Source organism: Aliiglaciecola litoralis, assembly GCF_039523355.1.
GTDB lineage: Bacteria > Pseudomonadota > Gammaproteobacteria > Enterobacterales > Alteromonadaceae > Aliiglaciecola > Aliiglaciecola litoralis.
On the sequence record NZ_BAAAFD010000001.1, the window covers coordinates 115344 to 173014 of the forward strand.

Here is a 57671-nt window from a genome sequence, read left to right on the forward strand (position 1 = left end):
AGCTTAGCAACAGGAAATAACAACACTTGATAAAAACGAATAATGGGAGTGAGTTTGGAAGCTACCTTTAAAGCATTGCGAGAAAAATACGCTTGCGGAAAAATTTCACCTAAAAAGGTAATCGCAATAGTCGAAAACAAAAAGGAATAAACGCCTGCTAGGACAGAATCTGACAGCAAGGTTAGCAACACATTAATGGAAACATTTCCCCATAAAATGGTGGAAAGCAAAAAATTGGAATCTTCGCGCATGGCGAGAATAGTTGAAGCGCTCTCATTTCCCTGTTTAGCCTCAACTTCAAGCTGTAAGCGACTTAAGCTAAAGAACGCTAAATTTAATCCAGAAAAAATAGCGGATTGGGTAATACAAAAAGCAATTGCTAGCCAAATTACGATATCTAAAGTCATTTTTTATCTCAAGTAAGTTGTACGGCTTTCAAAACATGATCTCTATAATCATTTCTTTTAAATAAAACAGTAGAGAGGGTGCCAACACCATTATCTGTTCCCAGAGTCAATGAGTGGTGTCAACAAGGCTTCAATCTACCTAAATTCGCGCGCTATAGTAACTTATTTCAGCTACTTTCGGACAAAATACAATTGCTGTCTAAAATAACAAGACGAACGTAGCTTTCATTGGCGAACACGTTGCGTTTGTTTATGCTGCATTTACTAATATTACTGCTATGCTCAAATCCATCGGCAGTTTTCATCCTATTTGGAAATCGTGAGTAATGAGTAAATCTAAGAATATCAATGCATTGCCATTTGGTACGCCACTAGGAGTCGCGCCAGGTAATGTGATTTCCTATTCTTCAGATTATGATTCTGTTGATCAGCAGCAGTATCCAAATCGCAGTGCCTTTCGCAGTTATCTAGATGGTGTCTATATGGGCTACAAGTGGCAATGCGTTGAGTTTGCGCGGCGCTGGTTGTATGTCAATCGCGGGCTTATCTTCAATGATGTCAGTATGGCTTATGAAATTTTCAAGTTAAGTCGTATTCGAGATGTGGTTAACAATATCGAATTACCTTTGTACGCTTTCGAAAATGGCTCGCAAAAGAGACCTGAACCCGGCAGTTTATTGATCTGGGATCAGGGGGGCGACTTTGAAGAAACAGGACACGTGGCAATTATAACCGAAGTGTTTGATGACAAGATCCGTATTGTGGAGCAAAACATGGATTTTGTGGCGTGGCCACTCGGGCAACAATATTCAAGAGAAATCGCCGCTAAAACCGGTAAAAGTGGCGATTACTGGCTGCAATGCAGTTATAAAGATTCGACGATTTTGGGCTGGGTTATACAAACTAATGATCCTGAGCATGCACTAGAGGTCGAAGAAACCGCAAGCGAGTTAAAAAATATCTGTCAACAACGGGCTCCAAATACTAAATATGCCGATTTGCCGTGGCTCAATATTGCCAACGAAGATGAGTCGTCATACGTGGATATGATGAACGGTCACTTCTTATCGTCGGTAAAAGACGACTTCTTCGATTATTACGTTATTTCTGAGACCGCAGAAGCCTCACTGGAATCGGCCACGGACGTATTACATGGCTTGTTTATGCATGCTACTGATTATGTATTACAGCACCCTGAATTACTTAAGCGGTTTGGATTACCTGAGGCGATCTTGCCTAAATTACGACAATCTTGGGACAATCGTTTAAATCAACTTATTACTAGTCGATTTGACTTTTCCATGTCAGACCAAGGTTTGAAAGTGTACGAGTATAATTGTGATTCTGCCTCCTGTTATATGGAGACCGCAAAAATACAAGGAAAATGGGCTAAACATCTGGGCGTAAAGCAGGGGTTTGATAACGGAAAAGACCTATTTAAAAAGATAATAGCAACATGGCGAGCGAGCGATGCCACTGGTTTAATTCATGTTTTACAAGATGACGATCCAGAAGAAAGTTATCATGCGCTGTTTATGAAATCCGCCATCGAAGCCGCCGATCACAGCTGCATCAGAGTCGTAGGGCTAGATACACTAGACTGGAATGAAAACGGTGATATTGTTGATATTAATGGCGATATTGTTAGGTGGGTATGGAAAACCTGGGCTTGGGAAACGGCACTAGATCAGCTCCGCGAAGAACAGCAAGGAGGCTTGTCTATAACCACATCAAAACAGAAATCTAAGCCAACCTTATCAGACGTATTGCTCAATCAAGATATTATGGTCTACGAACCTATGTGGACACTTATTCCGAGTAACAAAGCTATACTCCCAGTATTGTGGACGTTATTTCCCAATCACCCATTGCTACTCAATACCAATTTTGAGTTGACCGATGAGCTTAGAGACACAGGGCACGTTGTCAAACCTATAGTGGGGCGCTGCGGCGAAAACATTCAACTGATAGACAGTGAAAATCGGATCTTAGAAGATAAAGGAGGCGCCTTTTCAAAACAAGATCAAATTTATCAGCAACTGTTCCCATTACCGAAAATAGGTAAATACTATGTCCAAGTGAGTACCTTCACTGCTGCGGGCAATTATGCCGGTAGCGGAGTTAGGGTAAGTGGCTCTATGATCATTGGTAAAGAAAGCGACTGTATGGCACTGAGAACCGTTGATGACGCACGGTTTCTTTCTCTATGTTAATGTTTTGACGAGCGGAATTTCCTCATCAAAACTCAGTTATCAACACCATTAATACTTTATTATCAACCCATCAGTCGCTTTTAAACTCCTTACTGATTGGTTGCTTTTCGTTATTGCGAGTAGTTTACAGATTTAGTGTGCAAAGAATAGACATTCCCACTCGACATTGAGGTCAGAGTTCTTTATAGTGCGCGGCGTTTTCCGTAAGCCAGTTTCATTGATCTTTGGTTTGCCTTTTCAAACCAATATTTCTAGGAACTAGCAATGATCTCTACTGCAAATATCACCATGCAATTTGGCGCAGAGCCACTTTTCGAAAACATTTCGGCCAAATTTGGTCATGGCAATCGTTATGGCTTAATAGGCGCTAATGGTTGCGGCAAATCCACGTTTATGAAAATCCTCAGCGGAGAGTTAATCCCTTCAGCAGGTAATGTGTCTATTACTCCAGGTCTTAAAGTCGGTACGCTTAGCCAAGATCAGTTTGCGTTTGAACAATTCACAGTGGTTGACACCGTGATCATGGGTGATGTAAATCTGTGGAAGATTAAGCAACAACGTGACGAAATTTACGCTAAACCAGACATGAGCGAAGAAGACGGCATGTTGGTAGCAGAGCTGGAAACTAAATTCGCTGAAATGGACGGTTATACTGCTGAAGCTCGTGCTGGTGAAATTTTGCTCGATGCCGGTATCGACGAATCATATCACTTTGGGTTAATGCAAAATGTAGCTCCAGGTCGTAAATTGCGCGTGTTACTTGCGCAAGCGTTGTTCGCAAACCCAGACATATTGTTGCTAGATGAGCCGACCAACAACTTGGATATCTATACTATTAATTGGTTAGCGACTGTGCTTAATCAGCGAAAATGCACCATGATCATCATATCCCATGACCGTCACTTTCTAAATTCAGTGTGCACCCACATGGCTGACATAGATTATGGTGAATTGCGTATTTACCCAGGAAACTACGAAGCCTTTATGGCCGCTTCTTCGTTGATCCAAGAGCAACTTTTAACTGAAAATGCTAAGAAAAGTGCTGAAATAGAAGAATTACAAAGTTTTGTAAATCGCTTTTCAGCCAATGCATCTAAAGCTAAACAAGCCACTTCTCGCGCTAAGCGCATGGATAAGATCAAATTAGATGAAGTAAAGTCCTCTAGCCGTAGAACACCCAAAATAATTTTAAAACAACATCAAAAGTTACATCGTCAAGCATTGATCCTTGAAAACCTATCTCACGGTTTTGACGGTGAGCGGTTATTCAGTGGCGGTGATCTTATCTTAGAAGCCGGAGCTAAACTTGCCGTGATTGGTGAAAATGGAGCAGGGAAGACCACGTTCCTGCGCTGCTTAGTGAATGAACTTCAGGCCGCAGAGGGTGTAGTTAAATGGTCTGAAAATGCATCTATTGGATATTGTCCGCAAGATAGTAGCGAAGATTTTGATTGCGACTTATCTTTGTTCGATTGGATGTCGCAATGGCGTACACCTAAGCACAATGACTTGATGGTCCGTGGTCTACTAGGCAGTTTGTTATTTAGTGCCGATGATTTTAATAAAAAAGCCAAAGTTTGCTCTGGTGGTGAAAAAAATCGATTGTTGTTTGGCAAATTAATGATGTCTGATATCAATGTGCTGATTATGGATGAGCCGACCAATCACATGGATATGGAAGCGATTGAAGCACTTAATAATGCACTTGAAAACTTCGATGGCACGCTCATTTTTGTAAGCCACGATAGAGAGTTTGTGTCGTCATTAGCCAATCGAATTATAGAAATTAAAGACCAGCAAGTCATCAGTTTTGAAGGGACTTACAACGAATATTTGTCTCATCAAGATGTGAATTTGAAGGTTGCATAATACCTGCTAAGTGATTTCTAGTGGGTTACAAAAATATGACTAATACCCTTAAGCCCGGCATGAATAGCATCGTGTTCTAAGTAGCGTGAACCACCAACGAACAAGGGTGACTTCCCCTCATGGACAGCAGTGTCATCTCCACACGAGTAATTCCGTCTTCCCACACGAGTAATTCCGTCATCCCCACACGCTTTTAGTGGGGACCTGCTGATACCAGTCCCATTTTTAGCCGTTCAACCATTTCATCGTTTAAAATTATTTGATGATTTGCGGCCATTTCTTGTTTGAGTATCTTTATATATTGCTCAAATTCACGCTCTACAGGAGCATTCTTAACGGCTTCAATTAAATGATTGGCCGATTTAAAACCCATAGCACTGGCGTGACGTTGCCCAGCTCTAGTGAGCTTTATGTTTAAAATGGATTTAAGTGCATGAGCAGATACAGTTAATTCGTTGACGCTTTTTTGGATAATAATAGTCATAATGCGGTCCAATGTGGGACTAAGTCTAATACGCGGAAGCATAAACACTCTGTTTACACTATACAACAGCCTTATGGGAACTCGCTTACACAGACACTAGCTTTTACTGTTTGCAGAACCTAAACCAATGAATAATAGGTTATTAATGTATTCAAGCAATATTCAACTTAGTCAAATCAAAGACTTATGTTAGGTTAAAGCCTAAAGTGATAGACGAAGGAAATTCGTATGAATGGTACAAAAAGAGCCAATATCATGATTGGAGCCGAAGTGTCTATTGTGCTCAAACAAGATCAACGAAGTGGTAAACTAACACAGGGCATAGTGGCGAAAATTCTTACCAACTCAGCCAATCATCCACATGGGATAAAAGTACGTTTACAAGATGGTCAAGTTGGGCGAGTGAAAGAAATTCACTGACCATTATGCTCGGTCAGTAGATTCGGTATTCTCCTCATTTATTTTTTTACACAGGGTTTGGCTTGATCATTTACACTATCGACTTAAGCAAAGGTCGTTTTTCTGGAGTACTTTCCATATGCGCGAAAAAATAATCAGTGGTGTATACAACTTGGGTTTTGTTGCACTAATTTGCATCAGTTTAACTCAGTTATTCCCTTTTGCCATGGCGCAACAAGCTAACCTTGAGAAAACGCTCCAATCGGTTACCGAACAAATTCTAAAAGACAATTCGTTGACAGAAGAACAAAAAAAACAGGCAGCGTCTAAACTTGAAGATGCGCAAACAATGCTCGATATAGCAGCAGAACAGCGTAAGTTAGCTAACCAGTACAAACAACAAGCAAGCTCTGCTTCTCAAAAAATAACTGAGATACAGCAAAACAACCAAATTTTACGCAATAAAACGATTCAAATTGACACAGGTCAATCTGCTGAAATGTTAGAGAATAAATTGTTGTTAGCCGTAGCGGAACAAAATAATCGACTTGCAGCGCTTACCACAAAACAAACTGAGCAAACCAATTTAAGTCTTCGTGCCAATAAAATTGCAGAGCAATTAAGTTCCGTAAGAGCCAATTTTACCGAAATAGATGACGCTATTGAAAAACAATCTTCGATTGATTTAGATCCAGTTAAGCAAGCAAATTATCTTAAAAAGCAGGCGACAGCGGAAAAACTGAAGGCCACCATCGATGCACTTGAACTTGAACTTGCCACTATTCCATCGCGCCAGTCATTGGTGGAGGCTGAATTAACTCAGTTGCGGGTTCAAAGCGAATTTCATGAAAAACATATCCGTGAACTCCAATCCTTTTTAGCTGATAGTCGTAATATCGCGGCGCAACAGACGGTAATACAAAGCAGTAACACCTTAGCTGAATTGAAAAAGCAACCTCGGCTTGCCGCTATCGCTAAAGAAAATTTACTGTTGGCCAATCAGCTTAAGCAATTGCAAAGTAATAAGTCACAAAATGAAGTCGATATGGGCACATTGCGCCGTCAATTACTGGAAGTACAACAATCGTCAGAAACGGTTGAGCGAGTACTTGCGACGGGGCGTGTTACGGATGAATTAGGGGAGTTATTGCGAAAACTGCGTGCCGGTTTACCTCGAGAGTCTGCGATAGAAGCCCGAAAAATAAAGATTGAAGAAGACGCTGTTCGTCAACAATTAGACGTCATTCTATGGCAGGACAGATTACGTAATATCTCCGATGATAAAACGGCGACCAAAAGGCTATTAAGTGAAATCGAACTCGATAGAACAGTCCGAGCGTCAGCAGGCAGCGCACCTACAGAACTGAATTTTACTCCGCCAGAATTAAAAAAGGCGAATGAACTTGTCATTGCCAGACGCAACCTATTACGCGAATTAATTGAGTTATCTAACATTCAATCAGATCGTATAGTTGAGGAAAAGTTAATAATAAATCAACTTCTTAAGGCGAGCACGCAGTTAAGAGAATTACTTGAAAGGCGGCTAATTTGGTTGCCTTCAAACTCGGGAAGAGCAGGAAACCTGCTGAGTAATTTACGTGACAGTGTTGCCTGGTATATAACTCCACGGGCGTGGTTGTCTTTAGTGAAAGATTTGTATAGAGGGACACTTACAACACCGCTTTTACCTGTTGCTTTGATCTTACTTGCGATCGTTATTTTAACTTGGCGACGAACGATTAAACATACTTTGTGGTCTTTGAAAGATCGGGTTGGCAAGGTTGAAAAGGATACCTATTTTACCACTCCGTTGGCATTGTCTCTGACGTTTATTCTGGCCCTTCCACTACCTATTTGTTTGTTTACTATTGCCGCCATGATTTTTCGAGGCGCAGAACCAGCAAGTTTTTCGGTCGCTATTGCTGCAGGTCTTGCTTCTGTCTCCTCACTCAGTTTAATTTTGTTGTTTTTCCGTTCTATGTGTCGTGAAGGAGGCGTGTTTGATCAACATTTTGGCTGGAGTGGTGTCGCGCGTGAAAAGCTAAGAAGAATGCTAACTTGGTTTGTCTGGATCCAATCTATTGCCACCTTTGTTTTTGCCAGTGCGATTGCCAGTAGCGAACCTGAGTTGCGTTATGGTATAGCGATTATTGCTTTTATTGTGAGTTCAATTGCGATTTCTTTCTTTAGCTATCAATTTTTTCAGCCTAGAAGTGGTGTTGCTACCAGTATCGTCGGTGATACTCCGGTCAGTCCATTAACCATCATTGCTTTTCCCATTGTTGTGGTTGCTCCTTTGGCAATTGGATTACTGCCTTTATTCGGCTTTTTTGATACTGCGGTAGAATTACAATCGAAATTCTTTTTGTCAGGGGTTTTATTGGTTTTTGGTTCCGTGGTGTACGGAATAATGCTAAGAGTTTTCTTAGTCACCTTTAGACGTTACATGGTTAAAAAAGCACATTTAGAAAAAATTGAAGCGATAAAAAGCGCGCAACAAACACCGGTTGAGCCTACCGGCGATGCGAGGCCACAAGACACTGAAAACCAAGGAATTGATGAGAAAGATGTCATGCGCCAAAGTCGAGCTATTATGCTGTGGACAACCGGTTTATTGTTTGTCATTGGTCTCTGGTTTGTTTGGAAACCGTTACTACCCGCACTGGGGATTGTCGACGACATCGTGTTATGGCAACAAATGCGCGTGGTAGACGGCGTAGAATTATCAAGTGGCGTTACCCTATGGAATATAATATTGGCCATTGCTTTTGTGATAGGCGGCGTTCTTGCGGCGAAGAACATTCGTGGCGTGATGGAAATTGGCTTTTTTGAACGTTTTGAAATGGATGATGGTGCCCGTTACGCAACTATGGCTATCTTAGGTTATCTGGTGGTCGGAACCGGTGTTGTTGTTGGCTTTTCTCAACTTGGCATCGACTGGTCTAAGTTACAATGGATAGTCGCTGCATTGGGGGTTGGATTAGGATTTGGCTTACAAGAAATTGTTGCCAACTTTGTGTCGGGCTTAATTATATTGTTTGAAAGGCCAATTCGAGTAGGTGATCTTGTCACCATTGGTAATTTAAGCGGAACCGTTAGTAATATTAAGATCCGGGCAACCACAGTGACGGATTTTGATAATCGCGAAGTGTTGCTACCGAACAAATCCATTATTACTGAAAATGTCACTAACTGGACCTTAAAGGATGCTGTAACACGTATCGTGATTAAGATTGGTGTGGCTTATGGCTCTGATATTGGAAAAGTTAGAGATTTACTGATGCAGGTTGTGAAGCAGCAAAAAGACGTGCTTGAGCTACCGGCCCCTCAAGTGTTTTTCCTTGAACACGGCGATAGCTCATTGAATTTTGAAATTCGGGCATTTGTTAGTCGTCCTGAAAATCGATTACCGCTTACCCACGCGATTAATTCAGCCATAAACCTAGCACTGGCGGAACATGATATTTCAATTCCATTCCCACAGCGGGATCTGCATATCGTCTCCGGGAAGTTGTCGGATGAAATGCCACAATCAATCGAACGTCAAAACATCACGTTAAAACCTGAGCCTAGTTAATTCATCTTTTTTAACTGAGCTAAAGCTTACATACAAGGTGTTTCGTTTCGACAAGGTTAACTATGCTTTTTGGGCAGAGCTTAGCGCTAGGATGTAACTTAGATAAATAAGTGTCTAAGAAAAGCAATAAGACGGTGAATTAGAAATTAAGGCCCTTGAACGTAACAATTACTTAGACTCGAACTGCGAAGCGGCATAGCGCACGGAGATAGCTTTTTAAACAGCGCCCAGTGAGAGGCCTTTGGAAACACTAGTGCCGGCATTACGCAGACGACCTGATGCCCCATCGCATAGGGTTATTTTACGGTCACTGCTTTTATTTCATTAGTCGGTGAAATGATAAACAACCATTCCTTAGAAATGGGTTAATTGGCAACGCGGGCATGTTAGACGCCACCTGCACAACAAGGGGGATGTACTCTTTAAGGACAGATGCAAGCACCCAATGTGATTATTATTTTGCGGTGTAACGATAAAGAGATTACAGCAGAGACGATGACGCGAGGCGCGTTCGATTTTATAGATGGGAAAAGACGGAGTCACAATTAGATTAAGCGCGTTAATGGATACAAGGTTTTGCTCGCGGAGGCAGTCAAAACCCAAGACATCAGTGATGCAACGATCTATGCTAATGGCAATGCTCTACCAATTGGAATCATGGTCTCAGATTTATTTGGAAATATTAGCTATACAAACCCAGCTTATAAAGACATAACAGGGTATAGTGCAGAGCAATCGTTAGGCAATCTTTGGGCTGCTCAAATACACTCACTCGATAAGCCGCGATTAGCATGAGAATGGAGAGATGCAGTACAAGGACGATCTGTTTTTTGTACTGATGTTCGCATAGTCAGTTAAAACGATGCGACGTGCTGGATTCGGATGACTGGCGCATTTATCAAAGAACAACGAAACGTACACGGTCATATTCGTAATTTTCAGGGCTTAAGTCAGCAAAAAGATACTATAGGTCAACACCTGTAATTTAACTGACTGCAGCGACTAACTTCACGATATTATTGAGACCGATTGATTAGCTCCCTTTTATATGATTTTTTACTAAAAAATTAGCGCAGTAGTATGAATTAAATTTCTATTTTTATTGGCAACTCAATTACCTAGGGGCACTATGCAACATCTGTTATCTATATTCGGTAACGCACATATCGTTATTATAAGCATCGATATTTTGGCAATCCATAATGCCATGGGGCATTACTTTGCTATGATCAGTACATCAAATGATTGAAATGGTTAAACGCAGAATTAATTACGATTTTAAAAAGCCAATGCCAGAGCCATTACTTGTCAGTCCGCATTGGCCAAAAACCTTAGTGACTGCAGCGATGAGCAATTATCGGAATTTTAATTTAGAGACAGTTGAACTACAACAGAACTGCATTCGACTGAAAGTGACAAGGGGTGATGCTCCTAGTTAAAAATACAGTTAGCTGAATATGGCTGTGCAGGTCAACAGTTGTGTCGTGAGATTACTCTCTCTTGAACGACTCACGATCAATATGTTGACAATGACTGAAGAATTGATCGCCAATATGCTTGGAGTGAAAAGAGAAGGCGTGACTGAAGCCGCCGGTAAGTTTCAAAAGTTGGGCGTAATTACTTACAAAAGGGGCCACATAACCATTATCGATGGAGCTAAATTAGAAGCCTTGTGTTACAAATGTGACGCGGTGGTTGAAAGTGAAATCGAAAGGTTAGGAACCTATGGTTCATAATGTAAAGTACCTAGGATCGTTTGTGAACTGATGTTAAATACCTAACGGTTTAAATCAAAACACGTACTAATGCGTCTCCCCAAACAATCACTAAAAAGATCAGTGCGATAAACACACCTGATGAGCCTAAATCTTTAGCTCGACCAATCATATCGTGATGTTCAAGCGTTACTGCATCCGCCACCGCCTCAATTGCTGAATTAAAAATCTCAGCAAACAGTACGAATAACAGACTAGCGAACAACAAAATCCAATGATTAGTTGATTCTGCTATAAAAAAACTAATAGGTAAGAGTAAAAATCCAATAACAACCTCTTGGCGAAACGCGGACTCGTACACCCATGCAGCTTGAAAACCTTTGAAGGAATAGGCTGTCGCGTTATACAAACGGCTAAATCCCAGACCATTTTTTGGATACTTTCTATTAGACACGCTTTTATCCTAATTTTATTGTTATTAATAACACAATGGCAGTTTAGCTATTTTGAAAGGGCGAGTCATATAGAATGGTTACCATTTTTTGTCTTTGTAAATACTACTGCGGTGAAACCTCATGCGCTGCCGGATATGGCGTAAACATCAAGGTGACGTGATTGGCATTAGCGTACTTGAAATCCAATGGGGACGATGTTGATTGAATGTCGCGTGACAGTAATAACATAGGTTAGATTTTACGTTATGAGATTACTAAGGGTAGGGCAACCGACTTTAAAAACGCATCACATTATTCACAAGAGAATCGGTACAATAAAAACGTTTTTTAGTTATATTTTGTGTCTAGTTTTGAGCCTCAGTCATCATCTTTGGCTTCGATTAACTTTAACCAATGCGGAAAAACTTCCATTTGTTCGATAACGAGTTTAATACACACTAAAATGGGCACCGCCAGTAACACGCCCAATACGCCCCAAATCCAGCCTGAAAGTAGCAACCAGACAATTATGATCAGTGGGTTTACCCGCATGGTATTGCCTAACACGGCCGGAGTGACTATTTGTGATTCAATAATATTTAGTAATAAGAATATGCAACTGGGTAGAAATGCGATGGCGGTTATACCAAATTGAACGAAGCCAACAAAACAGAGTATGGCTAAACTGGTAACAGAGCCAACATAAGGAACAAAATTTAACAATCCAACAAGAGCCCCCCATAGTAATGCATCCCTCACGCCAAATGCAGCCAGAGCCATTGCTGTAACAATGCCCAAACCTGAGTTTATAAGGCTTATAGTGGCAATATATTTCGACAGTGCGTGTTGAATACTTTTTATTAGAAGCTTTGCTCGGTGTTTATTCTTGACGATCGGGAAATCGTTTATAAACACTTTGAACAGAGGAGGGCCGAATATAATCAGAAATAAAATTAAAATGAAGCTCCCCAGTAATTGAGCTAAAAAGATTGGGGCACCAGTCAGTAGTGACGCGACGACTTCCACCCCACTTTGTTTTAGCTTTTGCTCTACAGCGCTTTGTTGAGTTAAATTAGATTGGTCGCGAGGATCATTTTCAATCAGCGTTTCTAATGCCGTTTTAGATCCCTTATCGGCGTCTTCAAGCGACTTATGTTCAACTTCTTCAAATACATCACTGATCTCATTAATGTGTTCAGTTACTTGTAACGAAAGCTGAGGAATTAATTTCATCCAGCGCTGAATGGGCTCTGATAACTCGGCTCCAAGAAACGAAAAGGGCATGACTAATAACATTAGCAACACAATCGACGAGATTGTTCTAGGCACATGTACGGTTTCTAGCCTGCTTACTAAAGGACTCAGTAATAACGCGACTAAAACCGAGAATACCGCAGGGACAAGGAGCGTTTGAGCATAATAGAACGTATATAAAGTTGCCAGCCCGACCAACACGCTTAATAACCTTACGGCTCTGATATCACGGGTCTTAACCTTAAAGTCATCACGTCGATGTAATAGCGGGTTTTCCTTCATTTGTTATACCCCAATTAGGTTAAGCATCGTTAGCTTTAAGGCAAACGGGAAGCGTTACTTTCGATTGCTTTTGTAGAACTGGCTCAGAGTTAGCTGGTTTTCCTATAACGTCCTTCAAAGCCACAGAAAACACCAAAACTAATTAACCCTAAGCCAATTAAACCAACCAGCCAAGGTCCAAAGGGTTGTGTAATTAAGGTATCGATCGCTTTGGTTAATCCCCCTGCTTTTTCGTAGTTTTGGGTTAGTGACGAACTTATTAAAAATCCTCCTACCATTAGATAGACAATGCCACGACCAGCAAAGCCAGCTCTACCCAAAAAATTAGCTAATTGACCTTCAAATTGCGACATACCACTAACAAATTTATCCATAAAGTCGCCTTTAAAAGTATGTTTGAATTGAATAATTGCAAAAACGATAATTACGATGCCGATTGCAGCCGCTAATGCTAAGCCCCAAGTTTCTTGCATTATACTGCTTCCTAATTGTTGCTTTTTGTCGCTTTGTCCCTCTGAGTCACCGGTCAAAACGGTAAACGCAATATAGGCTGCTGAGGCATAAGCTATAGCAGAGAAAAAGTAAAATATTCTCATCAAAACATCTTTCACTTTCAGCATGTCCAAATGGTCTGGGTTAGTCATGCCTTGTGCCAACCGCCAGATAACGTAACAACCGAAACCAAGGATCACAGCGCTTAAAGATACCGAGCCGAAAGGGGAGGTTAGTATTTCTTGAAAGACTGATTTTTTGCTAACTTGTTCAGTGCTTGCGGCACTAAAGGCGACATAAATTGTTAGTATGCCAAGGATACAATACACGATGCATTTGGCGGCGTAACCAATTCTAGCGATGATACGAATAACATTTTTTTTGTTCATAAGATTTCACTGTTAACTAATTAATTGGGAACAGTGCAAAGTACGCGCCATTTATAAAGACTTATTCATTGAGCTGTTATTTTTAACAATTGAAACGCGCTCGCTATTAGCGAAGAAACATTATTTAACTCGGGTGTCAGCAATTTTGCTTGATATGTGTGTGAGGTAGATTAGCTTAAGCCCTACGGCGCAATCCCAATGACTCTATAAAACTTAATTTTAGGCTCGGTAAAGCTCAGCAGGTTATTAATCGAACGCTTCAAAATAAAGAGGGCTACCTGATCGCTCTTGCCTAAATTTACTGTTTTGAACGCATTTAATAACGAAAAGAAATTGTCTGTGTCCTATATTTTCCCAGTCTCTGTGTAAAAATGCGTAATCCCTCTGTGTTGATTACGCTAATAAACACAATGGATTTTCCCTGCTAGTCACGTCACTACTTAGCTTGAGGCGAGTAACTAAGTTTGGCATCACCTGTGCTTACATTATGTCTAATCGGTTATTCAATTTTTACATCACATAATGAGACAATTTGAACAAGGTGTTTAAAAACAATGTGTAATTCAAGTGGTAGATCGAAAAGAACAGCTTTCGTTAATGTGTTACTCAGTTTTGCTTTAATTTTCGTCTGGGGGGCGCAAGCAAATGTTGTTTCGCTTCAGAACAAATTGGCTCTTGATCAAGTTTCTACCTATGAAGGGATTGAGAGCAATTCGGCGACTTTACTAGTGAAAATGCAAAGTGCCATCCTCAATCACTTGCACATTAAGGATGCCGGGGGATGGGGTACGTTGGAATTATCCCGGATACTCAAAAAGAATGATGTAGGAATAGATGTCCATCAATTGATAACAAGACTTGCCGCGACTAACGATATCAACTTCAATGAATGCGTCATCGCTGAGCCGAACTCTTTTACAAGGAAAAATCACCGATGTGTATTTGACCGTCATGTTGAAACAGCCGTCAAACGCTTTCAACAGCGACATGGCTTGAAAGTTGACGGTATAGTTGGCCCTGAAACTCTCACCCAACTGAATGTGCCAGTTGAACAACGCCTTAAACAGCTGGTTGTGAATCTTAACCGAATTTCGGCTTTCCCAGGGATAAGTGACGAAGAATACGTTTACGTAAACATTCCTGAATTTAGACTACGCTACGTTGATCGCGGGACGGTGCGTTTAAAAAACAAGGTCGTGGTAGGTAAACCTTACTGGCAAACGCCATCTATGAGTGACGTGATCGAAAAGTTTGTCATCAACCCCACTTGGAAAATTCCACTTTCTATCGCAACGAAGGAAATAGCGCCCAAAGCTGCAAAAGATCCTGACTATTTTGAAAAAGCCGATATTGAAATACGTAAAGACAGTTACGTCGATACTGAAACTATCGATCCTAATCAAATTAATTGGCAAGAAGTGACGCCCTATGATTTTGATTACTTTTTAGTTAAACGCGCAGGAGAAGAAAATCCTCTTGGAGAAATTAAATATTTATTTCCAAATAAAGAGGCAATTTATGTTCACGATACGCCCGCTAAAAACTGGTTCGAACGCCCCTTGAGAGCGGCTTCTCATGGTTGTATTAGAATGGAACAACCATTTTCACTAGCGCAGTCTATTGCTCGGCACACAAACAGACAAAAACTGTTAGATACGATAGAAGAAGTGCGTCAAAGCGGCAAAACTCAAACATTTTACTTAGAGAAGCCACTACCAATCCACCTTGTTTATTGGACTGCGTGGGTAGATGAAACTGATCAGGTAAACTTTAGACGTGACATTTATGATCGTGATTCGGCGCCGCTAGCTAAGCTTGAAGCCGGTCCTGAGATCTATAGCAACTTTATCAACCCACTTGCTAATGAGCCTGCCGATTTAGGAAACATTCAGAATGGGAATTAATATTATGTCTTGCGAATTTGAGTTCAAGGTACCTTATGTCAAGCAATTACTTAGATATAGCGCATTAACGTCTTGGTTATTTACCGCTGCATGTGGATTAAACGTGACGTCATTAGTTGCACAACAGACAGAACCCGCTCACCCTGCGGTGGTTATTGACAACCCAAACGCGCTGCCTGAAGCCAGTTATAGTTTGAAAATTAACGATATTGTGGTGCCGTATTCTATATTTTCAGTATTTGTCATGCCAGGTGAGTCGGTAGAGTTTGAAATACTATTCTCTCAATCTAAAGTGGGTTATCAATTTAATGATACTCGCAAAAATTCCAAATCATTATTTACTAACCGTTGGAAATGGACTGCCAGTGAACAACCTGGTCACTATCCTTTGGTAATTGAGGCTGCCGATAACAGTTCTGAAAAAGTAATTATCAATGCGTTTGTTAAAGTCCCCGCTGAACAAGTAGAGGGAGGAAGTTTAAATTACTTCCAGATTGGACATTATCCAACTCAGGATGAAATTAAAAATAAGGATTTATATATAGTGCCAGACGGATTTATTGAAGTATCAGAAAAAAATAAAAATGTTAAGGTTTCACCGAATTTCACCCTTAAGGAGTTTGTTAGTAAGCAAAGAAGTAATTATCCCAAATATCTATATTTACAGAATAAATTGCTGTTAAAACTTGAAGTGATAAGGCAAGAAATGATTTTAAAGGGAGTAGAAATCGACAAAATGGTGGTTATGAGTGGCTATCGTACCCCCCAATATAATAAGGCGATTGGCAACGTTAAATTCAGTCGCCATGTATTTGGTGATGCCGCTGACATATTTATTGATAATGACGGCGACTATCGAATGGATGATATCAATAAGGACGGAAGAAAAGATAAAAAAGACGCTGAGTATATGGCCAGTATTATTGAATCTGTGTCAAAAAGAGAAGCTTACCGAGGTTTAATTGGTGGATTGGGCGTTTATGGACCTAAGTCTCACCGCGGCGGATTTGTGCATGTCGATACGCGGGGGATTAAAGCGCGATGGAGCCAATGAGGATAGTGGTGTAGCTAGTCAAAGTAATCTGAACAAGTTAGCTTGTTGATCCAATTAACCTAAGCTAACACTGCTAACTAAATTATTTAAAAGAAAGACTACCTAGGTAAGATTTCTATCTATACTTATCAACATGTTATGTTTAAACTGCCAGTCATCTCACTTCAATCCGGTAGTGTGACGCGATGTTGCCAACAGACTACTTAATCCTTCGGGGATAACGTGCATCTATTAATAAAGAGCTTTTTTATTGTTTTTCTAATGGTTTTTATAAACTCTTTGGATGCTCGTGAGCTTAGGTTTAAGCATTTATCACAAAACAACCAGCTTCCTGCGCCGCATATTAATCACATAGCGCAAATACGTCAGGGGTTTATGTTGTTCAGTACCACCTCTGGTGCGCGGTTATTTGATGGCAATCGATTTATCGAGTTCAATGTTAAAAATGCCCCTGAAATTTCACCGTTGAATGCAAATGTTTATACTGCTTTTGAAGATTCAAACGCTAATCTTTGGTTTGCGACCTCATTAGGCTTATACAAACTTACAGTTACGACGAGTACACTTCAACGAATATCCCACGATCCGCAAAACTCTAATAGTTTAATTGATGATAATGTTCGTGTTATCACTGAAGACGCTCAAAAAAACCTGTGGTTTGGTACCCTAAAAGGGGCTTCGCGGCTTAATGTAGAATCCAATCAATTTACACACTTTACTGAAAAAGAGTTGAGTAATCAGACAGATTCTTTGATTGGAACGGCCAGAATGTTCCTACAGCCAAATGAACACACAATGTGGTTTGGTACTAATGCAGGCCTGTATCAAATAAACCTAAAAACTAGCCATTTCGAACGTATCAAAGGGGATGTCGGAACAAACAATATTACCTCCGGGATAATAAAGCACGACAATCAAATTTTAATTGGAACCCATGGTAACGGCCTTTATCAATATGACAGCACTGCGGATACATTTTCAAACTTAACGAAGGATAATTCACCTGAATTAGAGCTCCACTCAGATGAAATATGGAGCTTATTTGAAGATGAGGATAAAAAGATATGGTTCGGCTATTGGGATCAAGGATTAAGTGTTTATGATCCCAAAAACGGAACAGCTTTCCATGGTTTTTATCGCCAAGAAGATAAAAATTCACTACCGAATAAGTATATAGAAAAGATTTTTGCAGATAGTTCTGGATTAATTTGGATTGCAACTATTACAGGTGCTGCAACCTTTGATCCGATTAATTTTAGTATGCAAACCCTGACGTATATCCCTGGCGATAAGAGCAGCATCGGAAATGGCATGATATTTTCAATTGAAGAATCAGCCAATAATGACGTTTGGATCGGCACTGAAAATGGCATCGAAAAATGGTCTATGCAAGATAATCTCATTACCCATTTTTATCATGATCCAGATGATTCTAAGAGTATCACTCCAGGGCCTGTATGGGCATTGCAATTGGTTGGGGATAATCATTTACTTGCTGGTACCAATAATGGTGTCGATTTCCTAAATATCGAAACTGGCGAATTTACGCATTTTAGAACGCTACACACCGATACCAGTAAGGACTTTGAAGCCGCTTACTATTCAATAGTGGCAAAATCTGACGAATGGTTTTACGTAACGGGGTTAGACGACTCTGTATTTCTGTTAAACCCCTTCAGTGGTGAACAACAATTAGTGTTTGACGCATCTCAAAGTAAAGCTACTGCTGATGTTGAATATTTTATCAGTGTGCTGTTGGCTAAAAATGGAGATTTGTGGCTTGGCAGCACGACGGGTGTATTTCAGATAGATTTAAAAACCAAAAATGTGGTGGCTTACTCAACTAATGAAGATACGAATCGTCTTTCAGACAATCATATATACTCACTAATTGAAACTGATATGGGGGTTATTTGGGCTGCCACGGAAAACGGTGGGATCAATAAGATAGACACCAGTAAAACGGGGAATCCGGAAATAACCGTCATAACGATGAAGCAAGGATTACCCTCCAATAGGATCCATAATTTAAGTTCAAATGACCAAGAGACAATTTGGTTCACAACCAATAAGCACTTAGGTTCATTGGATACTCAGACGAACCAAGTAAAAACCTATTCGGTGCTTAATGCTAATGAACGAGGCTATAGAGAAGGCGCCTTGAAGCTAGGTGATGATCAGGTTGTATATGTTGGTGATTCCAGATTACGGCGCTTTCATACTGATATGTTGATGATTAACGATTACCAACCTCAGGTGGTTATCACAGGCGTATCTCTACTTCACAGACCTCTGGCAGATTTTACTCCTCTGGTTAATAATCAGCTGGTTGAACTTAATCCTATGGATACCTTAGTCACATTTGAATTTGCTAGCTTTGATTTTGCTAGCGCAGAGCTCAACCAGTATCGCTATAAACTCCAAGGCAAGGATAAAGAATGGCTTTACCCAGGAACTGAAAACAAGGCTTATTATACCCACCTTCCAGCAGGTGAATATCAACTTAAAGTGCAAGGAACTAATCGCGACGGTTTGTGGAGCCCGCACGTTGCATCGCTTGATATTATAATGCATCCGCCATTTTATCTCAGTTATTGGGCTTACCTCGTTTATGCTCTGAGCGTCACATTACTGTTATTACTGGTTATTCGAGCGCAAAAGAATAAGCGACTCATCGAACTCGAAAGCATGAATGCAATAAAACAAAGCGAAGCCAGACTAAGGGATGTCTTGTGGGGTAGCGGTGATGTGTTGTGGCGATGGAATATTAAAACCAATCAGCTCTATAACACCGACAATTCAATATTTGAAAGTTTAAGCGAAGAGGAAGTGATTGATTTTGACGTGATGATGTCAAGCATCCATCCTGACGACCAAGAACAAACCCAAGATAAGATTAATCGCTATCTTAAAGGCGAAGAAGATTATTACGAGGCACAATTTAGAATGCTCAATAAAGATTCTAGTCAGTGGGCCTGGGTGCTTTCTCGCGGTCGTATTGTTGAGTTTGATGAACACGGAGAGCCGTTGGTTATTGCTGGTACTCGTAAGAGCATCGATGACATTAAGCAAACAGAAAAACAACTGCGCTATTTGGCCGATTACGATCAGCTAACCGGTTTACCTAATCGTACTTTGTTTCAACACCATCTTAACCACTCAATTGAAACGGCAAAGCGTTTTGACGAAAAAGTCGCATTACTATATCTAGACTTAGATGCTTTCAAGCAAGTCAACGATGTTTTAGGGCACTCGGTTGGTGACCAACTGTTACAAGCTGTCTCTAGTCGTCTTAAAAATAGTTTACGCAGCATCGATAGATGTTCTCGATTAGGTGGTGATGAATTTGCCATTATTATTGAAAGACTAGAAACCACAGACGAGGTGTTGCCAACTCTCCATCGTTTGCTGGCAGAAATTGCAAAGCCATATATGTTAAATGACGTGCAGGTAGTAACAACTGCCAGTGTCGGAGTAGCGATTTACCCAGACAATACACAGGTACCATCTGAACTTCTTAAACATGCAGATTTCGCAATGTACGAAGCTAAACGAAGCGGTAAAAAGCACTTTCAGTTTTATAACGCCGAAATGAATGCTTTGTTTATGCAACGATTAAGCATCGAAAATGAATTAAAGTTCGCTCTTGAAAAAGATCAGTTTGAAATCTTTTATCAACCTCGTATATCTGTAGCAGACAATAGTGAGCAAGGATATGAGGCGTTAATTCGCTGGCACCATCCTGAGCGCGGTTTAGTTTCTCCTGGCGAGTTTATTCCAATCGCGGAAGAAACGGGTCAGATCTTAGAAATAGGCAATTGGGTATTGTTGAATGGCTGCAATCAAGGAGCTAAATGGTATCAACAAGGTTGGCGTGGCTTTGTTTCAATAAACATCGCGGCGCTGCAATTCCAGCAATCCGATTTAGTCGGAAGTGTTAAAGAGGCGTTAGCGAAGTCAAAACTCCCCGCGGCATGTTTAGAACTTGAGATTACCGAAAGTACCTTAATTAAAAACATAGAACTCACCCGAAACATTCTTTTAAAACTCAAGAAAATCGGAGTAAGAATTGCACTTGATGACTTTGGTACAGGATATTCCTCTTTATCCTACTTACAACAATTGCCCATTGATACACTCAAAATCGACCGTTCTTTCATTAACCTTATTCCTGATTCGTTAAAGTCAGTTCGTTTGTGTACCTCTATTATCAACATGGCACACAGCTTAGACTTGAAAGTAGTAGCTGAAGGTATAGAACAACAAGCTCAACTTGAGTTTTTGAGTGAAGTGAAATGCGAAGAATACCAAGGCTTTTTATATGCTAAACCTAAGCCAGTTTCGGAAATAAAAATTAGTTAACTTTAATTTTTCAATACCCAAAATCGCTGGAGCTGACGGGTAGGGACGTTATCCCTTTTAAAATGATCACAATATGATCCTAGAGTTGCGACTGCTTATAAGCAATAACCAAAAGCTTTTTGTAATAGCCACAATGTTTTATCCTGAATATGTATCTTGCTTGAGCGATGTTAACTTTCTGTTTTATACATCTCATGACTCTTCTCAAGCACGATTAATTCTCGTTTACGTTTACTCAGATTCACATACTAATGAAATACACATAAGTTGAGGATAATCCTTTGGCCACAACTCTCAACCGATCGAGCAACACCAACCCTCATTAAAAATCCCATAAATTCAAATATCAATTAGTAATACATATTCATGTCGAAACTAGACGAACATAAACTAATAAACGAATTTTCCTTGCGCACATTTTACCGCAAATCAGGACAACTCACGCTATTCGGTTAATAAGACAAAAACAAAATGAAATAACAATCGTCGTTCCAATATTCAGAAAGCTAGAGCGGTAATTTCTATACCTTCGCAAATAACAAAATCAAGAACGACTAGAAAAGTATCTAGAGCATGGGGGGCGATTCAGTCAAATTCATCCGCATAAATGCTAAAGACAAATTTTAAACTTATAGCCTTTAAATAGATGTGCATATTAAAGCTAACTAACTTACAAAACGTTAGACGCTTTTGATTGGCAAAACACCACGGTACTACAGACTCAAAAGAGCGTAGAAGGCCCCTCATCTACCTAAATATAGATATTCGCATAATGTATATTATGTTAAATCAGGTATTGTTTTCAACGTCTGCGGTAACTTATAAGATAGTTTTCTCGCCTGCGCTACGTGCTTATGCACGTCTAAAGGGTTTGGGTATCCCTTACCCGTAATTTACCTGTGTTTGTTAACAGCGCGTTCCTAGTGTTTGCTCGCTGGCCTCAATTACCATTTGATAGCCGCTCACTTCATCTAGAGAGCATAAAAAAGGATAAAGTCGAAGCTCGATACCCTGTAAAGCGTGCTTTGGTTTAGACCAGTATTTATCAACTTTCATTCTTCTGGGAGTTAGCAATTAGATTGGCAGAGAAAATTCTAAAAGCAGCTTTATTTCCCTTGATATAAAACTCTTCGTTTTCCAATTCTATTAAGAAACAAGTTTATTCACGTTGGCAGATTAAACAGTATTAACAAAGTTTAATGCCTTTAGGTATCCTCGCCAGATCTTTGTCCCTATTTGGATGATATTACCAATTAACTGTATTTCACGTGCTTGTTATGTGGCTGGTCTATTTTGTGTTTAGTTATATTTCTGACAATGACATTCGCACAATTTCATTAGAAAATTGAGTGCTTTTATTGTGGATTATGATGCCAATTTATTTTCAGCCATTCTTAACAGAACGGTTTGGTTTCAGAGTTGTTATTTTGCCAAGTTTCTTTGTTCAATCGAAACTGCGCAGGTTATGCGTTACCATTGCAATGTTGATTTTTGCGTTTCATCTTAATGCTTTAAGTTTGTTTTTAACGAATTTTGGTGAGTTTCATGCTATTCGCAAAAGTCATATTTTTTCCTAGTTGTTAATAGGTTGAAGGTTAAGCTATCAAGATGTGTTTAAAGTATAAGAAACTAATGATTTTTTACGGTTTTACCAATTTGTATAACCAACTAGGTTAACTTGCGCCCCCCCCCTATTTTGTTAGCAACCGTACGATTACTTCTTTTTTCCAAGTATAAGCTTCGGTTACTGGCGTTCTTTGCAGAAGCAAATCGGTAGTTGTTTATTAATGAATTATTAAGGATTACAAAATTGTTGCTAAATGGATTGGTATACTTCGTGCTATTTGATTTGCAGTGGTGATTACTTCATTCCATTGTAAGGTATAAGTAGAGCGAATAAGTAATTCACAAGCCAAGATTAAACAGGTCAGCAACGTAAGATTTACGTGTTAGTTGTAATAATTGCATCACTTAATGTGAGCCGCGATACCACCAAAATTTATTAAGAGGCAAATTTGGGAGCTACAAGCAGACACTGGAACCCGACGTTCGCTTTCAAGCGAAACAAATATGGAGAACTATGCAGTTGTCAGCTTGTATGGTTTAGCGCCCTATCAGTTTAAAATTGATGGATCTTTAATGCTGAATGAAGATGGAGACCTTAATTTTTCCCTAGAGGCGGAATATGAAATAAGGACAACGCAAACCACATTTATTCAACCTCGCTTAAGTTTGTCCGGTTTAGAAGTGAAGACTGGGTTTGTACTGGTTAGTTGTTCAGCTTCATTAATCTTGAAAACGATGAATTCATAACCTGAACAAAGGAGATATTATGTCTAAATACACAACATTTTTTGCAATGATCCTAACCTCTACTGTCACCATGTTGATCATGATGTATTTCAATACCTTTGCCTGGGATCACGTCTTTTTTAGTGAAACGCGGCTTTATATGGCGATCTACATGGGAGCGATAATGGCGATAATTATGTTGCTGTTTATGCTTAACATGTATCAAAACAAAGCCAAAAACTGGATGATATTAATCGGCAGTGGATTGGTTTTTGCGCTGTCATTATACCTAGTGCGATCACAAGATACGATTGACGACAGTGCCTGGATGAGTGCCATGATCCCCCACCACTCGATCGCAATTTTAACCAGTGATAGGGCTAACATTAAAGATCAACGTGTAAGAAAATTAGCAGATGAGATAATCAAAGCCCAAGAAAGAGAAATCAAAGAGATGAAGTGGTTACTTGAAGACATTAATAAGAACGGCATAGCTGAAACAAAAGACGAAGCTACGATGCGACCCGTTCCCGACTTTAGCAAGCAATAGATACTGACGCCTGATTAAATGGCTCCATCGAGTAAATAAATTGTATTGGAGATTTAACATGAAAAGCACAGCTAAATTATATCGGATGCATACCGACCAACATATTTGTCCTTATGGTTTGCGTTCAAAAGACTTGCTTGAGCGCAAGGGGTTTGAAATCGAAGACCATCAGTTGTCTTCACGTGCAGAAACCGACAAATTCAAAGCCCAACACAATGTGCAAACTACACCGCAAACCTATATTGATGGAAGACGCATTGGTGGATACGATGATCTTAGAACGCATTTTGGAATGGGAGCCGCTGGTCAAACTGGTACCACCTACACGCCTGTTTTAGCCATATTTGCAGTCGCTTTTCTAATGGCTGTCGCGACAGTTTATGCCAATATGGGGAGCGCTTTGCTCTCCGCCTCTGCGACTATCAACGTGATAGAAATGTTTGTCGCCTTTAGTATGACAATACTAGCCATTCAAAAGCTCCGTGACCTATTTGGGTTTTCGAATTCGTTCATTACTTATGATTTAATCGCAATGCGTTATCTAAGATATGCATACATTTATCCTTTCGCTGAGGCGTTTGCTGGTTTAGGCATGATGGCGGGGTTGAATGGTTTGATTGTTGGTCCAATTTCATTATTTATAGGAACTGTAGGTGCAATTTCGGTATATAAAGCCGTCTATATTGACAAACGAGAACTCAAATGTGCTTGTGTTGGTGGTGACAGTAACGTGCCGTTAGGATTTGTATCCTTGACCGAAAACTTATTTATGATTGCTGCCGGAATTTGGATGATTTATTCGCAGCTATAAGCTGAAATTAGAAAAAAGGGGCTAGTGTTTTACCACCTCGTCCCTATTTTTCATAATCGATAACGAAAATTGCCTGTAAATGAGCTACATCATATTAATTAAACCCAGTGTCTGGGTATTATAAATTAACTACAAGTTACGACTCACAGTACAAGTGATAAAGTGTAGAAATAATTTCTTGCACCTCTTTACTTGCTAAAGAGTAATGAATGGTTTGCGCATCTCTGCGAGTTAACACCAAACCTTCTTTACGCAACACGCCAAGGTGTTGCGAGAGCGTTGACTGTGGAAGTTGTAATTGCTCGTTCAATTGCCCTACCGACAACTCTTTTTCATTCAACATGCAAAGCAGAAGCAAACGATGCTTATTTGCTAAGGCTTTAAGCAACAAGGCAGCTTGTTCTGCATTGGTTTGCATCTGCTGTAAATCAATATTTTGCATCATTTGAAATCCGTACCACCTAACTGGGGGGCGCCATGCCTAGGTAAGATCATTTTGCTACATCCGGATCTGCTTTGGTAACAAGTGGAATCGAGATATAACGTACTCCATTTTGGTGTTTTTCCGGAAGCTTTCCGGCCCTTAAATTAACTTGTAGCGACGGGTAAATAAGCGTTGGCAATGCCAAGGTTGCGTCTCTAGCCGTGCGCATACTAATGAATGCCTCTTTACTAATTTCCTTATTTACATGGATATTAAACTTGTGACTTTGCGCTACCGTGGTCTGGATTTTTACTGCTCTACCGTTTGGTTGGTAATCATGACATACCCATATCTTAGTTTGGCTGGGAAGAGCATGGATTTTAGCGATACTTTCCCATAATTGTGCTGCGCTGCCACCTGGGAAGTCACAACGAGCAGTACCACCATCGGGCATAAAGAGCGTATCACCGACGAAAATGTTGTCATCAACCAAATAGCAAACACTATCATCAGTATGACCTGGTGTGCTCATCACTCGGATCTGCGACTTGCCAAGTGGAATAATTTCTTCATCTTCAAGTAATCTATCGAAGTCGCTCGCATCACCTATTGGGATTAATGTGGACTTAAAATTATTCTGAGCTGAAATAATACCTTTGCCGATCAGAGTTTGAGCCGAAGAATGCTGTTTTAAATATTGAGCAGCGCTAAGGTGGTCGGCATGAGCATGGGTCTCTAGGATCCTAATTAATTGGCAATTATTGTCTTCAAGCCATTGAAGTTGCTGATCTGGAATTGTGGCTGCTAGTTTTCCTGAAACCACATCAAAGTCTAATACACTGTCTATAATCGCTGCCTGATTAGTGTCTGCATCAGCAAGGAGATAGCTCGCGGTTCCTGTTTCGCTATGAAAAAAAGAATGCACATTAATAGTCATCACAGGTGTTCCTATAAGTTTTCATTTGTTATATTGTACATACACAATATACGATATGAAAATTAAATAGAAAATAATGTTTTTATTACTGATAATTTCGGCCCTGATCATTGGTGCTAGTCTCGGATTGCTAGGCGCTGGCGGTTCGATTTTAACTGTTCCTGTACTGCTTTTTATCATGGGTTTAGATGAAAAACAAGCGATAGCGAGTTCTTTCATTATCATTGCTCTAATATCTAGTGTTGGCGGGCTTAAATCACTGCATCAGCGAATGTTAAATATAAAAACATTACTCTGGTTTGCTTTAGCAAGCTTTCCGCTTTCTGCCATCGGAGCTTATTTAGGTGCAATAATGCCAGATGGTTTCCAAACTCAAATTCTGATCATTGTGATGTTCATAGCTGCCGCTGTGATGTTATCAAAACGAAAGCCTCAGCCTGGTCGTGAAGTTAAAGTTAAATATATTCTCGTAGCTGGTTGCGTTTCTGGGCTGATCACTGGTTTAGTTGGCGTCGGGGGAGGCTTCATAATAGTCCCTGCCCTCGTCATATTCGCTGGACTGTCCATGAGTTTTGCCACGGCTACCAGCTTGGCATTAGTTACAGTCAATGCAGTGGCGGCTTTTGCTGGGCTTTTGATTACCAATGAGCTGCCAGTAATAGATTGGACAGTCGTGATTGGAATGTCAGTAACGGGCGCTTTGGCGGTGATCGGCGGTAGGGGCTTTGCTGCAAAGCTTCCCGATAAGATTATAAAAAAAGGCTTCGCCATTTTACTCTTAATGATTGCTGTGATCACACAGGTGATGATTTTCATTTAATTTTTTCAGAGAGATAACATGATCAGTTACGCAGAATACGTGGACAGTGTAAAACAAGAGATCACTGAAGTGACCCCACAATGGCTACACGAACATGCAAAGGATAATCTCATCATCATTGATGTTCGAGACCATTTCGAATTATCAAGTGGACAAATACCCGGCGCTGTCCCTATTTCAAGAGGTATGCTCGAAGGTAAAATAAGCGCCCTGCCCCAATTTGAATCGAGAAATTCTGCGGGCCTAGATAGCGAAGTACCTATAATCCTTTATTGTCAAAGCGGGGCTCGCTCAGCCCTTTCCGCAAAATCCCTCGCTAATATGGGTATAAAAAATGTTAAGTCTCTGCGTGGCGGCTTCAAGAGCTGGAAAGAGTGTCAGTTGCCTGTGGCCTAACGCTGACTGGCCTAAGAGCATTGATTAAAACGAAATAATGTTCGAGGCCAAATATCATCATCAGAAATATTACTAATTAAGCAAACAATCGTGATTTCGGTTTTCGCAGTTAACTGATATCTCGCCGTTTCTTAGCGAAGGATTTATATATATTAATTTCAGATATTTCTTCAACGCTGTGCTGACAGGCTAAGCGATATCCTTCTTCTAGTAATGACTGGTTAAGATGTTGTCTGTCAGCGGGTAATACTTCCACGTCTTCAGAAGTCGAAAAACGACAGCTACCACATACACCTCCGCCGCCGCAAATTGATGGAATGTTGATGTCGTTATCGCTAAGCGCACTTAGTATCGAGCTATCTTTTCTGGCTGAAATAACCTTATCTTCATTAACTTTTAAAATATTAACTTTGAATGATTGCAGTTTAGAAAACCAAGAAAAACGTATCTGGTGATCAAAAATAAGGCGAATACTCCACCAGAACCCAGTACCCGATAATAACAAGGTCGCTAACGCAAAAAACTGGATGATTACATTATTAAAGCTTCCGGTTTGAGCATAATCCATAAAATGCAACATCAACAATAGATCGCGCCAGCGAGTTTCATCATTAACATGGGTGATAATTTTTGCATCTTTTGCTCTGACAAAAATGCTCGTGTTCAAACTATCAGTCAAGCTAACCCGCCAAACGGGGTTTTGTTCTCGAGTAAGCTCCTCTATTGGTGGTTCGAGGTATTCTACGTCACTCACTGTTGCTTGTTCTTTGTATGACAACATTGCGATTTCAGACGCGCTTTGGGCATTCAAAATGAATATTTTTCCCGTCTTAGCGTCAATCAATAAATCGTTGGCGGCCTGATACGAATGCAATGTTTTTTGAAAAACTAATTGATATAAAGGTTTCCCTAGCAGATACACTAATTTTACTTCTGTTGTCTCTGGATAACGTCTTAACAGGGCTTGAATGTTATAGGCAGGCTGAGCTTTTGCTTTCTCCGCTTGCGGTGTGAGTGTAAAAGTGGTGCGTCCAGAGGCTAAGGTGTGATCCAATTTGCCCAATAAAAAGCCTGATATTAACCATATCAATAATTGGACAAATACGATTAATGCCACCCACTTATGTATACGTTTGAACATCATAATTGTGGCTCTTCTTCATTACTACGAGTGAGGCGCAAATACAGTAACACCAAGCCTGCAAGTACCGCGAGAAAACCGGCAATAGTAAACACATTAAGCAGTATGTTATTGATATCATCTCCTTCAATGTAATCCATGATATGCAAGCGCCAAAAGGCATCAAATAGCCGCCAGCTATTGTGCCGTATAGTCGCCACTTCGCCATTGTGTGGATTAATATATAGCGTATCGCCACTTATCCCAGCGAATTTAACCTGCCACAATGGCAGTCTCCTTGCGCCAATTTCACTCGGTGGATTATCTACTATCAAAGATATACTGGATATCTCTTGCTCTTGTTGTAACGAGTTCGAGGCAATGCGTTGTGCCAGTGTTTCAGAAATGGCAGGGACGACTTTGCCTGTTTCAGCAATGACCATTACATCGTTACCATTTTGTTTAAAACGATAAACGGGTTTATCTACAAGCAAACCTAATCTGATATTAGTTGCCATAGGGTAACGCTCTAAAAGTGCAGAGATATCGTATTGAACAGCTTCAGCTGGCAGTGGCTGAGCTTCCTTAGTGATCAGACTTTCACCGTGTATAAAGTGGATATTGACAAGCACCATATAGACACCGCTAATCGACCAAATTAAAAATTGTAGTCCGGCGAACAACATTAACCAGCGGTGGAGTTTTCGAGTCTCTCTTAACATCTTCTATAACTCCTTAGCCAGTTGGTCGACGTGCCTTTTGCGCCACAGCAAGTAAATGGCAGGAAGCACTAGTAAGGTCAATAACATAACACTTACCATACCGCCTACCATGGGCGCAGCGATGCGGCTCATAATTTCAGAACCTGTCCCTGTGCCGTACAAAATTGGCAGAAGTCCAATAATAATGGTTGCTGCGGTCATCATTATGGGCCTTACTCGCATTCCAGCACCTTGGGTTACTGCCTCGCGTAATAGTGCATGATTTGGTTGGATCCCCTGCTCTTTGCTGGTGCGAAGCATCTCTTGATAAGACTGATTCAGATATACCAGCATAATCACCCCTATCTCGACTGCTACGCCTGCAAGTGCAATAAATCCAACACCGACGGCCACCGAAAAATTGAATCCTTCCAAATACATAAGCCAAATACTACCGACCATCGCCAATGGTAAGGTTCCCATGATCATTGCCACTTCGATAATATTTCTGAAGTTCAAATACAGCAGCACCATAATAATGGCCAAGGTAAGTGGGATCACATAATTCAATTTCTCTTTGGCTCTGAGCATATATTCGTACTGACCAGACCACGTAATTGAATATCCAGCAGGTAACACGAGTTTTTCATTGACTGCTTGTTGTGCGGCAGTCACATAAGTACCAATATCCACATCGTCAATATCGACAAACACCCAGCCGTTAGGACGCGCATTCTCGCTCTTTATTCCTGGTGGGCCATCTTCAATAAATACATCGGCAACATCGGCTAAGGCAATACGCTTTCCTTGAGGCGTCACTATAGGCAATAACCTTAATGATTCAGGAGATGAACGATACGATTGGGGATATCGAATATTAACAGGAAAACGCTCTAATCCTTCAATACTTTGGGTAACATTCATGCCGCCAATCGCCACTGAGATAACTTGTTGCACGTCCGCGATATTCAGTCCATACCGAGCCGCCTTGTCACGCTTAATATCAACTTTAATGTAGCGACCGCCAGCGACTCTCTCTGAATACACTGAAACGGTTCCGGCAACATCACTTAAAATGGTTTCAATTTGTTGTCCAATGGTTTGGATTTGGCCGAGATCTTGTCCTCCAATTTTAATCCCAACAGGGGTTTTAATACCGGTCGCTAACATATCAATTCGGGTTTTAATCGGCATAACCCAAGCATTGGTCAATCCTGGAATATTGATAAGACCGTCTAATTCTTTAATCAGATCTTGGGTCGTCAGTCCCGCTCGCCATTGATCCTTTGGTTTAAGTTTAATAAAAGTTTCTATCATCGTTAGCGGCGCGGGATCGGTCGCGGTGTCAGCTCGCCCTGCTTTGCCATAAACCCGCTCAACTTCGGGTACTGTATAAATGAGCTTATTTGTTTGTTGCAATATTTCCCGCACCTTACCGATAGACACACCGGGATAAGTTGTGGGCATGTACATCAGATCCCCCTCGTCTAACGGGGGAATAAATTCACTACCGATTTTATTTACCGGCCACAAACCGATTAACATCACTAAAAAAGCGGCGAATAAGGTGATTTTGGGAAACTGCAAAACCCGTTTTAATGACGGCAGATAGATAAAGGTTAGCAGTCGATTAAATGGGTTTTTACGCTCGGCTATCACTTTACCGCGAATAAAATAGCCCATGAGCACTGGAACCAATGTGATCGCCAATGCGGCAGCGGCCGCCATCGCATAGGTTTTTGTGAAGGCTAGAGGTGCAAACATGCGACCTTCTTGCGCCTCTAGGGTAAACACCGGTAAAAAGCTAACCGTAATGATGAGCAGACTCGAAAACAAGGCAGGGCCAACCTCAGTGGCTGAATCAATAACAATTTGCCATCGATTTTCATCAGTAAGTGGCGTTCGTTCCATGTGCTTATGCATATTTTCTATCATCACAATAGCACCATCTATCATCGCACCAATGGCGATGGCGATACCGCCTAATGACATAATGTTGGCATTGATCCCTTGTAAGTGCATCACGATAAAGGCGGTTAAAATGCCTACCGGCAAGCTGATAATTGCCACTAGTGATGATCTAACATGAAACAAAAACGCAATGCATACCAATGCCACTACCGCAAACTCTTCTAAAAGCTTAATGGCAAGGTTATCAACGGCACGGTCAATTAACGCTGAACGGTCATATACGGGGACAATTTCAACGCCATCAGGCAGACCTTTTTTTAGCTCTTCAAGTTTGATCTTGACTGCTTCAATGGTTTTTTGCGCGTTCTCGCCGTAACGCATAACCACTACACCGCCTACGGCTTCGCCTTCGCCATTAAAATCCGTCACTCCGCGACGCATTTGAGGACCAAGCTCAACATCCGCGATATCTTTGACTAAAATAGGGGTGCCATTGTTATTCACCCCCAAGGGGATTTGCTCAATATCTTGTTTCTTTTCAATATAACCAGTGGCGCGAACCATGTATTCGGCTTCTGCCATTTCGATAACCGAGGCCCCTACTTCCTGGTTACCACGCTTGATTGCCATTTGAATATGCGACAATGGAATACCGTAAGCTCGTAATTTTTCAGGATCGACTTTCACCTGATACTGCTTAACCATACCGCCCATTGCAGCGACCTCAGATACACCGGGTATGGTCTGTAATTCAAATTTTAAAAACCAATCCTGTAAACTGCGTAATTGACTAATATCGTGCTTACCGGTTTTATCAATTAAAGCATACAAATATATCCAGCCCACACCTGTGGCGTCGGGGCCGAGTTGCGGTTTGGCACTTTCCGGTAAATTGGGGGCAACTTGCGACAAGTATTCTAAAACACGGCTGCGAGCCCAATATATATCAGTACTTTCATCAAAAATGATGTAAACGTAGGAATCACCGAAGAATGAGAAACCACGGACGGTCTTGGCGCCTGGTACCGATAACATAGCGGTGGTAAGTGGATATGTGACTTGATCTTCGACGACCTGAGGCGCTTGCCCCGGATAGCTGGTTTTAATAATCACCTGTACATCGGATAAATCAGGAATAGCGTCAACGGGAGTATTTTTAATGGCAAATAATCCTGCGCCAACAATGATGCAGGTTGCCAATAATACGAAGAATCGATTAGTGACAGACCACCGGATAATTGCTGCAATCATGGGTGTTTACCCTCGTGCATTTGATGTTCTGTCATATTTGAGTCATCGGTTGATCGTGTTGTAAGGTTAACAATCACAAAGTCACCATCGTGGATCTCAAAGGTAAAGTGTATCGAGGATTGCGCTTTGAATAGGCCTAGATCCAGGTCTTCAGCAATCACAAAATCCATAGTGGCTGGACCGCGCCCCCATTTTTCAATTGCTTCTCGACTAATATTTACCATGCGAGCAGACACATCGACGGAATTGATCACCCCTGTAACCGTTGCCCGCGATACTTCGTCGTCTTGCATAGTTGCATGATCCATAACTTCGTCATCTGAACCCATGCGTTTAAAATCAGAACTGATACTACTTTCTGAGTCCAATAAAAATTGCGAGGAAGACACTACCCTGTCACCTTCTTCAAGCCCTGACAGTATGGTTGTGTACTCATTGGCAATATTGCCAACAGTAACGGCAACAGATTTAAATTGACCTTCACCTAGCGCCAGAACCACTCTGTCTTGTGTACCAGTGCGAATAACGGACTCGGTTGGAACAACTAAGCTCTCTGCGGCGAGGTCAGAATGAATGGTTACTTGTGCAAACATATTCGGTTTGAGTAAGTAATCTTTATTATCGAAACGCAATCTAACCTTAAGAGTTCGAGTAAGACTATCAAGCGTTGGATATACATAATCCACCTTGCCCTGCCATTTCTGGCCTGGCACGTAATCTAACGTCATGCTAACGGGTAACCCCTGTTTGATTAAACTTGATTGGCGCTCAAATACCTCAGCTTCAACCCACACTTGATCAAGCGCACCAATTGACATGATAGTGGTGCCTGGTTTCACAAAAAAACCTTCGCGAATATTGAGATTATCAATAAAGCCTGTTTGCGGAGAGGTAAATACGATGGTCTGCTGTACTTTGCCAGACTGGCTAAGTTGTTGTACCGCAGAAGCAGGCATCTGTAGCGCCTTTAAGCGAGATTTAGCCGCTTCTATTAGGTTGGTGTTTGAACGTTTTATTGCAAGTAAATATTCTTCCTGAGCATTCACTAATTGTGGAGAATAAAGAGCATATAAAGGGTCCCCTTTTTGTACATATTCGCCAGCGGCCTTTACATGTAAGATTTCGATCCACCCCTCTACCCTTGGGTGGATGTGCACCAAGGTATCCTCATTGTATTGCACATACCCTACGGTTCGAATTGGAACATGTAAGGCTTTACGCTCTACTTGCGCGGTTCTTACTCCTAAATTGTTTTCGACGTTGGGATTGATGGTCACTGTACCAGGTGATTGTATGGCATTGTCAGGCTGCGCATAAACCGGCACCAAGTCCATCCCCATTGGCGACTTCCCCGGCTTATCTCGCTTAAAGTTAGGGTCCATGGGGGCAACCCAATAAAGCGGCTCATTGCTGTCGGTGCTAGTACTTGAGGTGTGATTGTCTGTTGGTGATATCAAAAAGGTATAAGCCAAAAAGGTGGCCGATGCCCCTAGTGTTACTCCACCCATCAAGGTTAATACTGATTTCATGGTAACTGCTCCATTGGTGATGTTAACCCGATAGTGGATTGGGTAAGAAAGTACTGTATCTGAACGCGCGCTTTAAGCAGATTAGTCTGGATATTTAATGCGTCGAGTCTGGCATTAAGATCCGCGATCCTTGCCCTTACAACTTCTGCAAAATCACCGTCATCATTTGTGTAAGCGGTAAGTGAAGCCTCTGCTTGCTCGCGCATTTGTACTAAAATCGCGTTTTTATACAGTTGCTGACGTTCTTTTAAACCTTGATATTCTGCATAGGCGGACTGCAATTTATACATCATGCTTCTCAACATCAGTAATTTATCTGTTTTCATTGCCTCTTTTTCGTTCACGGCGGCAGATACCTGTCGGTCTTGTTTATTCGATGTAAATAGCGGAACTTGAACGGTAACTCCAATTGAAAAGAAGTCTGCTCGACTTGCGCCTGAAGAATCATCTGCTCGGTAGGCATAGCTGGCATTAAGGCCCCATTGAGGCTGGTAATCTTGCTTCGCTAATTCAATACTGCTGTCACTTGCTGATATGCGCTGCTCGATTGACATGATGCTAGGGTGGGCTTGCAACAAGCGCCCTAGCAATCGCTGATCATTGATTGCTATGGCATTTAGTGTTTGCTCAGGTATTGGTGTTATTTGATTGAGGTTTTCATCTAACTTAACCTGTAAAGACTGACTTAATTGCCATTGCTGTTCGGGCTGCACTATCCATTCCATCAATAACGCGCTGGCTTGCCTCTCTTGCGCTCTCAACCCTGTCAATCTATCGTCCAGACGACTAAGCTCCAACTGTGCACGAACAATATCTTGCTGCCTTACGTTCCCCAGTGCAGACGAATAATTTACTTGGGCTATCTCACCTAACTGTGCAAATAATTGACGGTCTTGCTCTATAAGTTGAATGCTTTGTTGTGCACGATAAACATCAAACCACAATGACGAAACCGTCATTCGTAATTGCGCAATGCGATCTTCTCGTTGAAACGGAAATTGTTGTGCGGTTTGTTGTAGTTGTTGACTGCGAATGGCTAAACTATCGCCTTTTGGAAGCATCTGTGAGACGCCAAATTTTAATTGCGTCATGGGTTCTTGGTTAAAGACAAAACCATCAACGGGCAAATTTGCCACGCCTACCGATACAACGGGCTCTGGGTAAGTATTCGCCGCCACACTATTTTCGCGTATGGCTGTTTCACGGTACTTATTGCCAGCGAGCCAAGGATCATTTTGTATCGCTAGTGTAATTGCTTTATCAATTGACAAAGCTTCTAGCCCATTGGCATTGGCTGTCGTAATTATCATTGCTGACATTAAAACGGTCAGTTTTAGTGGACACATGACGTATCACCCTATTTCACATTCTGATTTAAAACACGTTGAAATTTACTTGGTATAAAAAGCCAAGAATAAAATCAATCTCACCATCTCTTTGTTCAACGATGGGTTGAATTTGGACGGATCTAGATTGTAAAAAAGTTCAGGGTATTGGGTGGGCGTTGCAGTAGCGCAATAAATACATTGACCATACTGCCATTGGCGTCAAAGGTTTTAACCGAGTGAATATTTAATGAAGGATCAATTTCGCTGTCGATTAGCGCAGCAACTGACATCAGAGCTACTGGGCAGCAACAGTCTTTCTGACAGCAATCTTGGCTACTCTCTGCTGTTGCTTCACTGGCCTCCATCATCATGACGTGATGGGAATGATCAACGATTGAAGTTGTCGTGTCAGACAACATACTGTGATCCATCGTCATTTTATCATGTCCGTCACACGGAATCGCAAAGGCAAAAGTTTGCCCCACTTGCGTTACCAGTAGCAACATGACTAACAACATTTTTGACGAATGACGGATCACTTTTTTCCTTTTTATCGCAATTTAAGGTGGTTTCCACTAAACACCGAAGCACTTTACTATTCTATAGATTGAGCCGTCAAATGGAATTCATTAAATGTGCAAATAAGATGGGCTTTTTATACGCTCTTAATTGCGTACTTTTGGGTTTATGAATGTGAATACTAGCGTTTTTATCAGTAAAGCAATATTGACGTTAATAACTAATCAAAAGCCACAAACTAAAGCATACCAACTTTATACAACACAAAATCTGTTAACAACAGGTTAAAAAGTGATACATTTTGATTACTTTGCATGAATAAGGTCAAGTAAACTGAAGATTTTACCGATATACTTAATATGTTATTTTAGAGAAACTTAGGCACGTTTGAGCTATGAGTGAATAAATCAAACCATGTTTGAAAAGTTAAAGGTAGAAAAAGTCGAACTGGTTAAGCGTGTTATTCGTCAGAATAATTACGACCAATATGAAAAAACCTTTCGACAATGCTCAGAATTGGGATTAAACATTAATCGCCAAGCCCTTGACCGTTTCGCTAATAAACTTGAATTAATCGACAAGGCCCAACTCTCTAAGCGCCAGTATGAACTGCATAAAATGGAATTGGCTGCGCAAGATGAAAAACGTAAACGGGCATTGCAACAAGGTTCTCGCAACAGCTATCAAGGGCAAAGCGAGCAAGGTTCATCAAAGGATATGGAACTTGAAGCTCATTTAGACTCGTTAACCTCCGAGGAATTAGCGCCAAGAACCCGTCAAGCACCACCTCCTCCGCCGCCGCGCCAACCTTCCCCAGCACCAGCGCAACAGCGACAAGTCGCCCGTCCGCGTCGCAGACCCGCTGCACATGGAGATATGACCTACGAACAAGTTAAACAACGGGAAACGGAAATTACCTTCGAGCTCGGTGAATTAAAAATCCGTGAAAACGAGCTTTTGCAAGAACTGATCCGATTGACTGAAACCCTAGATAACAATCAAAAAAACTAGATTTATTTCAAAAAGATATTTGCGGCCATTAACGACCTCGTTATATTGTATTGCTAGTTCGCTAGAAACTTATATTGGACCTTAATGGACTTTGCTTTTATTTTCATCGCGTTTTTAGCTGGCCTAACAGTTAAGCTAGTTGGTTTACCACCGCTAATTGGGTTTCTCACTGCGGGGTTTATCTTAAATTTTTTGGGATACCAGGCTGCACCTTCACTTCAAGCGATAGCTGATCTTGGCATCACATTGATGCTTTTCACCATTGGTCTAAAGTTAAATTATCGAGATTTAATTAAACCTGAAGTCTGGGTTGGCAGCACGTTACACACCCTACTTTGGGTTGCACTTGTCACTTCAACTTTTGTATTTTTAACTGCTTTGGGTGTGGGCTATTTTAGTTATATCGATTTAACCACCTCAGCGCTGTTAGCGTTCGCTTTAAGCTTCAGCAGTACAGTGTGTATTGTTAAGATCCTCGAAGAAAATGGCGAGATCAAAACGCGGCATGGCAAAGTTGCCGTGGGGATCCTCGTTATGCAGGATATTTTCGCGGTAATTTTTTTAGTGATTGCCACCGGAAAAGTCCCTTCTCTTTGGGCATTGGCTTTGTTTTTATTGTTCTTTGCCAAACCCATTTGGTCAATCATCTTAGATAAAGCAGGACACGGTGAATTACTTCCTCTGACCGGTTTTTTGCTCGCCATCGGCGCTTATGAGTTATTTGAACTTGTTGGTGTAAAAGGCGATTTAGGCGCATTGGTTGTGGGTATGCTAATCGCCAGTCACGTTAAATCTACGGAATTATCTAAATCGTTGATGAGTTTTAAAGATCTCTTTCTCATTGGTTTTTTCCTATCGATTGGGTTTACCGCGCTACCAAACCTTGAAATGGTATTAACGGCGTTGGCCTTGTGCTTATTATTACCATTTAAATTTGGCTTGTTTTTCAGCATTTTTACCAAGCTTCGTTTGCGGGTGCGCACCGGATATTTATCAAGCTTGGTGCTGGGTAATTACAGTGAGTTTGGATTAATCGTTACGGCATTAATGGTGAACATGGGACTTTTAGACAAGCATTGGCTGGTTATACTGGCATTGTCGGTGTCGTTTTCTTTCTTGTTTACCGCATTTGGTTACCGCTCATCACATCAGCAATACAACAAAATCAAAGACAACCTCAAGCGGTTTGAACACCCATTGCGACTTAAAGATGATATTTTTGCGCAACCACAGAATGTACGGGTGCTGGTGATAGGTATGGGCCGGGTTGGTAAAGGCGCTTATTTAGCACTTAAAAACGTCCTCAAGGATAGCGTGTGGGGAATGGACGCCGATCCTACTCGCATTAGAAAGTTGCAAAAAAAGGACATGCAAGTCTTTGTGGGTGATGGAGAGGATGCAGACTTTTGGGAAAATTTCGATCTTCGTCAAACCGACATCGTTATGCTTGCCGTGCCCTCTGTTGAAGATATCAGTAATATAACCCGTCAATTACGCAACGCGCACTTTCAAGGTACCGTGGCATCCATCGCACGTTATGAAGATGAAATAGAATTGCTCCAAAAGGCCGGAGCTGACAAAGTCTTTAACTTTTTCACCGAAGCGGGAAGTGGTTTTGCTGAAGAGAGCCTACAGATGTTGGCATTGTCGTCCAAGTCTAAACCGAATCACCAATGATAACTATTTGCATTGCCTATCACGTTGTTTTTAAAGGAAATATACTTGTATTGAACGCGGATTAACTTATACTTACGACATAATTTCGCTGATCAGAGAGAGCTATGAAAGGCCTTCCCAATATTGTTGCAGTTCTTAACGAAATGCTAACTATCGAATTAACCTCAATAAATCAATATTTCTTGCATGCACGGATGTACAAAAATTGGGGTTTAGATAACCTCAATTCCGTTTGTTATAAAAAATCCATAAAAGACATGAAACAAGCCGATGAGCTGATTGAACGAATTTTATTTTTAGAAGGCCTACCTAACCTGCAAATGCTTGGTAAGTTATATATAGGTGAAGATACCGAAGAAATGCTGGAATGTGACAAGAAGTTTCAGTTAGAGCAAATACCTAAACTTAAACGTGCAATTGCATTGTGTGAATCAGAGCAAGACTATGTATCGAGAGATTTATTAGAATCTTTACTTGAATACGAAGAAGAGCATCTTGACTGGTTAGAGACGCAAGCCTATCAAATAGACAATATGGGAATCGAAAATTACTTACAATCACAAGTCAGTAAAGGAGAATAAAATGAAAGGCAATCAGAATATTATTAATGCACTCAACGGCCTGTTAGCCTATGAATTAGCAGCGATGGACCAGTATTTCATTCATTCTCAAATGTATTTAGATTGGGGCTTAACTAAACTGCATGAACGTATCGCCCACGAATTTGAAGATGAAAAAGGTCACGCTACAAAACTCATTGAGCGTATGCTGTTCTTAGAGGGTATACCTGACATGGCTACCCGTGAAGGGTTCAAAGTAGGCGATGACGTTCAATCGATGTTAGAAAGCGACCTTCGAGTAGAGTACGCAGTAACCGAAAAACTTAAACAAGCTGTCGCGCTGGCAGAGACAGAAAAAGACTATGTCACTCGCGATATGCTGATGGTATTGCTCGAAGATACCGAAATGGATCATGCTTACTGGTTAGAACAACAATTAGGGTTAATAAAACGTTTAGGTTTAGCGAATTATTTGCAGTCTCAATTGTAATGGTTAAGCAGTTCTCTCTAACGCTAGATTAAGAGCGTTTTGTTTGGAAAAAAACTGACATTGTCTGAGATTGGCCTGATTCGATATCGGTCAGGTCAAATACCAGCTTCCAGCGCATATTTGGTTCGCTGCATGCGCCAATAAAAAACTCCCCACTGTGCTTCACCCTGTCGTTTATTGTGTCGCTGTTGCTGATATGCACTGGCAATTTGCCCATGAACATATTAGTGCCTTCTACCCAAACTTGCTTCAATACGTACTGGTTTGCATGTTTTATATTGATTGCTATCATTTCTTCAATTCGAACCGGAAACGGTGTGACATCAACGACCACATCTGTACCTTCCAGCGACAGCTCACAGCTCACTGACTCTAAATAACATTGATTATGATACAAAATAGGTGATTTTTCTTGGTTCAGTGAATAAACCACGATAAGAATCAAAATCGTAACTATAATAGGAAAGGTTCGTTTAATCAGAATTTTGTACCTGTCAAAAAGGACGTTTGATTATTGATATAGGTGAAAGTCTGAACGATTAAACCGCGTAAGACAAGAAATCCTGAAAAACTATTGATTGAGATCAACTCAGTCGTGTTTTGAGTATCTTTTTGTCTCCAAAAACTTTATGATCCTGCGCGTTTATTACGAGTTTAGTTACTCAATTCAGTAACTTAAGTTAAAATATTGTTAACAGTGGCAAAATTGTCATTTTACACTCAACGACTGAGCACATTTGTGATGAGGTCAATCAAAATGAAGTGGAAGATCCATTAATATGAGCGTAACTAGCCAAGTACATCCAGAATATAACTATAAAGTTATCAGACAGTTTGCAATTATGACTGTCGTTTGGGGCATAATCGGCATGTCAGTAGGAGTGTTGCTTGCAGCACAACTATACTGGCCGGCACTGAATTTCGACATTCCTTATCTTACCTTCTCACGTTTGCGTCCACTGCACACCAATGCGGTGATTTTTGCATTTGGTGGTTGTGCACTTTTTGCGACTTCCTATTATGTAGTGCAAAGAACGTCTCAAGTGCGGTTGTTCAGCGATAAGTTGGCGTCTTTCACATTCTGGGGATGGCAATTAGTCATCGTGTTAGCAGCCATTACCCTTCCAATGGGTCTGACAACTAGCAAAGAGTACGCCGAGCTTGAGTGGCCTATTGATATTCTAATCACCCTTGTATGGGTCGCTTATATCATCAATTTCTTTGGCACTATGATCATTCGTAAAGTGTCACATATATATGTAGCCAATTGGTTCTTCGGTGCGTTTATGCTAACCGTTGCAGTACTGCACATTGGTAACAGTATGGCAATTCCAGTGTCTTTCACTAAGTCATATTCTATTTATGGTGGTGCTGTCGATGCCATGATGCAATGGTGGTATGGACACAATGCAGTTGGGTTTTTCTTGACCGCAGGCTTTTTGGGAATGATGTATTACTTCGTACCTAAACAAGCTGGGCGCCCAGTGTATTCTTACCGTTTGTCGGTTATTCATTTTTGGGCGCTAGTGTCACTCTATATATGGGCTGGTCCTCACCACTTGCATTACACCGCCCTACCCGATTGGACTCAATCACTTGGTATGGTGATGTCTGTTATCCTTTTCGTTCCTTCTTGGGGCGGCATGATAAACGGGATTATGACACTTTCTGGTGCTTGGCATAAATTACGTACTGATCCAATTTTACGCTTCTTAATTGTATCTTTATCTTTCTATGGCATGTCTACCTTTGAAGGCCCGATGATGGCTATCAAAACGGTTAACGCGTTATCCCATTACACTGACTGGACTATCGGTCATGTGCATTCTGGCGCACTTGGCTGGGTAGCAATGGTATCTATTGGATCAATTTATCACCTTATTCCGGTGCTATTTAACAAACCAGCCATGTACAGTATCAAGTGGGTAAACACGCATTTTTGGTTAGCTACAATTGGCGTAGTACTTTACATCGTAGCCATGTGGATGTCAGGTGTATTGCAAGGCTTAATGTGGCGCGCAGTCAATGCCGATGGCACCTTAACTTATAGCTTTGTAGAATCACTGGAAGCCTCTAAGCCATTCTACTTCGTGCGCTTTGTTGGCGGTGTTTTCGTTGTGGCTGGGATGTTATTAATGGCATACAACGTATACCGCACCATTCGGACGCCAAGTGACGAGTTTGAACCTGCACTTCGATCACAACCTCAAGCAGTTTAAGGAGATTTGAAATGAAGAATGTTCATGAGGTGGTTGAAAAGAATGTTGGCTTGTTGGCCATATTCGTACTGATCGTAATCAGTTTCGGAGCCTTAGTCGAGATTGCCCCATTAATGTATCAACAGCAAACAATGGAAAAGGTTGATGGTTTAGAGCCCTACACAGCGTTAGAGATGGAAGGTCGAGATATCTACATTCGTGAAGGATGTGTGGGATGTCACAGCCAAATGATCCGTCCCTTTAGAGCCGAAACAGAGCGGTATGGACACTACTCTGTGGCCGGTGAATCGGTGTGGGAGCATCCGTTTCTTTGGGGTTCTAAGCGAACTGGTCCAGACTTAGCCCGTGTTGGTGGTCGCTATAGTGACGAATGGCACCGAGTGCACTTGATAAATCCAAGAGATGTGGTTCCAGAATCTAATATGCCTGGTTTTCCATGGTTAGCGGAAAACACCCTTGATGGTGAATTAACTGCGGCAAAATTAAAGGTATTTAGAGACTTCGGTGTTCCTTATACCGATGAAGATATCGAAGGAGCAAAAGCAGCTGTTGCAGGTAAAACTGAAATGGAAGCCTTGATTGCCTATCTTCAATCATTAGGCACGGCGTTAAAATAATGGACTACGGTACAGCGGGTAGCATATTTACAGTTGTGGTTTTTGTCAGTTTCATCGGCATTGTGTTATGGGCAATGAGTGGCCGTGCTAAAACACGCTTTGATGAAGCACAAAATTTGGTTTTTGATGATGAACAAACCCAACAATCAGAAAAAAAAGAGCGGGAGTCTTCGATAAATGAGTAGCTTTTGGAGTATTTGGGTCTCGGTAATTTCACTGGGAACGATTCTAGGGTGTTACCTGTTATTGCGTTGGTGTTTAGCAAATAAAACTGGCATTGAAGAAGGTGACGATATGCACCATTCGTTCGATGGCATAATAGAGCTGAACAACCCACTACCACGTTGGTGGACAATCATGTTTTATATGGTCCTTGTGTGGGGACCGCTATATTTGCTTCTTTATCCGGGTTTGGGTAATTGGGAAGGTATTTTAGGCTGGAAAAGTTCGCATCAAAACGTGCAGTCTCTTCAAGAGTCGCGAGACGCCGTGCTGCAAGCCCGTGAAGAAGCTAAAGATTCAATTTTAGGTGTGAGTGTACAATACGATCGTGAGTTGATGCGTGCAGAGGAGCGTTTCGCTCCGGTATTCAATAAATATGCTGAGCAACCCATCACCGCTTTGGCAAAAAATGAAGAAGCATTAAAAATTGGCCAACGACTGTTCATGCAAAATTGCTCACAATGTCATGGATCAGATGCAAGAGGCCAACGTGGTTTCCCTAATCTCACAGACAACGATTGGCTGTATGGCGGTAGTCCGGAAGATATTAAGGCAACGCTTATCAATGGTCGAGGTGGTGTGATGCCAGGTTGGCTTGCTTCATTTGGCGAAAAAGGTATCGATGAGGTAGTCGCTTACACGCTAAGTCTCAGCGGTCGCCAAGTTGATCAAACCTTAAAGAATGCGGGTAAGCAACGTTTCGCAATGTGCGCAGCCTGTCACGGCCCAGATGGTAAAGGTAATCAGCAACTTGGCGCGCCAAACTTAACCGATAATATTTGGTTGTACGGCGGCACCAGAGATGCAGTAACCGAAACCCTCACTAATGGTCGTGCCGGTGTTATGCCAGCCTTTAAAGATACTTTAGGTGAAAAGAAAATCCATTTAGTAGCAAGCTACGTTTATAGTCTTTCTCAAGAAAAGTAGTTTTTTTGGTCCTCAACTTAAAAAAGCCTCGGTCAACGAGGCTTTGTTTTTAAAAGACTAACGTTAATGAAGCAAACAGATACATCCCCTTGGTACAAACAGTTTTGGCCTTGGTTTTTAATTACCATACCTTTATTGTCAATGATATTGAGCATCACTATGCTAAATTTAGCACTCAATACTGACGATAGTTTAGTTATTGACGATTACTATAAAGAAGGCCGAGGGATTAACCTTGAACTCACTAAGGTGCAAGAAGCCAAAGCGCTTAATATAAAAACCTTACTCAAAGTCGATGGAAACCGAATTAGTCTGGAGTTTTTGTCAGGTAGCCCTAAAACGGGTGAAGCATTACAATTATTCTTCTACCATCCAACGTTAGAAAAAATGGATTTTTCGGCATTGCTAACCCAAGACGCAAATGGCATGTTTAGGACCACCTTAGACTCGCCTATTTCGGGCAAATGGACAGTGACACTCACCCCAATGACCCACAACTGGAAAATTGTTCAACAAATACAATTACCCCGGAAGCAGGCATTCGCCTTTAACCCCTAATGGATAATCACGACGCTTCTTTGTGTTATCACTGCGGACTGCCTTTAAGTAAAGGAAATACTTATTCAGCAAAGGTACTCGGTCAGGAACGTACCATGTGCTGCCCCGGCTGTCAGGCCGTTGCTGAAGCCATAGTTGACAACGGTCTTGAGGATTATTACCACTTTCGAACCAGTTTTGCAGAGCAAGGTGAACAACAATTAGAGTCAACACTGGCCCACCTTAAGAGTTACGATCATCCGGAAATCCAACATGATTTTGTTATCTCTGATGGTAATGAAAAGCAGATTCAGTTAACCATCGAGGGGATTAGTTGTGCGGCTTGTGGCTGGTTAATTGAAAAAAAGTTACTCAGCATACCCGGTATTGTTCGAGTTGCAGTTAATGTTGCTGCTAGAAGAGCAACCATCAGTTGGCAACAAGACCTAGTCCAGCTGAGCCACATTATTGGTCAACTTGACCGTATCGGTTACCATGCATTGCCTTTTCAACCCGACGAACATGAAGCATCATTTCAAAAAGAAAATAAGCGGTTCTTACGAAAACTAGGCTTATCTGGCCTGATGACAATGCAAGTAATGATGTTAGCTATTGCTTTGTACTTTGGGATATTCGGGTCAATAGACGAACAAACGAAAACATTCTTTCATTGGATAAGCCTAATATTAGCCACCCCTGTAGTGCTTTATTCCGGTTCCGAATTCTATAGAAATGCATTGAATGGGCTACGTGTACGAGCTCTAAATATGAACTTTTCGGTTTCTTTGGCTGTTTTAGGGACATTTTTTGCCAGTGCTTGGGCAACCGTGACTCAATCAGGCGAGATTTATTTCGAGTCTGTTTGTATGTTCATCTTTTTGCTATTGATCAGTCGTTATTTAGAGCATCGAACCCGTTACAAGGCCAGCCAAATATCAGCGAACATGCTCAAATATATCCCCTTAAGTGCTACCTTAGTCGAAAACGAGTCGGTACAGCATGTTTTAGCTAAACAACTTCGTGTTGGTCAGCAAGTACTTGTTAAACCGGGCGAAACATTTCCAGTAGATGGTGTCATAGTGCAAGGACAAGGCGCTATCGATGAATCTATGCTTACCGGCGAATCCGAATCTATTATTAAGCAAGCTAAAGATGACGTCTTTGGAGGCACCTTAAACCTCAACGGCACATTTGTTGTGAGTGTTAAACACGAACTTAAACTGTCATTGGTAAATAACATACTGCGTCTTCAAGAGAGCGCGCTAGCCAGCAAACCCAAAGCCGCTATTTATGCCGATCGAGCCTCACAATTTTTTGTCATCATTGTATTAGTGATAGCGTTGATTAGTTATATAAGCTGGCTGCAGTTTCAACCCGATAACGCATTTTGGATCGCAATTGCAATTTTGGTCGCGACCTGCCCATGTGCACTGAGTTTGGCGACGCCTTCAGCATTGACCAGTGCAATCGCCAAACTAAACGAATATGGTTTGTTAATTAAACGAGCTGATGTACTGGACCTTATTCCTGATGTGGATACGCTGGTATTTGATAAAACCGGTACCCTTACCTACGGTAAGTTCTCAATTTCAGATATTAAATTGTTCAACAATTACGATAGACAACATGCATTGAAATTAGCGGCAGCATTAGAACAATATTCAGAACACCCGATAGCTAATGCTTTTACCGATACTCAACCTTATAAAATAAGTGAGGTCAGTTGTGATATCGGTCGCGGCGTCACTGGCGTTTACGCTGGTAGCAAAGTACAAATTGGCCATGTAAAGTATATTAAAAGTGATATCCCTGAGCTTTCTAGTGTGGCAGATGATTGCATAGTGTTAACTCAGGCTAATAGGCTGGTAGCCACCTTTGCTATCAAGGATCGCTTACGCGAAGATGCCAAACAATTGATTGATAGTCTCAAACATAAGCGGATCATAATGCTCAGTGGCGATTCGCAAAAAAATGTTGAAGCCATCGCGTCCAAATTAGCAATCAGTGACCGGTTATACAGACAATTACCTCATCAAAAACTTGACTATATTCGAGGCTTACAGGCTCAAGGTGCTAAAGTGTTAATGGTGGGGGATGGTATCAACGATGCGCCAGTACTCGCCGCAGCGGATGTGTCTGTCGCTATGGGAGGCGCCGCTGATATGTCAAAACGCTCAGCTGATGTAGTGATGTTAAATCCAGATCTGATAAACCTCAATCAGCTGTTTGCTATGTCAATTAAAGTACGCAAAAAAATCAAACAGAATATGCTTTGGGCAATAGGCTACAATCTGTTGATCTTACCTCTGGCTATCGCTGGATTGCTAACCCCGTGGATGGCCGTGATAGGAATGTCATTGAGCTCTATTATCGTGGTCACAAATTCAGTAAGATTATTAAGATAATTACCTCAGCAAGTTGATTTAAGACTAACGGGAAACGCCTTGAATATCATTTATGTGTTAATACCAATCGCGATTATTTTAGTGTTAGTTGCTATTGGCGTATTTTTTTGGGCTGTAAAAAATGATCAATTTGAAGATCTAGAAAGACAAGGATTAAGTATTTTGTTTGATGATGATCTTGCATCTCCAAACCAAGAGCCACAAACGGAAGAACAGCCTCAAGCTCTCAAAAAACATAACAAAAGCATCGATATCAATAACAACATAAGCAAAGATGACTGATATAAGCTGGTATAGCGCAATATTGATTGGACTTGCTGGTAGTGTCCATTGTGCTGGAATGTGCGGTGGCATTGTCACTTCATTTACCTTCATGCTACCAAAAGCACAAAGCCCCCTTCCCTATATGTTGGCCTACAATGGAGGACGTATTTTATCCTATGCAATTGCTGGCGGTATCGCCGGGTATTTAGGCAGTATGGTGTCCAGTCGAAGTTGGATAAATCCGCAATTTTTGCCCCTACTAGGCGGCGTATTTATGATCCTATTGGGACTGTATATTGGGCAGTGGTTAAATTGGCTGACCCGAATTGAAAAACTCGGCGGTTATTTCTGGAGATTGATCCAACCGGCATCAAAACGTTTTATCCCCTTCAAACATCCAATATATGCACTACCATATGGCATGATTTGGGGCTGGCTACCCTGTGGCTTGGTCTATTCAACCTTAACGTGGAGTGTCGCGTCGGGCAGTGCAAAAATTGGCTTTCTTACGATGCTATTGTTTGGTTTAGGCACCCTACCCATTATGCTTGCTATGGGCGCCAGTGCTAAAACCATAAGGCACTATTTGGCGAATAGATTCGTTAGGCAATCCGTCGCAACCATCCTCACCATATTCGGCTTGCTTTTAACCTATCGAGCAATCCATAATTGGTAAAAGTCATTCTCATGAGTCATTGATGCAGGCCACATCTGATTTCAGTATTCGCTGCCAAAATTGCAGCTTCAACCATCTTTGTATTCCTGTCGCGTTGAATCAGACCGAAATGCAAAGCTTAGATGACATTGTTGAACGCAAAAAACCGTTGCACAAACTCGACCAGCTTACCTCACCTGGGCAGAAATTCACTTCGTTGTTTGCGGTACGAAGTGGCTCGTTTAAATCTTATATTATCTCACCAGATGGCCAACAGCAGATTACGGGCTTTCATTTCCCAGGGGACATAGTAGGGTTCGACGGTTTATGTACCGAACAATATCAAAGTTTCATTCAAGCCATGGAAACGTCGATGGTCTGCGAATTACCTTTTGATAAGCTTGATGAAATGAGTGTTAAGCTGCCCTCACTTCGAAAAGAAATGCTTAAAATCATGAGCACTGAAATTAAATCAGATCATGACATGATGATGCTCCTGAACAAACGCACGGCAGAAGAGCGTATCGCTTACTTACTGCTTAACTTGTCAGATAGATTTGCTGCCAGAGGATTTTCACCATCGGACTTCAACTTGCCGATGACAAGAAGTGAGATTGGCAATCATCTTGGTTTGACTGTTGAAACCATTAGTCGATTACTCACCCGGTTACAAAAAGAAAAAATCATACTGGTGGACGGCAAACTGATCCAAATACTAAAGCCACAAGCATTAAGACAGAAAACCGAGTGAATTAAAGATCGCAAACTATCGCAGCCCCACCATAAAAATAACAGTTCTTATTAAGACACCCACTTTTAAAGTCCAGTTTTACTGAGACACCCACGTTAAAAATGGCGAAACGGCCATTTTGTTCTAAGTTTAGGGTAACCAAACAACCAAGGATGGTCTGTTATGCCCCAACCACGCAAAAACCAAATCAGTTTAATTGATACTCCTTACTACCACTGTGTTTCACGCTGTGTTCGTCGCTCTTTTTTGTGCGGTGAAGACTCGTTTACTGGACAAAGCTTTGAACATCGCCGGGCGTGGGTAGAAAAACGTTTGTTGTTTTTAGCGTCAGTGTTCGCCATTGATATTTGTGCGTATGCGGTGATGAGTAATCATACCCATGTGGTGCTGTGTGTGGATAAAGAAACCGCGGATAGCTGGTCGATGACTGAGGTGATTAGGCGTTGGCATCAGTTGTATCAAGGCACCTTATTGAGTCAACAATATCATAAAGGCGAGCCGCTCAGTGATGCTGAGCTTGTGAGTCTGGAGCAAACGGTCACTATTTACCGTCAACGCTTATACGACATCAGTTGGCTGATGCGCAATCTGAACGAGCACATCGCCCGTGAGGCGAACAAAGAAGATGACTGTACGGGGCGGTTTTGGGAAGGACGCTTTAAATCCCAAGCCTTGCTAGATGAAAGTGCGCTAGTAGCCTGTATGGCCTATGTCGACTTAAACCCTATTCGAGCCAACATGGACAGCACTCCTGAAACCTCAAAACACACCAGCATTCAAAGACGTATTCACGCGCTTATCAAAGGTGAACAGCCCCGCACCTTAATGCGCTTTGTAGGCAATCACAAAAAAGACATGCCTAAAGGTATCGCGTATAGCCTAATCGATTACTGTGAGCTGATTGAGAGAACGGGCAAGTGTATTCGTCAGGATAAAGCAGGTCATATCAAGCCGCAACACAGCTCCATTCTAAACAGTCTTGGTCTGAATACCGAGCAGTGGTTAACCCTAACGACCGAGTTTGAACAACACTTCTACACCGCTGTAGGCAGTGAACACATGCTTCAACAATTCAAACAACACACAAAGCATCAACGCATACGAGGGATGGCAAAGGCCAGAGCGTTATTGCAACATGCCTAGAAACAATCCAATCCAAAATAAACACCCATCAACTCAATGTTGCTAAGTCCGGCTGCCTGTTATTTGAGAAATAAGGCGATTTTCAGCATACACCTCAACCAAAATAAGAAAACAGCCAATTAATTCGCGGTTTAAGAAAAGACACACCTTGAATTTTACAGAGCTCTGTAATTGTTTTATACCTTCTTATAGTGAGTGTCTCAATTATTAAATGAGTGTCTCAATTATTTTCTTAATTTTTTGAGCGCCACGTTCGTACCATTAATAAGTTTATGGAAGGTTTGCACAAAGGCTTGGTTCTTTTAAGTATTTGTCATACTAAGTTGGCATTCTAAGGATCTGTTCTTACACTTAAGATTAACTCGTTCTATCATGGAAATGGAAATCGTTATGGCTAGGTTTAATAAAATTCTTGCAGTTATAGATCCAGCAGCACTGGAACAGAAATCATTGCAGCGAGCCATCTTATTGGCCCACAAAACCGGAGCAAGTATTACCGCGTTTTTAACTATTTACGACTTTTCATATGAGTTAACCACTATGCTCTCGGTGGATGAACGAGAAACCATGCGTCAAGCTGTGGTGGATGATCGAACGGATTGGCTTGAAAGCATCATACAACCTTTATGTGATGGCGCTATTTCAATCGATATTAAAGTGGTCTGGCATAACCGCCCCTTTGAAAGTATTTTATTTGAAGTGGTTGAAAATAACTATGACATTATTGTCAAAGGCACTAAGCAACACGATACCCTTAAATCTGTCATTTTTACGCCAACTGATTGGCACTTGTTGCGTAAATCTCCGGTTCCGGTGTTATTGGTAAAAGATCATGACTGGCCTGAAGACGGCAACATCATTGCCGCTGTGGATGCGGGAACTGAAGATGATGAACATCAAAACCTAAATGTTAAAATGACCCACATGGCGCTCAAGTTTAGTGAGTTACTAAATGGGCATGTACATTTGGTTAACTCCTACCCTGGGACACCCGTTAATATTGCCATTGAAATACCTGAATTTGATCCGGTTAGTTATACAGAAGCGGTCAAGAAACACCACACCGATAGTATGCATGCCCACGCCAAACAATTTCCGATTGATGTTAACCACCTGTACATTAGAGAAGGGTTACCAGAGAATGTTATTCCTGATGTGGCTAATGAGATTGATGCCGAACTTGTCATTATTGGCACTGTGGGAAGAACAGGAATAACGGCAGCGCTCATAGGAAATACCGCTGAACACGTAATTGATAAACTTGATTGCGATGTGTTAGCACTCAAACCAGACGGTTTTGAATGCCCAATTAAGCGCTAAAACAAGTATTGAACTATAGGTAAATACTCTGATAATAGGTTTGTCACCGGTAGTGTGGCTGGTATAATGTCCAGCTTTGCCGTAGATGAGATTCAAAGGATCCGCATGAACCAACCTAGCCACAATTTTGCCACACCCAAAAACGATGATAGCAAAATTCAAAAACGGCTGAGTCGTCTAGTCGGTAAGGCTATCGCTGACTTTAATATGATAGAACAAGGCGATAAGGTTATGGTGTGTCTATCCGGCGGCAAAGATAGCTACACCATGCTCGATCTTTTGCTGCAGAAGCAGCGAACGGCCCCCATAGATTTCACATTAATAGCGGTAAACCTAGACCAAAAACAACCGGGTTTTCCCGATCATGTGTTGCCAGAATATCTGTCTAAACTCAATGTAGACTTTCACATTGTGACTGAAGACACCTACTCCATTGTCAAAGACAAAATTCCGGAAGGGAAAACGACCTGCTCTTTGTGTTCTAGGCTGCGACGAGGAATCTTATATAAAACAGCGACTCAATTAGGCGCCACTAAAATTGCCTTAGGCCACCATCGTGATGACATGTTAGAAACATTATTTCTCAACATGTTCTACGGCGGAAGGTTAAAATCCATGCCGCCAAAGTTGGTAAGTGATGACGGCAAACAAATGGTTATAAGACCTTTAGCCTATTGTACTGAAGCTGATATCAGTCACTTTGCTCAAGTCATGGAGTACCCGATTATTCCGTGCAATTTATGTGGCTCACAAGAAAACTTGCAACGTAAAGTGATTAAACAGATGTTGCAAGATTGGTCAACTCGTTTCCCTGGACGGATAGAAAGTATGTTTAAAGCAATGCAGAACGTGGTGCCGTCACACCTCGCAGATCCACAAATTTTTGATTTTAAACACCTTGAGACTCAGGAAGCCCCATTTAAAGATGGCGATCTAGGGTTTGATCCTATGCCGTTAGAATCTCCCACTACGGATTTAGACAAAGTTTCAATTATCAATTTGAATTAAGTAAGGAAGTATTCTCGGTGAAAATAGGCTTAGCATTAGGCAGTGGCGCAGCAAGAGGCTGGGCTCACATTGGTATTATCCAAGCATTGGAAGAATTAGGTGTAAAAATTGATGTTGTCGCTGGCTGTTCAATAGGGGCTTATGTTGGCGCGGCTTATGCGAGCAACAAACTTACGCCACTTGGAGAATGGGCCAGTTCACTCACTGAATGGCAAGTACTCGGATTAATGGGCGTAGGGATCCGTAAAGGAGCATTGGCCAGTGGTCATCGAGTATTTAAAGCACTCGAAGAAAAATTTTGCGAAGAAAATTTTGAACAACTTGCCCTTCCCTTCGGTGTGGTTGCTACCGATCTATACAGTGGTAAGGAAGTCGCGTTTACGAAAGGACCTATTGGCAGTGCTGTACGCGCATCCTGCGCCATTCCGGCACTGTTTCCGCCGGTTGCTTATGAAGGACGATGGCTGGTCGATGGCGCGGTTGTCAATCCCGTACCTGTGAATCTTTGTCGTCAATTGGGCGCCGACTTTGTCTTTGCGGTTAACCTAAGTGCTGATTTTCGTCCTGAAGTTCAATTGGCGTTCCAACAAGAGCATGAGCGCAATCTGCAACGCACAAACGACTTCTTTAATAAAAGTCAGTCCTTTATGCAGCGTATTTTTAGCGGACGCTTCAAGAAATCCGCTGATGAAGATATTGATTTAGATGACAGTGATGAAACACTAGATAACCAATATGACCAAACACCTCCGCTGGAAACGGTTCAAAGCAGTGCCGACCAAGCCACGCAAAGTGAGTTAGCTACCAATCAGGAACAACCCACGTTTGCTCCAGTGAAAATGCATTTAACCGATACCACACCGAGTATTCTAGGCGTCATGTCGAGTTCATTAGACATTCTTCAAGCCCGTGTCACACGGTCACGTTTAGCAGGAGATCCACCAGACATTCTTATTGAGCCACAACTGCGTGATTTTGGGATAATGGAATTTCATCGCGCCGGTGAACTCATCGAAGAAGGACGGCAAAGTGTCATGCGCGTAGCTGAACAGATTAAATACCAATTGCGTTTGAACTAAGAACTAATCGCAGCTAATACCTGAGACTGTTATTTAAGCAAGGCATACCCTTATGAGAGCATGCCTTGCTTTTCATTAGTCACTGAGTTTTTAGTAAATAGATAAAATCCACGCTTTTATTAACGCTTAAAGGACCTTATATTTTCACCGTTTATAGTAACGAAAATTATTCAGTCTCAAAACCAGCCTGTTTCCATGCGCCTAAAGAACCCATGAATACTTTGACATTTTCAAATCCATTACAACTTAAGTATGACGCTGCAACTGAAGCGCGCATACCACTGGCACACATAGTGATGTAGCGTGCGCTTTTGTCCAAGGAATTCATTTTTTCCGGTAATTCACCTAAGAATATGTGCTCACTATTTGAGATTCGACAACTTTCGTACTCTGTTATTTTTCTGACATCTAATAATTGCCAGCCATCTTCAAGCAGTTCTTTTACCTGTTTAGGATCGACAATATCAGTAGATGCCACCTCTCCCCCCGTAGCGGCATATCCGGGGAAATTAGCCTCGACAAAACACTGAGTGTTATCGTAACCGATGCGAGAGAAATGTAGCGCTGCCTCGCTGGCCATTTGCTCATTCTGAGCGACGATAGTGATTGAGTCTTTACTAGATAACAACCAACCTGCATAAGCGGTAATTAAACCAACCGGCAACGCAATACTGCGAGGATGATGTGCTCCTAAAAAGCATTCAATATTTCTTACATCAATTAATATGGTGCTATCAAGATTTAGGTCGCTAAAGCTTGTTGGACAAACAATACGTGGTGAATCGTAAGCTGCAGCGCCCGTCATATTAAGACGTTCCATATCGTTAAAATACGGCGCGTAGTAGTGATGTTCCTTAACTTTTTTGTCGATAAACTCTTGTCTATCATTTATCACTAGCATTGGATTGTTTCGAGACTCGTGCTCTATCGTAGAGAACTCTCTATCGGCCATACCATCGCCACAAACAGAGCCGGCTCCGTGGGCTGGATATAAAATAGCAGCTGGCGCGCGAGACTTAATTTTTTCAATACTGTCGTATAGCATTCCTGCAATGCGTTCTTTTTCATTAGGATAAAAGTCGGTTCTTCCCACATCACCGACAAATAACGCATCCCCTGTAAAAACTGCTGCAGGACCATTATCAAATTCAAGATCGGTTAGAAGGATCGAAATACTATCCTTTGTGTGCCCCGGTGTTTCGATGATCTCTAGTTGAGCATTACCAATTTTGAATACCTCACCCTCTTTCACTGTTTTGGCATATTCAATAGGGCTTTCTGGATTAGGTCCATGATATACATTCGCGCCGGTCATTTCGCTTAGAATGGGGGAACCACTGATTAGATCTTCATTACGGTGGGTTTCAATGATAGCGATTAATTTACACCCATTTGCTTTGCAAATTTGAACGTATTCATCAACATCACGACGAGGATCAATCACAGCTGCCTGACCATCACTACCAATGACGTAAGATAGATGTGCTAATCCTGGCGTTTTAATCGTTTCAATAAACATAGATAATCCTTTGGTTATGAAAATCAAAATAAGCTTAGCAGAAGGATTAGCTAAAATTCAACAGTAGCACCATTACGTCGAATTTAAGTATAGAGGTGTTATTTAGTCAGTGATTGCAGTAATTCTGAACGGCGTCGATGGTAGTGTTAAGGGTTGCATTTTTTGAATCCATTTCTTGTCCAAAATCAGCTTATTCCCTGCAACGTTTAAATCAGCTTCCAAGCTTGCTGGTAATGGCTCAGCGAAGTGCATCTGCAAGCCAATAACGTCGGGCATTAAAAATGACATAAAACCGCCAACGTCATCAAAGAAGCTTTCGTATTGCCCCAGTAAACTTAACAGTTCATTTTGCTGATAAGTACGTTTTAAATACGCCGGTTTCGTTTCAAGTTGCACCGACAAATCACATTGGTTAGCTTGTTCTTCCAGATTGATGTGAATCACGCCATGCGCCTGCTTTAAGGCCAACTCTGTGGGTAATATAAACCGTTGTTCGTCCGATACACTTACCGGCAACGTTACTTTGGGCGTGACAATCTGCGCTGTTCGAATATGGCAAAGACTATCAGAGGCAATGTTTTTAAACCCAAAAGCAAACTGTAAGCCTTGAGTTTCATCATTGTCTATTTTTTTAAGGTGGCTATAAAAGCTGGCATACTCGACTTTTAATTCATCAGCCCAGCTTAGACCGCAAAACAATACAAGTAGCAATAAGGATATGTATCTCATAACGTCATTAACTTCCTGTTATAGCGGATCATTTGAATCAACTCTTTAATATACTCATCACCTCTTTCAGAGTATCGCCCCAAGCCCTTAGCCAATTCTACTGCCGATATACGACGATCATTTTCGCGCAGTGATAACCGAATATTTCGTAAGTCTTTATAGGCATAATGGCGGTTTATGTTTCTAAAGTAGGTTCTAACCGCGTGTCGTAAGTTTTTAAATTTAGCCACTTCATGGGCCGCACCGTCATTTCGCTGTCTTGGAACAAAGCCGCACCCACGCCTAAAGCACCATAAACCAAAGAAATTATACCCTTCTCTGGCGAATCTTGAGGTACCCCAAGCAGACTCGTTTGCGGCCTGCATTAACACCAGCTCAGCAGGAATCACATCGATACGTTTGAGTAATATTGACAAAGTAGCAGCAAAGTCACCATCTGGCTCAACTCGATAATCTTTGACCAGGGTTTCCAAAGTTTGCAATTCTTGCGCATCAAAACGTTGTTGCTGTTTCAGTTTGTCTTGTAAACCCATTAAAAAACGGCGCTTCTCATAGATGATCCGGTTTTGGTAGGCAACCGCAGGCAGTAGATAATCAAAAAATGCTTTTTTGCGGGCTTTAATATCAGTAATTGCTTTAAAGTCAGGCATTTCAGGCTCAACAAATTCATAGACTGCAAATTCATCTATTTCAATTTCCTCACTAGGAGGAAATAAAAAGGGATAAGCAAAAGCAACCACACCAAATATCCAAATTAGCGCTAAATAGGTTATTCGTTTTATCGATGGGATCTCGATACTGTAGACTGAATGATTAGGCTTCAAATGTACTTTCATCCTGATTATCTATCTGATTAGAGCTTGGCATTTTAGCATAGCCAAATAGGTCTCGATACAATGCACCTTTGACGATGTGATAGAAAGGAAAAAGTACCAAAAATCCCAAGCCATAAGTCATGATTGAGAGGATCATTAACACCGTAAAAATGACGTATAACAAGATAAATTTAGGTAAATAGCGATTCACCATACGAACCGATAACATTAAGGATTGCAACGGCGTCATCTTTTTATCTACCGTCAGCAAGATAGCAAATCCCGTTGCCATGTAAATGTATAAACCAGGTAGCACATATAAACTCATACCTAGCCCCGTTAATAAAGCGACAAATATTGAAATAATCACGATTGGCAGGAAGCGCGGGATCTGTTCAAACAACTCCCCTACTTTGAGTTTACTTTGTAGATTAGCTTTCACTCCTTGCAACATAAAAGCGGCTAAAAACGGGGCCAAAAAAATCTGAATAATTAATTGAAATGACAAGATCTTCGTTTGGGTAAGATCTTCTTCAGTCTGAATTCCTTCTATTTTGATAAAAAGAAAAAAGATTAAAAAGGCGATCCCCATAAGAATTATCATCATTTGTAAGAAAGGAAAAAAATGTTTTAAGGTATTTTTAAACCCCTCTTTTAAGATCAAATTGAGGTCAAACTGATATTCTCCATTCAGATTCTTTTCGACGATTTCATGTTCACTATCGTGTTGCGTTTGTTTCATTAAAATCCAAGTAAATTAGCGTGTTATGTTGAAAATATAAGTTTAAAAGCGAGCGCTATTAGTATGATGCCCATGATACGATCAAACCAATAACCGTTAGCCATTAAGGTACTTCTAACCCTTGTACCGCTCAGTAAATAAGATAGAAAGCAAAACCACAGACCAGTAGCAAAGGCTAAGTACAACCCATAGGTAATTTTAACTTCTAATGGTGTTTCAGGTGAGACGGCAACCGCGAAAACGGTCAGAAAAAATAGCGTCGCCTTGGGATTAAGTCCATTTGTAACTAAGCCAATCATAAAAGACTTTTTGTCTGATGTGGGTTGGCTGCATAGGGAACATTGTTCTAGATTAGGATTTGGCGCTACCGGAGGTTTACTTCGAATTGCGCCCCATCCTAAATACAATAAGTAGGCAGCCGCAGCGTAAGCAAATAGTTGGAATAACCAAGGTGTGGTTTGAATTAAGATACCAATTCCGAGTAAAGAGTAAATAACGTGGATTAAGATCCCCACACCGATCCCAATGCTGGTATACATCGCAGAGCGCCTGCCACTGCTAACACTTTGCTTGACGACCACCGCAAAATCCGGACCTGGGCTTGCTACTGCAAAAAAATGTAAGGTAGCAATTGCTGCAAATTCGAGCCAATAAAGGCTTAATGTTTCAAACATCACTATCCTATTAACTGTTCTACATACTGAGGAATGACGTCACTGGCCAACCCATAATATGATTGTGAAAATTCATAATGATTACTACTGGGCTCTAAATTAAGTTCGACCGTATGTGCACCATAATAATTGGCTTCTTTAACAAAACCAGCGGCAGGATAAACACTGCCTGAGGTGCCAATTGAGATGAAGTAATCCGCATTCTCTAGCGCTGATGATATCTGTTCCATATGCATCGGCATCTCACCAAACCAAACAATGTTTGGTCGTATGCTGTTTGCTGGGGTACAGCAATCACATCGGCTATGACGATCATACGCGGCCGTTGTTTCAACAACTTGCCCAGACCGGCAGCACCGATAACTTAGTAGGTCACCGTGCATATGCAAAACACGTTGAGAACCGGCCAATTCGTGCAAGTTATCGACATTTTGAGTCACTAATAAAAAACGATCACCTAACTGCGCTTCTAATTTTGCAAGCGCTTTATGCCCTTCATTGGGATACACTTCACCATGGGTTAACTGTGCTCTTCTTTGATTATAAAATCGATAGACTAGGTCAGGGTTTCGCGCAAAGGCTTCAGGCGTAGCAACCTCCTCGATTGAGTGGTTTTCCCAAAGCCCATCATTGTCCCTGAAGGTTTTTAATCCCGACTCTGCGGAAATACCCGCACCAGTTAGCACTACTACACGAGATTGTTTTGTTAATAGATTACTCATCTTAATTCGCAATTACTTACGTAATCTACAGGACCTTTTTTACTAATGTGAAAATTTCGTTACACTAGGCACAATGCATAATAAAAAATTGAAGCTTTTAGTGCCTAAACCTAAGTTTGTAACCCTCATTACCCAATGTTACCAGCAGCTATCACCAAATG

The 57671-nt window shown here is 41.3% G+C and carries 51 protein-coding genes and 1 pseudogene (2 of these 52 cut by a window edge); 32 read left to right on the plus strand and 20 right to left on the minus strand.

What is annotated here, in order from left to right:
• Nucleotides 1-407, minus strand: partial view of a DUF21 domain-containing protein gene (locus ABD036_RS00495; RefSeq protein ID WP_343855604.1) — the start only. The gene continues 676 nt to the left of window position 1, outside the view; the window shows 407 of its 1083 coding nt (coding positions 1-407); it begins with the start codon at nt 405-407; its stop codon lies off the left edge, out of view.
• Between the two features lie 326 nt (nt 408-733).
• Here ABD036_RS00495 and gss point away from each other — a divergent pair, with 326 nt between their 5' ends.
• The gene (gene gss / locus ABD036_RS00500) at nt 734-2620 is read left to right on the plus strand and encodes a bifunctional glutathionylspermidine amidase/synthase (RefSeq protein WP_343855605.1); all 1887 of its coding nucleotides are present in this window, start codon (nt 734-736) and stop codon (nt 2618-2620) included.
• A 264-nt stretch (nt 2621-2884) separates the two neighbouring features.
• A complete protein-coding gene (locus ABD036_RS00505; RefSeq protein ID WP_343855606.1) occupies nt 2885-4489 on the plus strand; it encodes an ABC-F family ATPase in 1605 nt (534 codons plus the stop codon).
• 193 nt (nt 4490-4682) lie between these two features.
• Here ABD036_RS00505 and ABD036_RS00510 read toward each other — a convergent pair whose 3' ends face one another.
• Nucleotides 4683-4973: a hypothetical protein gene (locus tag ABD036_RS00510; protein ID WP_343855607.1), complete on the minus strand. Its 291-nt coding sequence runs from the start codon at nt 4971-4973 to the stop codon at nt 4683-4685.
• A gap of 228 nt (nt 4974-5201) precedes the next feature.
• Between ABD036_RS00510 and ABD036_RS00515 the strand changes: the two genes are divergently transcribed.
• The 4 genes and pseudogenes from ABD036_RS00515 to ABD036_RS00525 form a co-directional block, all read left to right on the plus strand.
• A complete protein-coding gene (locus ABD036_RS00515; protein ID WP_343855608.1) occupies nt 5202-5393 on the plus strand; it encodes a YwbE family protein in 192 nt (63 codons plus the stop codon).
• Between the two features lie 118 nt (nt 5394-5511).
• Complete coding sequence (locus ABD036_RS00520; RefSeq protein ID WP_343855609.1) at nt 5512-8949, plus strand: mechanosensitive ion channel domain-containing protein; 3438 nt, start codon at nt 5512-5514, stop codon at nt 8947-8949.
• 576 nt (nt 8950-9525) lie between these two features.
• Complete coding sequence (locus tag ABD036_RS19165) at nt 9526-9744, plus strand: PAS domain-containing protein (RefSeq protein ID WP_425542528.1); 219 nt, start codon at nt 9526-9528, stop codon at nt 9742-9744.
• Between the two features lie 676 nt (nt 9745-10420).
• Nucleotides 10421-10685 (plus strand): annotated as a pseudogene (locus ABD036_RS00525) (Crp/Fnr family transcriptional regulator); the annotation flags it as partial.
• A 49-nt stretch (nt 10686-10734) separates the two neighbouring features.
• Here ABD036_RS00525 and ABD036_RS00530 read toward each other — a convergent pair.
• The 3 genes from ABD036_RS00530 to ABD036_RS00540 all read right to left on the minus strand — a co-directional run bounded on the left by ABD036_RS00530 (nt 10735) and on the right by ABD036_RS00540 (nt 13515).
• Complete coding sequence (locus ABD036_RS00530) at nt 10735-11118, minus strand: diacylglycerol kinase (RefSeq protein WP_343855610.1); 384 nt, start codon at nt 11116-11118, stop codon at nt 10735-10737.
• Between the two features lie 358 nt (nt 11119-11476).
• The gene (locus tag ABD036_RS00535; RefSeq protein WP_343855611.1) at nt 11477-12634 is read right to left on the minus strand and encodes an AI-2E family transporter; all 1158 of its coding nucleotides are present in this window, start codon (nt 12632-12634) and stop codon (nt 11477-11479) included.
• An 89-nt stretch (nt 12635-12723) separates the two neighbouring features.
• Entirely contained in the window at nt 12724-13515 is a 792-nt protein-coding gene (locus ABD036_RS00540; protein ID WP_343855612.1) for a DUF1206 domain-containing protein, read from the minus strand.
• 554 nt (nt 13516-14069) lie between these two features.
• On the opposite strand from ABD036_RS00540, the gene ABD036_RS00545 reads away from it, so the two are divergent.
• From ABD036_RS00545 to ABD036_RS00570, 6 genes are all read left to right on the plus strand, one after another.
• Nucleotides 14070-15419 (plus strand): L,D-transpeptidase family protein, encoded by a 1350-nt coding sequence (locus ABD036_RS00545; protein ID WP_343855613.1) that lies wholly within the window; start codon nt 14070-14072, stop codon nt 15417-15419.
• Nucleotides 15409-16473, plus strand: a complete 1065-nt coding sequence (locus ABD036_RS00550; RefSeq protein ID WP_343855614.1) for a YcbK family protein — start codon at nt 15409-15411, stop codon at nt 16471-16473. The genes ABD036_RS00545 and ABD036_RS00550 overlap by 11 nt, the downstream gene beginning before the upstream one ends.
• Nucleotides 16474-16734: 261 nt before the next feature.
• Nucleotides 16735-20835 (plus strand): EAL domain-containing protein, encoded by a 4101-nt coding sequence (locus ABD036_RS00555; RefSeq protein ID WP_343855615.1) that lies wholly within the window; start codon nt 16735-16737, stop codon nt 20833-20835.
• Between the two features lie 2013 nt (nt 20836-22848).
• On the plus strand, nt 22849-23148 hold the full coding sequence (locus ABD036_RS00560; protein ID WP_343856526.1) for a copper resistance protein B: 300 nt from the start codon (nt 22849-22851) through the stop codon (nt 23146-23148).
• A gap of 19 nt (nt 23149-23167) precedes the next feature.
• Nucleotides 23168-23677, plus strand: a complete 510-nt coding sequence (locus ABD036_RS00565; RefSeq protein ID WP_343855616.1) for a DUF305 domain-containing protein — start codon at nt 23168-23170, stop codon at nt 23675-23677.
• 58 nt (nt 23678-23735) lie between these two features.
• On the plus strand, nt 23736-24488 hold the full coding sequence (locus tag ABD036_RS00570) for a MauE/DoxX family redox-associated membrane protein (RefSeq protein WP_343855617.1): 753 nt from the start codon (nt 23736-23738) through the stop codon (nt 24486-24488).
• Between the two features lie 136 nt (nt 24489-24624).
• On the opposite strand, the gene ABD036_RS00575 is transcribed toward ABD036_RS00570, so the two are convergent.
• On the minus strand, nt 24625-24933 hold the full coding sequence (locus ABD036_RS00575) for an ArsR/SmtB family transcription factor (protein ID WP_425542529.1): 309 nt from the start codon (nt 24931-24933) through the stop codon (nt 24625-24627).
• 46 nt (nt 24934-24979) lie between these two features.
• Nucleotides 24980-25849: an MBL fold metallo-hydrolase gene (locus ABD036_RS00580; RefSeq protein ID WP_343856528.1), complete on the minus strand. Its 870-nt coding sequence runs from the start codon at nt 25847-25849 to the stop codon at nt 24980-24982.
• Nucleotides 25850-25925: 76 nt separating this feature from the next.
• Between ABD036_RS00580 and ABD036_RS00585 the strand changes: the two genes are divergently transcribed.
• A complete protein-coding gene (locus ABD036_RS00585) occupies nt 25926-26669 on the plus strand; it encodes a sulfite exporter TauE/SafE family protein (protein ID WP_343855619.1) in 744 nt (247 codons plus the stop codon).
• 18 nt (nt 26670-26687) lie between these two features.
• Nucleotides 26688-27065: a rhodanese-like domain-containing protein gene (locus tag ABD036_RS00590; protein ID WP_343855620.1), complete on the plus strand. Its 378-nt coding sequence runs from the start codon at nt 26688-26690 to the stop codon at nt 27063-27065.
• 109 nt (nt 27066-27174) lie between these two features.
• Here the strand turns inward: ABD036_RS00590 and ABD036_RS00595 are convergent, their stop codons facing one another.
• From ABD036_RS00595 to ABD036_RS00620, 6 genes are all read right to left on the minus strand, one after another.
• Entirely contained in the window at nt 27175-28209 is a 1035-nt protein-coding gene (locus ABD036_RS00595) for a 2Fe-2S iron-sulfur cluster-binding protein (RefSeq protein ID WP_343855621.1), read from the minus strand.
• On the minus strand, nt 28206-28907 hold the full coding sequence (locus ABD036_RS00600) for a PepSY domain-containing protein (protein ID WP_343855622.1): 702 nt from the start codon (nt 28905-28907) through the stop codon (nt 28206-28208). The genes ABD036_RS00595 and ABD036_RS00600 overlap by 4 nt, the downstream gene beginning before the upstream one ends.
• A 3-nt stretch (nt 28908-28910) precedes the next feature.
• Nucleotides 28911-32048 (minus strand): efflux RND transporter permease subunit, encoded by a 3138-nt coding sequence (locus tag ABD036_RS00605; RefSeq protein ID WP_343855623.1) that lies wholly within the window; start codon nt 32046-32048, stop codon nt 28911-28913.
• Nucleotides 32045-33577: an efflux RND transporter periplasmic adaptor subunit gene (locus tag ABD036_RS00610; protein ID WP_343855624.1), complete on the minus strand. Its 1533-nt coding sequence runs from the start codon at nt 33575-33577 to the stop codon at nt 32045-32047. The genes ABD036_RS00605 and ABD036_RS00610 overlap by 4 nt, the downstream gene beginning before the upstream one ends.
• Nucleotides 33574-34923, minus strand: a complete 1350-nt coding sequence (locus ABD036_RS00615) for a TolC family protein (protein WP_343855626.1) — start codon at nt 34921-34923, stop codon at nt 33574-33576. Before ABD036_RS00615 ends, ABD036_RS00610 begins: the two co-directional genes overlap by 4 nt.
• 122 nt (nt 34924-35045) lie before the next feature.
• On the minus strand, nt 35046-35444 hold the full coding sequence (locus ABD036_RS00620; RefSeq protein WP_343855627.1) for a hypothetical protein: 399 nt from the start codon (nt 35442-35444) through the stop codon (nt 35046-35048).
• Between the two features lie 394 nt (nt 35445-35838).
• Between ABD036_RS00620 and ABD036_RS00625 the strand changes: the two genes are divergently transcribed.
• From ABD036_RS00625 to bfr (ABD036_RS00640), 4 genes are all read left to right on the plus strand, one after another.
• Complete coding sequence (locus tag ABD036_RS00625) at nt 35839-36435, plus strand: hypothetical protein (protein ID WP_343855629.1); 597 nt, start codon at nt 35839-35841, stop codon at nt 36433-36435.
• Nucleotides 36436-36519: 84 nt separating this feature from the next.
• Complete coding sequence (locus ABD036_RS00630; RefSeq protein ID WP_343855630.1) at nt 36520-38112, plus strand: cation:proton antiporter domain-containing protein; 1593 nt, start codon at nt 36520-36522, stop codon at nt 38110-38112.
• A 104-nt stretch (nt 38113-38216) separates the two neighbouring features.
• Complete coding sequence (gene bfr / locus ABD036_RS00635; RefSeq protein ID WP_343855631.1) at nt 38217-38693, plus strand: bacterioferritin; 477 nt, start codon at nt 38217-38219, stop codon at nt 38691-38693.
• A gap of 1 nt (nt 38694) precedes the next feature.
• Entirely contained in the window at nt 38695-39162 is a 468-nt protein-coding gene (gene bfr, locus ABD036_RS00640) for a bacterioferritin (protein ID WP_343855632.1), read from the plus strand.
• A 28-nt stretch (nt 39163-39190) separates the two neighbouring features.
• On the opposite strand, the gene ABD036_RS00645 is transcribed toward bfr (ABD036_RS00640), so the two are convergent.
• Nucleotides 39191-39595 carry a hypothetical protein gene (locus ABD036_RS00645; RefSeq protein WP_343855633.1) on the minus strand — a complete coding sequence of 135 codons (405 nt, stop codon included), beginning with the start codon at nt 39593-39595 and terminating at the stop codon, nt 39191-39193.
• Nucleotides 39596-39941: 346 nt separating this feature from the next.
• Between ABD036_RS00645 and ccoN the strand changes: the two genes are divergently transcribed.
• The 13 genes from ccoN to ABD036_RS00710 all read left to right on the plus strand — a co-directional run bounded on the left by ccoN (nt 39942) and on the right by ABD036_RS00710 (nt 52309).
• A complete protein-coding gene (ccoN, locus tag ABD036_RS00650) occupies nt 39942-41381 on the plus strand; it encodes a cytochrome-c oxidase, cbb3-type subunit I (protein ID WP_343855634.1) in 1440 nt (479 codons plus the stop codon).
• Nucleotides 41382-41392: 11 nt separating this feature from the next.
• Entirely contained in the window at nt 41393-41998 is a 606-nt protein-coding gene (gene ccoO / locus ABD036_RS00655) for a cytochrome-c oxidase, cbb3-type subunit II (RefSeq protein ID WP_343855635.1), read from the plus strand.
• Nucleotides 41998-42183, plus strand: a complete 186-nt coding sequence (locus ABD036_RS00660; protein ID WP_343855636.1) for a cbb3-type cytochrome oxidase subunit 3 — start codon at nt 41998-42000, stop codon at nt 42181-42183. Before ccoO ends, ABD036_RS00660 begins: the two co-directional genes overlap by 1 nt.
• A complete protein-coding gene (gene ccoP / locus ABD036_RS00665) occupies nt 42176-43147 on the plus strand; it encodes a cytochrome-c oxidase, cbb3-type subunit III (protein ID WP_343855637.1) in 972 nt (323 codons plus the stop codon). Before ABD036_RS00660 ends, ccoP begins: the two co-directional genes overlap by 8 nt.
• 66 nt (nt 43148-43213) lie before the next feature.
• The gene (locus ABD036_RS00670) at nt 43214-43705 is read left to right on the plus strand and encodes a FixH family protein (RefSeq protein ID WP_343855638.1); all 492 of its coding nucleotides are present in this window, start codon (nt 43214-43216) and stop codon (nt 43703-43705) included.
• Nucleotides 43705-46089 carry a heavy metal translocating P-type ATPase gene (locus tag ABD036_RS00675; protein ID WP_343855640.1) on the plus strand — a complete coding sequence of 795 codons (2385 nt, stop codon included), beginning with the start codon at nt 43705-43707 and terminating at the stop codon, nt 46087-46089. Before ABD036_RS00670 ends, ABD036_RS00675 begins: the two co-directional genes overlap by 1 nt.
• Before the next feature lie 39 nt (nt 46090-46128).
• Entirely contained in the window at nt 46129-46371 is a 243-nt protein-coding gene (gene ccoS / locus ABD036_RS00680; RefSeq protein WP_343855641.1) for a cbb3-type cytochrome oxidase assembly protein CcoS, read from the plus strand.
• Complete coding sequence (locus ABD036_RS00685) at nt 46364-47029, plus strand: sulfite exporter TauE/SafE family protein (protein WP_343855643.1); 666 nt, start codon at nt 46364-46366, stop codon at nt 47027-47029. The genes ccoS and ABD036_RS00685 overlap by 8 nt, the downstream gene beginning before the upstream one ends.
• 22 nt (nt 47030-47051) lie before the next feature.
• Nucleotides 47052-47759, plus strand: a complete 708-nt coding sequence (gene fnr / locus ABD036_RS00690; protein ID WP_343855644.1) for a fumarate/nitrate reduction transcriptional regulator Fnr — start codon at nt 47052-47054, stop codon at nt 47757-47759.
• A gap of 162 nt (nt 47760-47921) precedes the next feature.
• The gene (locus ABD036_RS00695; protein ID WP_343855645.1) at nt 47922-48902 is read left to right on the plus strand and encodes a transposase; all 981 of its coding nucleotides are present in this window, start codon (nt 47922-47924) and stop codon (nt 48900-48902) included.
• A 390-nt stretch (nt 48903-49292) separates the two neighbouring features.
• Nucleotides 49293-50222 (plus strand): universal stress protein UspE, encoded by a 930-nt coding sequence (uspE, locus tag ABD036_RS00700; RefSeq protein WP_343855646.1) that lies wholly within the window; start codon nt 49293-49295, stop codon nt 50220-50222.
• A 105-nt stretch (nt 50223-50327) separates the two neighbouring features.
• Entirely contained in the window at nt 50328-51230 is a 903-nt protein-coding gene (ttcA, locus tag ABD036_RS00705) for a tRNA 2-thiocytidine(32) synthetase TtcA (RefSeq protein WP_343855647.1), read from the plus strand.
• Between the two features lie 17 nt (nt 51231-51247).
• Nucleotides 51248-52309: a patatin-like phospholipase family protein gene (locus tag ABD036_RS00710; RefSeq protein WP_343855648.1), complete on the plus strand. Its 1062-nt coding sequence runs from the start codon at nt 51248-51250 to the stop codon at nt 52307-52309.
• A 166-nt stretch (nt 52310-52475) separates the two neighbouring features.
• Here the strand turns inward: ABD036_RS00710 and ABD036_RS00715 are convergent, their stop codons facing one another.
• The 6 genes from ABD036_RS00715 to cobB all read right to left on the minus strand — a co-directional run bounded on the left by ABD036_RS00715 (nt 52476) and on the right by cobB (nt 57510).
• Nucleotides 52476-53828, minus strand: a complete 1353-nt coding sequence (locus ABD036_RS00715) for an MBL fold metallo-hydrolase (protein WP_343855649.1) — start codon at nt 53826-53828, stop codon at nt 52476-52478.
• Nucleotides 53829-53930: 102 nt separating this feature from the next.
• Nucleotides 53931-54557: a DUF2987 domain-containing protein gene (locus ABD036_RS00720; protein ID WP_343855650.1), complete on the minus strand. Its 627-nt coding sequence runs from the start codon at nt 54555-54557 to the stop codon at nt 53931-53933.
• A complete protein-coding gene (locus ABD036_RS00725) occupies nt 54554-55393 on the minus strand; it encodes a glucosaminidase domain-containing protein (protein WP_343855652.1) in 840 nt (279 codons plus the stop codon). Before ABD036_RS00725 ends, ABD036_RS00720 begins: the two co-directional genes overlap by 4 nt.
• Nucleotides 55371-56114 (minus strand): DUF2189 domain-containing protein, encoded by a 744-nt coding sequence (locus ABD036_RS00730; RefSeq protein ID WP_343855654.1) that lies wholly within the window; start codon nt 56112-56114, stop codon nt 55371-55373. The genes ABD036_RS00725 and ABD036_RS00730 overlap by 23 nt, the downstream gene beginning before the upstream one ends.
• A 23-nt stretch (nt 56115-56137) precedes the next feature.
• Nucleotides 56138-56788 carry a LysE family translocator gene (locus ABD036_RS00735; RefSeq protein WP_343855655.1) on the minus strand — a complete coding sequence of 217 codons (651 nt, stop codon included), beginning with the start codon at nt 56786-56788 and terminating at the stop codon, nt 56138-56140.
• Nucleotides 56789-56790: 2 nt separating this feature from the next.
• Complete coding sequence (gene cobB / locus ABD036_RS00740; protein WP_343855656.1) at nt 56791-57510, minus strand: Sir2 family NAD+-dependent deacetylase; 720 nt, start codon at nt 57508-57510, stop codon at nt 56791-56793.
• 100 nt (nt 57511-57610) lie between these two features.
• Here cobB and ABD036_RS00745 point away from each other — a divergent pair, with 100 nt between their 5' ends.
• Nucleotides 57611-57671, plus strand: partial view of a MurR/RpiR family transcriptional regulator gene (locus tag ABD036_RS00745; protein ID WP_343855657.1) — the 5' portion only. It continues 752 nt past the right edge of the window; the window shows 61 of its 813 coding nt (coding positions 1-61); its start codon is at nt 57611-57613; its stop codon lies beyond the right edge, outside the window.

What these genes read in the sequence shown, in the direction of transcription:
- gss (WP_343855605.1), top strand. Translation starts at nt 734, where the DNA reads ATGAGTAAATCTAAGAATATCAATGCATTGCCATTTGGTACGCCACTA.
- ABD036_RS00505 (WP_343855606.1), top strand. Translation starts at nt 2,885, where the DNA reads ATGATCTCTACTGCAAATATCACCATGCAATTTGGCGCAGAGCCACTT.
- ABD036_RS00510 (WP_343855607.1), bottom strand. Translation starts at nt 4,973, where the DNA reads ATGACTATTATTATCCAAAAAAGCGTCAACGAATTAACTGTATCTGCT.
- ABD036_RS00515 (WP_343855608.1), top strand. Translation starts at nt 5,202, where the DNA reads ATGAATGGTACAAAAAGAGCCAATATCATGATTGGAGCCGAAGTGTCT.
- ABD036_RS00520 (WP_343855609.1), top strand. Translation starts at nt 5,512, where the DNA reads ATGCGCGAAAAAATAATCAGTGGTGTATACAACTTGGGTTTTGTTGCA.
- ABD036_RS00535 (WP_343855611.1), bottom strand. Translation starts at nt 12,634, where the DNA reads ATGAAGGAAAACCCGCTATTACATCGACGTGATGACTTTAAGGTTAAG.
- ABD036_RS00540 (WP_343855612.1), bottom strand. Translation starts at nt 13,515, where the DNA reads ATGAACAAAAAAAATGTTATTCGTATCATCGCTAGAATTGGTTACGCC.
- ABD036_RS00545 (WP_343855613.1), top strand. Translation starts at nt 14,070, where the DNA reads ATGTGTAATTCAAGTGGTAGATCGAAAAGAACAGCTTTCGTTAATGTG.
- ABD036_RS00550 (WP_343855614.1), top strand. Translation starts at nt 15,409, where the DNA reads ATGGGAATTAATATTATGTCTTGCGAATTTGAGTTCAAGGTACCTTAT.
- ABD036_RS00555 (WP_343855615.1), top strand. Translation starts at nt 16,735, where the DNA reads ATGGTTTTTATAAACTCTTTGGATGCTCGTGAGCTTAGGTTTAAGCAT.
- ABD036_RS00565 (WP_343855616.1), top strand. Translation starts at nt 23,168, where the DNA reads ATGTCTAAATACACAACATTTTTTGCAATGATCCTAACCTCTACTGTC.
- ABD036_RS00570 (WP_343855617.1), top strand. Translation starts at nt 23,736, where the DNA reads ATGAAAAGCACAGCTAAATTATATCGGATGCATACCGACCAACATATT.
- ABD036_RS00575 (WP_425542529.1), bottom strand. Translation starts at nt 24,933, where the DNA reads ATGATGCAAAATATTGATTTACAGCAGATGCAAACCAATGCAGAACAA.
- ABD036_RS00580 (WP_343856528.1), bottom strand. Translation starts at nt 25,849, where the DNA reads ATGACTATTAATGTGCATTCTTTTTTTCATAGCGAAACAGGAACCGCG.
- ABD036_RS00585 (WP_343855619.1), top strand. Translation starts at nt 25,926, where the DNA reads ATGTTTTTATTACTGATAATTTCGGCCCTGATCATTGGTGCTAGTCTC.
- ABD036_RS00590 (WP_343855620.1), top strand. Translation starts at nt 26,688, where the DNA reads ATGATCAGTTACGCAGAATACGTGGACAGTGTAAAACAAGAGATCACT.
- ABD036_RS00595 (WP_343855621.1), bottom strand. Translation starts at nt 28,209, where the DNA reads ATGATGTTCAAACGTATACATAAGTGGGTGGCATTAATCGTATTTGTC.
- ABD036_RS00600 (WP_343855622.1), bottom strand. Translation starts at nt 28,907, where the DNA reads ATGTTAAGAGAGACTCGAAAACTCCACCGCTGGTTAATGTTGTTCGCC.
- ABD036_RS00605 (WP_343855623.1), bottom strand. Translation starts at nt 32,048, where the DNA reads ATGATTGCAGCAATTATCCGGTGGTCTGTCACTAATCGATTCTTCGTA.
- ABD036_RS00610 (WP_343855624.1), bottom strand. Translation starts at nt 33,577, where the DNA reads ATGAAATCAGTATTAACCTTGATGGGTGGAGTAACACTAGGGGCATCG.
- ABD036_RS00615 (WP_343855626.1), bottom strand. Translation starts at nt 34,923, where the DNA reads ATGTGTCCACTAAAACTGACCGTTTTAATGTCAGCAATGATAATTACG.
- ABD036_RS00625 (WP_343855629.1), top strand. Translation starts at nt 35,839, where the DNA reads ATGTTTGAAAAGTTAAAGGTAGAAAAAGTCGAACTGGTTAAGCGTGTT.
- ABD036_RS00630 (WP_343855630.1), top strand. Translation starts at nt 36,520, where the DNA reads ATGGACTTTGCTTTTATTTTCATCGCGTTTTTAGCTGGCCTAACAGTT.
- bfr (WP_343855631.1), top strand. Translation starts at nt 38,217, where the DNA reads ATGAAAGGCCTTCCCAATATTGTTGCAGTTCTTAACGAAATGCTAACT.
- bfr (WP_343855632.1), top strand. Translation starts at nt 38,695, where the DNA reads ATGAAAGGCAATCAGAATATTATTAATGCACTCAACGGCCTGTTAGCC.
- ccoN (WP_343855634.1), top strand. Translation starts at nt 39,942, where the DNA reads ATGAGCGTAACTAGCCAAGTACATCCAGAATATAACTATAAAGTTATC.
- ccoO (WP_343855635.1), top strand. Translation starts at nt 41,393, where the DNA reads ATGAAGAATGTTCATGAGGTGGTTGAAAAGAATGTTGGCTTGTTGGCC.
- ABD036_RS00660 (WP_343855636.1), top strand. Translation starts at nt 41,998, where the DNA reads ATGGACTACGGTACAGCGGGTAGCATATTTACAGTTGTGGTTTTTGTC.
- ccoP (WP_343855637.1), top strand. Translation starts at nt 42,176, where the DNA reads ATGAGTAGCTTTTGGAGTATTTGGGTCTCGGTAATTTCACTGGGAACG.
- ABD036_RS00670 (WP_343855638.1), top strand. Translation starts at nt 43,214, where the DNA reads ATGAAGCAAACAGATACATCCCCTTGGTACAAACAGTTTTGGCCTTGG.
- ABD036_RS00675 (WP_343855640.1), top strand. Translation starts at nt 43,705, where the DNA reads ATGGATAATCACGACGCTTCTTTGTGTTATCACTGCGGACTGCCTTTA.
- ABD036_RS00685 (WP_343855643.1), top strand. Translation starts at nt 46,364, where the DNA reads ATGACTGATATAAGCTGGTATAGCGCAATATTGATTGGACTTGCTGGT.
- fnr (WP_343855644.1), top strand. Translation starts at nt 47,052, where the DNA reads ATGCAGGCCACATCTGATTTCAGTATTCGCTGCCAAAATTGCAGCTTC.
- ABD036_RS00695 (WP_343855645.1), top strand. Translation starts at nt 47,922, where the DNA reads ATGCCCCAACCACGCAAAAACCAAATCAGTTTAATTGATACTCCTTAC.
- uspE (WP_343855646.1), top strand. Translation starts at nt 49,293, where the DNA reads ATGGCTAGGTTTAATAAAATTCTTGCAGTTATAGATCCAGCAGCACTG.
- ttcA (WP_343855647.1), top strand. Translation starts at nt 50,328, where the DNA reads ATGAACCAACCTAGCCACAATTTTGCCACACCCAAAAACGATGATAGC.
- ABD036_RS00715 (WP_343855649.1), bottom strand. Translation starts at nt 53,828, where the DNA reads ATGTTTATTGAAACGATTAAAACGCCAGGATTAGCACATCTATCTTAC.
- ABD036_RS00720 (WP_343855650.1), bottom strand. Translation starts at nt 54,557, where the DNA reads ATGAGATACATATCCTTATTGCTACTTGTATTGTTTTGCGGTCTAAGC.
- ABD036_RS00725 (WP_343855652.1), bottom strand. Translation starts at nt 55,393, where the DNA reads ATGAAAGTACATTTGAAGCCTAATCATTCAGTCTACAGTATCGAGATC.
- ABD036_RS00730 (WP_343855654.1), bottom strand. Translation starts at nt 56,114, where the DNA reads ATGAAACAAACGCAACACGATAGTGAACATGAAATCGTCGAAAAGAAT.
- ABD036_RS00735 (WP_343855655.1), bottom strand. Translation starts at nt 56,788, where the DNA reads ATGTTTGAAACATTAAGCCTTTATTGGCTCGAATTTGCAGCAATTGCT.
- cobB (WP_343855656.1), bottom strand. Translation starts at nt 57,510, where the DNA reads ATGAGTAATCTATTAACAAAACAATCTCGTGTAGTAGTGCTAACTGGT.